Origin of the sequence: Anaeromassilibacillus senegalensis, from assembly GCF_001261775.1 — a bacterium.
In the GTDB taxonomy this organism is placed as follows: Bacteria; Bacillota; Clostridia; order Oscillospirales; family Acutalibacteraceae; genus Anaeromassilibacillus; species Anaeromassilibacillus senegalensis.
Genome location: NZ_LN868537.1, coordinates 403700 through 460122 on the forward strand (window position 1 = coordinate 403700; position 56423 = coordinate 460122).

Below are 56423 nucleotides of genomic sequence, written 5' to 3' on the forward strand. Positions count from 1 at the left end.
GGAAATCGGCACGAAGAAGGTCATTACGGAGCATTCCACCATCGGTCTGGTGGTGACGACGGACGGCAGCATCAGCGACATCCCGCGCGAAGAATACGAAGAAGCGGAAGAACGCGTGATCTCGGAGTTGAAGGACATCAATAAGCCGTTCATTGTGCTGCTCAACTGCACCTATCCGAATTCGGAAGAATCGCTGTCTCTGGCATCTGCCATGCAGAAGAAATATGAGGTTCCGGTGCTGCCTGTCAACTGCATGGAGCTGGAGGAAGCGGAGATCCGGACGATCCTGTCCAAAATTCTGTTTGAGTTCCCGGTCAAAGAGATCCGGGTCGACATGCCGCACTGGGTTTCCTCTTTGGAGAAGAACCATTGGCTGCGCTCATCCGTGTATTCCACCATCCAGCAGGCGGCGGCGAAGATCTCCCGGATCCGCGAGGTGGAAGGAATTATCGATGAGGTGAGCAAGTGCGAATATGTGTCGTTTGCCAAAACAAGCGCGGTGGCTTTGGGGACCGGGCACGCGCGCATCACCGTCGCCCTGCAGCAGAATCTGTTCTACAAGGTGCTGGGGGAGAAGACGGGGTTGGCAATCGAAGACGAGGGCGCACTGCTGGACTGCATGATGAAGTTTGCAGAGATGCAGAAGCAGTATGACAAGATCAAAGACGCCTACGAGGAGGTTCAGAATACCGGCTATGGCATCGTCATGCCCGGGATCGAGGAGCTTTCTTTGGAGGAGCCGGAGATTATTAAGCAGGGCGGCAAGTACGGGATCCGCCTGAAGGCGGCCGCACCCTCCATCCATATGATGAAGACGCGGATTACCACGGAAGTCACGCCGATCGTCGGGTCGGAACAGCAGTCGCAGGAACTGGTGATGTACCTGCTCAAGGAGTTCCAGGAGAACCCCGGCAAGATCTGGGAATCCAATATCTTTGGCAAGAGTCTGCATGAGCTGGTCAACGAGGGGCTGCACAACAAACTGTACCGCATGCCGGTGGACGCACGCGACAAGGTGCGCGAGACGATCGAGCGTATCATTAACGACGGATGCAACGGGCTGATCTGTATCATCCTGTAACAGGCCGCCGTATCAGAAGGATGGTCCGGGCCGCGGCGCCCGGACCGTTTTTTCTTTTGCGTGATAGCCGTCGTGCAAGTGAACAAAGCAAATCCTTCATGGGGAAAGCACTTTGTTGGAAAATAATAGAAACTATCACATTTTCGCGCTTTAGCAAATAAAATCTTGAAAAGTGCCGGTAAATCGTATATAATATTTGGCATGTACTTTTACAGGACCATATATTGAGGAAGATAGGGATGTGTTAGCATGTTTTCGATCGTGGAGAAGCGCAGGCTGAATGATTCCATGACGCTGATGTCGATGGAAGCGCCGTTTATCGCCAGGAAAGCGCAGGCGGGCCAGTTCATTATCCTGCGTGTAAACGAGTATGGGGAAAGAATTCCGCTGACGATTGCGGATTATGACCGCGAAAAGGGAACGATTACCATTATATACCAGAAGGTGGGCAAGACGACCCTGCTGCTGGATACGCTGGAGGTTGGCGACGCGATTCTCGACTTTATCGGCCCGCTGGGCAAGGCCTCCGAGCTGGAGGGCCACAAAAAAGTGGCGGTGATCGGCGGCGGCGCGGGCTGTGCCATTGCATACCCGCAGGCCAAAGCGTTACATAACATGGGGGTTCAGGTGGATATCATTGCGGGTTTCCGTTCCAAGGATATTATCATTTTGGAAGAGGAAATGCGCGCGGTCTGCGACAACCTGTACCTGATGACGGACGACGGCTCCAACGGCCACAAGGGTTTTGTAACCGCCGCTTTGCAGGAAAACATTGACAACGGTGCAAATTATGATTTTGTTATTGCCATCGGCCCGCTGCCGATGATGCGCGCGGTCTGCAACCTGACAAAGGAGCAGAACATAGAAACCATGATCAGCATGAACCCGATCATGATCGACGGAACCGGTATGTGCGGCGGCTGCCGCCTGACAGTGGGCGGGGAGACCAAGTTTGCCTGCATCGACGGGCCGGACTTCGACGGCCATAAGGTCGACTTTGACGAAGCGATGAAACGCCTGCGGACCTATGGGGAGCAGGAAGCGGAAGCGACGCGCGAATTCAACTGCCATCTGATGGAGGGTGCGAAGAATGCCTAATATGACTTTGAAGAAAACGCCGATGCCAGAGCAGGCACCCGACGTCCGCAATAAAAATTTTGAAGAAGTTTCGCTGGGATACACCGACGAAATGGCATTGGAAGAGGCGCAGCGCTGCCTGAACTGTAAGAACAAGCCCTGTGTGTCCGGCTGCCCGGTCGGCGTGCCAATCCCGGAGTTTATCAGCCATGTGGCCAAGGGGGAACTGGAAGAGGCGTACCAGACCATTAAAACCATGAATTCCCTGCCGGCGATCTGCGGACGCGTCTGCCCGCAGGAAAACCAGTGCGAACACAACTGTGTGCGCGGCATCAAAGGCGAACCGGTCGGCATTGGCCGCTTGGAGCGCTATGTCGCGGACTGGCATATGAAACACTGCGCGGAAAAGGCGGAAAAAATCGCTTCCAACGGGCACAAGGTAGCGATTATCGGCGCGGGGCCCGCGGGCTTGACCTGCGCGGGCGATTTGAACGCGCTGGGTTACGAGGTCACGGTCTTTGAAGCGTTGCATACCGCCGGAGGCGTGCTGATGTACGGTATCCCGCAGTTCCGTCTGCCCAAGGAGATTGTGCAGAAGGAGATTTCCGGTTTGGAGGAGCGCGGGGTAGAGATTAAGACCGATATGGTGATCGGCAAGGTGCTCTCCGTGGACGAGCTGTTTGAGATGGGCTATGAGGCGATTTTTATCGGCACCGGCGCGGGACTGCCCAGCTTTATGAATATTCCCGGCGAAAGCCTGGTAGGGACTTACTCTGCCAACGAGTTTCTGACCCGTGTCAATTTGATGAAGGCCTACAAGCCGGAATACGACACGCCGATTATCCGCCCGAAGAATGTGGCGGTGGTGGGCGGCGGCAACGTTGCGATGGATGCGGCGCGCACCGCCAAGCGCCTGGGCGCGGAGAATGTTTATATTGTCTACCGCCGTGCGGAGGAGCAGATGCCCGCCCGGAACGAGGAGATTCACCACGCAAAGGAAGAAGGAATTACCTTTAAACTTCTGTGTAATCCCGTTGCAATTCACGGCGGCGAGGACGGCAAAGTCCGGGCGATCGAGTGCATTGAAATGGAACTGGGGGAACCGGACGCCTCCGGACGCCGGAAGCCTGTCGCAAAGGAAGGCTCCAACTTTGAGCTTCCGGTTGACTGTGTGGTGATGGCGATCGGTAACAGCCCGAACCCCTTGATTCGCTCCACGACAGAAGGGTTGGAGACCAATAAAAAGGGCTGTTTGGTGGTGGACGAGGAAACCATGAAAACCACGCGGGAAGCGGTCTATGCGGCGGGGGATGCCGTCAGCGGCGCGGCCACGGTCATTCTGGCAATGGGCGGCGGCAAGGATGCTGCAACGGCCATCCACCGGTATATACAGGAAAAAGCGTAATATGCTGCAGGCGGGAAATTCCCCGCCTGCTTTTTCTTTCTTGGGTTTTGTTAATAAATGCCAAAAAGGAAATAGATAGAAAGAATTTGTTTGTGTTTTATCAGGTTTCGATGTATAATGGAAAAGCCTAAATTGACCCAGCGAAATTTGGTTGATTACATAGATTGTATGATTAAAAATGAGGGAAGGAGCGATTGTCCCATGGATTTTCAGGAGGCTATGATTCAGCTGCAGGTAGATGAGAAAACGCTGCTGAACCGTTTTTCCGGCAATCGCGCGCTGATGGAGCGCTTTATTCGGAAATTTTCGCAGGATAAGACTTATATGGAGCTGTGTGAGGCAAAACGTACGGAAGATACGGACGGGATGCTTCGGGCGGCACATACGCTCAAAGGGATTTCCGGAAACCTGGGGATGGACGCGCTTTACCGCTTCTGTTCTCAAATGGTAGAGGATTTGCGGGCCGGACAGCTGGAACATATCGACGAGCGCTTTGCGTCGATCCAGCAGGAGTACGAACGGATCATCCGGTGCCTTGCGCTGCTGGACTGAAAGGGGTAAACGAATTGGACGCGAACAGTCTTCCCGTCATTTTGATTGTAGACGATATTGAACTAAACCGCGCAATTCTTTCAGAAGCCTTCGACGGTCAATATACGGTCCTGGAGGCGGAGGACGGCGAACAGGCGCTGCAATTGATCGAGAGCAATCTGGAGCAGATATCTGCAATTCTTTTGGATTACATTATGCCGAAGGTCGACGGTTTTCAAGTGCTGGAAACCATGAACCGCCGGGGCTGGATCAAGCGGATGCCCATTGTAATGATTTCCTCCGACGATTCCGACGAGCAGGTTTTGAAGGGCTATGAGCTCGGCGTTTCCGACTTTATCGGCCGGCCGTTCAGTGCCAGCATCGTCCGCCGCCGGGTGGCCAACCTCATTGATTTGTACCGCCACCGCGACCATTTGGAATACCTGGTGCAGAAGCAGACGCAGAAGCTCAAGCAGAGCAACCTGTTTATGATTGATACCCTGAGCACGGTTGTGGAATTTCGCAACGGGGAATCCGGGCTGCATACGCGCCGGATCCGCTGCGTTTCCGCGCTGCTGTTGCAGGAACTGGCCCGGCGCTATCCGGAATACGGATTGACGGAGGACATCATTGAGGAAATCTCCAACGCGGCGGTGCTGCATGACATAGGAAAAATTGCGGTGCCGGAGAATATCCTGAACAAGCCCGGCAAATTGACAACGGAAGAATTTGAGGTCATGAAAGCGCACACGGTCAAGGGCGGGGACATCCTCGGGGATATCGAGCATATCCACGACCAGACCTATATCCGCTATTGCTTTGACATCTGCCGCCACCATCACGAGCGCTGGGATGGACGGGGCTATCCGGACGGCCTGGCGGGGGATGCGATTCCGCTGAGCGCGCAGGTGGTTTCTCTGGCGGACGTCTACGATGCGTTGACCAGCAAGCGGGTGTACAAGCCTGCCTATTCGCATGACAAGGCGATTCAGATGATCCTGAATGGGGAATGCGGCATGTTTAATCCCCGGATTCTGGAATGTCTGCTGGCATATGAGGACCGCATTGAGCAGGAAATTCAGAAGCTGCTGGAAGCGGAAGCGGGCGTCATGGACGGCGGCTTTTTAAAGGAAGCAAAATAAACAGAATATAAATTTACAACCGTTCCCGATTTTGGGAGCGGTTTTGTGATTTTCAGGCCCTGCGTGTCATATGATGAATAGACAACCATTGCAGAAAGACACAGGGGGAACGAAAATGGACGAATTTTATGAGGAAGAATACAAACGGGACTTGCTGGAACAAGATCGGGAGAACTTGGGGGAAGATCCTGATCATCAGCGGGCGCTCCGGAGCAAGGCGAAAAAAACCAGCTCCTGGCTGTTGACCATCGTGCAGATTTCGGTTTGCGCGCTGCTCATCGTGGCAGCGCTGGTGTTAAAAGCCTTTGGCGGCGAGTGGTACGATACGGTGCGGAGCTGGTACATGAAAAACGCATCCAATTCCATTGTTGCGGAGGAACAGATTGACCAGGTCAAAACCAAAGTTTTGGAGCTGATCCCGCCGGTTTCCGCGCCGCCGGAGGAATCCAGTTCGGATGCGTCCGGATCGGAAGCGTCCAGCAAATAGTGGCATTTACAATAGGAGGCTGCCGGGTGCAGGTGGGATTCCTGTTTGTGGCGGCGGTTGCATTTTTTCTGTTGGTGGATACGGGCGGCATGGCGTTGCCGGGAATGTTGGCGACGATCCTGCATGAGTGCGGACATATGGCAGTTCTATGTGCCGGCGGCCACACACCAAAACGCATCTGTCTCAGTCCGTTCGGTGTGGATATTGTCAAGCAGGGAGGGGAGACCAGCTATCCGCGGGAACTGGCTCTGTCTCTTGCAGGGCCCTGTGTAAATCTGCTTTTGCTGGCGGGCTGCTTTTTGACGGGAAACGGCGGTACTAAATTTGCAGCGGCTAACCTGCTCATCGGCGCAATGAACTTACTTCCGGTAGGGCCGCTCGACGGCGGGCAGGCGCTCTATGCGCTGCTCTGCATGCGGGTTCCGGAAGAAAAGGCGGAAAAGGTGTCGTCCGTGCTTTCGTTCCTGACACTGCTGCCGCTGGCGGTCGCGGGGTTTTGGCTGCTGCTGCGCTCCCGGTACAATTTTTCTTTGCTGCTGATCAGCTGTTACCTGATGCTCCTGCTTTTGCTCAAGAGAACCCGGATTTAGGTTGCAAAGCATCCTTCGGGGAAGTATAATAAAATCCACGGCTTGCGGAAGCGGCCGGAGTATTTCCCCGGAGGATAAGTGTTTGGTGAATCAAAAGATAGAACGGCTTCTGGCGCAGGTGCAGAAGCCGGGAAGATATGTCGGCGGAGAGTTAAACGCCGTTATGAAAGACCCGCGGGAGGTGGATGTGCGTTTCGCGTTCTGCTTTCCGGATACCTACGAAGTGGGGATGTCCCACCTGGGCATGAAAATTCTGTACAGCCTGCTGAACGAAAAGGCGTATATCTGGTGCGAGCGCGTGTTCGCTCCCTGGGTGGATATGGAACAGCAGATGCGGGACCATGGGGTGGAGTTATTTGCGCTGGAAAGCGGAGACAGCCTCCGCCAGTTTGACATTCTGGGCTTTACGCTGCAATACGAGCTGAGCTACAGCAACATTTTGAATATGCTGGAGCTGGCGGGGATTCCCCTGCGCAGTGCGGACCGGCCCGGTTTGGAGCACCTGGTGGTTGCCGGCGGACCCTGTGCCTGCAACCCGGAGCCGCTGGCGGATTTTGTCGATTTGTTCTTTTTAGGCGAGGGTGAGGAGGTCGACCTGGAAGTGGTCGACCTGTACCGGACCTGCAAAAAGGAGGGACGTTCCAAGCGGGAATTCCTGTTTGCGGCCGCGCAGATTCCCGGCGTGTACGTGCCTTCACTCTATACGGTCACGTATAACGACGATCAAACCATTGCGGCGGTCACGCCGGAGGAGGGCGTTCCGGCAAAGGTAACAAAGCGCCTGATGCTGGATATGGACCGGTCCTATTTCCCAGATAAGTTTGTTGTGCCGTATATCGAGATCGTCCACGACCGCACGGTGGCGGAGGTGTTCCGCGGCTGCATCCGCGGTTGCCGTTTCTGTCAGGCGGGATTCATTTACCGCCCGGTGCGGGAAAAATCCGTGGAGGTTGTCAATCAACAGTGCTTTGATCTTTGCAGTAACACAGGTTATAACGAGATTTCGCTTTCCTCACTCAGCACCAGCGATTACACAGCGTTGCACCCCCTGCTGGACCGCCTTATGGAATGGACCAAGGAGGATAAGACCAGTGTTTCCCTGCCGTCTCTGCGGGTGGATGGCTTTACCGACGAACTGACAAGCAAGATTAAGACCGTCCGGAAGAGCGGTTTGACCTTTGCGCCGGAGGCCGGGACGCAGCGTCTCCGCGACGTGATTAACAAAAACGTCAAGGAAGACGAGCTGATGAAGACTGTCAACATGGCGTTTTCCGGCGGGTGGAGTACGATTAAACTGTACTTTATGATTGGCCTGCCGACAGAGACGCTTGAGGATGTGGCAGGCATTGCGGAGCTTGGACAGAAGGTGGTGAACGCGTATTACGCGAACCCGGACAAACCCAAGGGCCGCGGCGTGTCCGTGACGGTGAGCGCGTCTTCCTTTGTGCCAAAGCCTTTTACGCCGTTCCAGTGGGAGCCGCAGGACACCATTGAGACGCTGCGCCAAAAGCAGAAGCATCTGGTTCGTTCCGTCACAAGCCGCAAGGTAACATGCAACTACCACGACGCGGACACCAGTTTTATGGAAGCGGTATTTGCGCGCGGCGACCGCCGCCTGTGTGCGGTTTTAGAGAAGGCGCACGCATTGGGCTGTAAATTCGATGGATGGAACGATTATTTTTCCCTGTCCAAATGGCGGGAAGCGTTCGCCGCCTGCGGCGTAGAGCCGGAATTCTACGCCAACCGCCGCCGGAGCTTCGACGAGGTTCTGCCGTGGGACCATCTGGATTATGGAATCCGCAAAGAATTTTTGATTGAGGAGTGCCAGAGAGCCTACGCGGATACGACCACGCCCAACTGCCGGGAATCCTGTTCCGCCTGCGGGGCGGCCTGCTTCAAAGGAGGAATCTGCCATGAGGCCCGTTAGAATCTGGTTCCGGAAGGTGGGGACGGCCCGGTATATCTCCCATCTGGATTTAAACCGTTGCATGGCCCGTGCGATCCACCGGGCGAAAATCCCTCTGTGGTATACGCAGGGATTTAACCCACGCGCGTTTTTGACGTTCGCGCTGCCGCTCTCGCTCGGTGTTGCCGGGGAGAGGGAAAGCGTGGACATCAAGCTGGACGACGAGGGAACTATGACCGATGAGGAGATCATTGCGCGGCTGAATGAAGCGCTTCCGGACGATATTCCGGTGTTTGCCGTTACGGAACCTGTGATGAAGCCCGGAAAAATCGCCTACGCCTCCTATGAGCTGACGCTCGACCCGGAAGGGCGGGATGCGGAGGAAACTGCTGGCCGGATTGCAGCGCTGCTCCAATCAGAGACGCTGGTGGTGCCAAAGCACACCAAGAGCGGCTTTGTGGATTTTGATATTCGCCCATACCTGGACCATGTCAGAGTTTTTACCGATAACGGCCAGGTTCGGATCTCTGCGATTTTGCCCGCGGGCAGCACGATGAATGTCAACCCGACCCTTATGCTGGACGCTGTGAAGGCGGAATTGGGGCTTGATCTGTACGCGCAAATCCGCCGGACCGATTTATATGATGAAAACCTGAAAAACTTCGCGTAATACGCAAAAAAATCTTGCGCCTTTTGGCGGATTGTGGTATGATATATAGGCATTTGGAAACCGCCGCGTTATTCGGTGGGGTTCAGTGCCCGGAAAATTCCGTGACATTGAAGCGGACAGTCCTCTGCTGGTTCAAACCTGGCATGAATGTTCTGATTATTAGGAGGAAATAACAAATGGACGCATTGAAATTAATTGCACAGGATTCTGTCAAAGCGGAAATGCCGCAGTTCGACGTCGGCGATACCATCCGCATCGACGTAAACATTCGTGAAGGCGAGCGCGAAAGAATCCAGGTGTTTGAAGGCACCGTCATTGCCCGCAAGGGCAGCGGTATCTCTGAGACCTTCACCGTCCGCCGTGTATCCTACGGCGTCGGCGTGGAGAGAGTTTTCCCGCTGCATTCCCCGAACGTCAAGGGCGTAAAAATCATCCGCAAGGGCCGTGTGCGCAGAGCGAAGCTCTACTATCTGCGTGACAGAGTTGGTAAGGCGGCAAAGGTCAAGGAGCAGCTCAGATAAGATATCGCGTAAGCAAAAGGGACAGAATCTGTCCCTTTTTTCTTTATCATCATAGAAAAAGGTGATTTCATGCAAATGTGGTCTGTTACAGAAGAAGAGCCGGAAGAAGTGCAGGCATTGGATTCATCCGCTTCAGGGCTGGGAAAAGGGACAAAAAGCTGCTACGAGTGGATGGAAGCGATCATCCCCGCTCTGATTCTGATCATGGTGTTCTTTACCTTCGTGATCCGCAGCATCACTGTTTCCGGGCCTTCGATGATTCCCACGCTGGAGGATCAGTATAAGGTGTGGGTTTCCTGCATCGGCTACACGCCCCATCAGGGGGATGTGGTTGTGGTGGACGGCGCGGGAACAGCGCTGAACGAAGTCATTGTCAAGCGTGTAATTGCGACGGAAGGCCAGACGGTTGATATTGACTTTATGAACGGAATCGTGTATGTGGATGGCGAACCGTTGGATGAAAGCGCCTACATTGAAAACGGCATCACCCGGAACCAGTACGACGTGGAGTTTCCCCAGACGGTACCGGCCGGCCATGTGTTTGTATTGGGCGACAACCGCCCGGTCTCCATGGACAGCCGCGATTCCATGGTTGGCATGATCGATCAGAGATATATTATCGGAAAGGTACAGCTGGTCTACCAGCCGTTCTCCGAATTCGGCAGGGTATAAGGGACGCACAAAGGGAAATGGGGATTGTTTCTGTTGAACAGCCAGGAGAAAAGAAGAGCCCGCAGAAGCCGGCGGGGCCGAATGGTCACGCATTGTTACGAGTGGATGGAAGCGCTGATTTCCTCCCTGATTGCCGTAATGCTGTTGTTCACCGTGCTGCTTCGCGTGGTCAATGTGAGCGGACCCTCCATGCTGCCCAACCTGCACAACGGAGACCATGTTCTGCTGACCAGCTATTTTTACCAGCCGCAGCCGGGTGACGTGGTGGTCATTATGCACACAGCGAAGCTGGCTGATCCAATCATTAAACGGGTTATTGCGACAGGCGGACAAACAGTGGACATCGATTTTAAGGCCGGCCGGGTCTATGTGGATGGAAATCTGTTGGACGAAAGCGATTATATTCGCAATGGAATTACCACCCAGCCGTCCGACTATACGTATCCGCTTACGGTTCCGGAGGGGTATATATTCGTGTTGGGCGATAACCGCGCGGTTTCCAACGACAGCCGGAGCGATGAGGTCGGTATGATCGATGAGCGGTATGTTTTGGGAAAAGCGGAGATCATTGTATTTCCGTTCAACCGGTTTGGAACAATAACGTAAAAAGCACAAGCGGAGGAAGATATGAGCGAAGCACAGTCCATCCAATGGTTTCCGGGCCATATGACCCGGACCAAACGACAGATTGAAAAAAGCCTGAAACTGGTGGACGCAGTGGCAGAGATTGTGGACGCGCGGATTCCCGTGAGCAGCCGCAATCCGGTTCTGGACAAGCTGATCCAGAATAAGCCGCGCGTCATTTTACTCAACAAGTGCGATATGGCGGACACAAACCAGACCAGCCGCTGGATTGCCCAGTACAAGGCGCAGGGCATCCCGGCGATTGCAGTGGACTGCCGTACCGGAAAGGGCCTGAATGGGTTCATCCCTCTGGTGCGCGAAGTGCTGAAGAACCGTATTGCTGCCTGGGAAGCGAAGGGGATGGTCTGCCGGCAGATCCGTGTCATGGTGGTCGGCGTTCCCAATGTAGGGAAAAGCTCCCTGATCAACAAGCTGTCCAAGGGCGGAAAGGCCAATGTGGAAGACCGTCCCGGTGTAACGCGCAGCAACCAGTGGTTCACCATCGCAAAGGGGGTTGAGCTTTTGGATACTCCCGGCGTGCTGTGGCCGAAATTTGAGGACAAAGAAGTCGGCGAACATCTGGCGTTTACCGGCGCGGTCAAAGATACAGTGCTGGACACCGAGCACCTGGCGTCCCGGCTGCTGGAGGTCCTGCGGGACGCTTACCCGGAGGCCCTGTGCCAGCGCTATAAGCTGGACGAAGCGGGGCTTGAAGCGTTAAAGGGCTACGAATTGCTGGAACAGGTCGGCCGCAAGCGCGGCATGCTGATTTCCGGCGGCGAAATCGATAAGGAGCGCGCCTCCATCGCGGTGCTGGACGAATTCCGCAGCGCCAAGCTGGGGAAGATCACGCTGGAGCGTGTGGGCAGGTCCTGAATACAAAAAGAGATAGGACGGTTGCAATGGATTGGTTTGCCTATGAAACGGCGGCGCAACAGAATGGCTATGCAGTGATATGCGGCATCGATGAAGCGGGACGCGGCCCTCTGGCCGGCCCGGTGTTCGCTGCCGCTGTTATTTTGCCCGACCATCACGGAATTGAGGGGCTGAATGATTCCAAAAAACTGAGCGAGAAAAAGCGGGAGCTTTTGTTTGACGAGATCATAAAAACGGCGGTCAGCTATTCGGTCGCGTTCGCCACCGAGCAGGAGATTGACGAGATCAATATTTTACAGGCTACTTTTTTGGCGATGAAACGCGCCTGCGATGGGCTCGCGGTTCGGCCGGATTTTGCCCTGGTGGACGGGAACCGCATGCCGCCGCTGGACGTTCCCGCACAGACGGTCATCAAGGGCGACGCGCTTTCCGCCAACATCGCAGCTGCTTCCATTTTGGCGAAGGTCAGCAGGGACCGCCTGCTCTGTGAGCTGGACAAACTCTACCCGGAATACCAGTTTGCCAAGCACAAAGGATACGGGACCAAATTGCACGTGGAGTTGTTGAAACAGTACGGCCCGTGCCCGATACATAGACGAACCTTTTTGAAAAAGATCCTGGGGGATGTGCGGTGAGACACCTGTCCGGCAGGGATGCGGAGGACCGCGCGGCGGCGTATTTAGAAGCGAAGGGGTTCCGCATCTTGGAGCGAAATTACCACAGCCGGTTTGGAGAAATTGACATAATCGCGGAAGACGGTCGGTATATTGTCTTTGCAGAGGTAAAGGGACGCACGCCGTCAGCTTATGCTTGTCCTGCGGAGGCAGTTACGCCGGCAAAGCAGCGAAAGATCATTTACACGGCGTTAATGTATTTGCAGGCACGTCCGACGGATTTGCAGCCGCGCTTTGACGTGATTGGTATCCTTGCGGGCGAACCGGAACCCCTGCTGGAACATCTGGAAAATGCGTTCAGCGGAGGCGGATATGGATGAACTATTTTGATTTGCACTGCGATACAATCGCGGAGTGCCGAAAACAGAAACAAGACCTTTGGGAGAACGACCTGCACCTGTCGCTCCGGCGCGGCGGGAACTATTGCCCGTGGCTGCAGTGCTTTGCGGTTTGGATACCGGATGAACTGCGTGGAGAGGCAGCGTATACCTACTTTGAAGATGTATATGCAGAGCTGCTTCGGCAGGCGGCGCGCCATCCGGAGCAAATGCGGATCTGTGTTTCTCCACAGGATTTTGAAATGGCAAAGCTTGGCGGCAAATGCGGTGCGGTGTTTACTGTGGAGGGCAGCGCCGCGCTCGGCGGAAAACTGGAACGCGTGGAACGCTTTGCGCAATGCGGGGTAAAGGCCGTTACACTCACGTGGAACGATTCCTGTGAGGTTGGGGATGGAGCAGAAGTTACGCATCCCAAGGGGTTGACAGCATTTGGCAAACAGGTGGTGCGGTCGCTGGGGGAACATCGGATTGCTGTGGACATTTCCCATGCGAGCGAGCCGCTGTTCTGGGATGCGCTAACATGCGCGCGGGGGCCGGTGCTTGCGACACACTCCAACGCCCGGGCGTTGTGTAACCATCCCCGGAACCTGACGGACGAACAGTTTTGTGCGTTGCGGGACCAGGGCGGTGTGGTCGGCGTGACTTTTGTAGAAAAGTTTCTGCGCAAGAGCGGATCTGCGGGGTTAGACGATGTGCTGCGGCATATCGAGCATTTCCTTTCACTCAGAGGGGAACAGACAGTCGCCATTGGCAGTGATTTTGATGGGGCAGACCTGCCGCACGATATGACCGGTGTGGAATCCGTGGAGATTCTCGCGGAGCGGATGCTGCGCCAGGGGTACGCGGAAAGCCTGGTCCATGATATTCTGTTTGAAAACGCGTTTCGTTTTTTCACTTCTCTTTGACAAGTCGCGGTTTCTATTATAAAATAGTACGGCAAGCCCCGCAGGGGGAAACGGGTGGAGAGCCCATTCGTAAAGGATACGCCCAATGCGCGGATGCTTTAGGAATGGGCTCTAAAGAAATGGGGGAAAAGACATGAATTATAAATGCACAAGGAATGAAACGGAACAGGTGAGCGCAGCGCAGGCGATTGCGCAGGGCATCAGCAGTGACGGCGGCCTTTTTGTGCCGGAAACATTTCCCAAATACGACGCATCTGTGCTGGACGCGCTGCAAAACGCCTCTTATATTGAACGCGCGGAACGAATTCTGGGCGATTTTTTGACCGATTTTACGGCGGAGGAAATCCGGGACTGCGCGGAAAAAGCGTATGGAGACGGCAAGTTTTCCGGCGGGCATCCCGCGCCGCTGGCTTCTGTACAGACTGGGTTTGCACAGGTGAACCTGCTGGAGTTGTGGCACGGCCCCACTTGTGCGTTTAAGGATATGGCTTTGCAGCTGTTGCCGCATTTGCTGACCCGCTCCCTGCGAAAGATTCAGTCCGACAAAACGGCGGTCATCCTGGTGGCAACTTCCGGTGATACGGGGAAGGCCGCGCTGGAGGGCTTTAAAGGTGTAGACGGCACGAGGATCATGGTGTTTTACCCGCAGAACGGCGTCAGCGCAATGCAAAAGCTGCAGATGACGACGCAGGAGGGCGGCAATGTCGCCGTCTGTGCAATCGAGGGCAATTTTGACGACGCGCAGACCGGCGTTAAAAAAATCTTTACCGACGCAGAGACGAAGGCGGCACTGGAGCGCAACGGCATGATGTTCTCCAGCGCGAATTCCATCAATTGGGGCCGCCTTCTGCCGCAGATTGTCTATTATTTCTCCGCCTACTGCGATTTGATGAAAGCGGGGAAGGTGCAAAACGGGCAGGAAATCAATATTGTGGTGCCGACTGGTAATTTTGGCAATATTTTAGCCGCATACTATGCTAAGAAGATGGGCCTGCCGGTGCATAAGCTGATCTGTGCGTCCAACGCGAACAACGTGCTGACGGAATTCCTGCGCACAGGCGTATATGACCGGAACCGCCGGTTCTTTGCAACCATCTCGCCCTCCATGGATATTCTGGTGTCCAGCAACCTGGAGCGTCTGCTCTATGATTTGACGGGCCGCGACAGCGCAAAGGTGTCGGGCTGGATGCAGCAGCTTGCCGAAACGGGCCGCTACGAGGTGGACGCGGCGGTGCTCCATGCACTGCGCGGGCTGTTCTACGCCGGATTCTGCGACGATACCCAGACAGCGGAAACCATCGGCGGCGTCTATCAATCATCGCACTATGTCAGCGATACCCATACGGCGGTGGCGCTCCGGGTGTACCAGCAGTACCTTGCGGAGACGGAAGACCAGGGTACGCCGGCGGTAGTGGTTTCCACAGCCAACCCCTACAAATTTGCAACCAGCGTCCTGCTGGCGGTCGATCATGCGAAGGCGGTCGATTCCGACCTGGAAAATGTGCGGACGCTGCATGAAATCACGGGTGCGCCCATTCCACAGCCGATCGCGGAGCTGGCGGGCAAGCCGGTCCGCTTTGCGCAGACTTGTATTGCCGGCGATATGAAGCGGTCGGTCCTCGAAATGCTGGACGTAGAAGAATAAACCATACAACAAAGCGGAAGGGGCGATTACAATAGCGGTATTTGCAATAGCCGACCTGCATCTCTCTCTGGGGACGGATAAGCCGATGGATGTATTCGCCGGCTGGCAGGGATATGTAGAAAAGCTGGAAAAGAACTGGCGCGCGGTTGTAGCGGAGGATGACACTGTTGTGATCGCCGGAGACATCTCCTGGGCCATGCGGATGGAGGAGGCGGAGAAGGACTTCGCGTTCATTCATTCTCTTCCCGGCAAGAAGCTGATTTTAAAGGGCAATCATGATTACTGGTGGTCTACGCGCAAAAAGATCGACGAGTTTCTTGCGTCCAAGGACTTTTACAGCATTCGGGTGATCCACAACGACGCGGTTGTGGCGGACGGCATGGCGCTGTGCGGAACACGCGGCTGGCTCTACAACGCGGAGAGCGACGAGGATGTCAAGATCGTTAACCGCGAGGTCGGACGGCTCAACGCGTCCATCGACGACGGCATGCGGCAGGGCGGTGAGCCGGTTGTTTTTTTGCACTATCCGCCGGTCTATGACGGTGCGGAATGCAAGGAGATTTTGGACGTTTTGGTCCGGCGCGGAGTCAAGACCTGCTACTTTGGACATATCCACGGCAGTCAGGCGGCAAAGCGTGCGATTACCGGCGAGTATTGCGGCGTCAAAATGGTCCTGATTTCCTGCGACCATTTGGGCTTTATGCCGCTTCTGGTACGGCCTCAGGAGCCGTAAAAACGCCAGAGGATCGCCGTGCGTGAACATTTTTTGAATATTTTTACATCTACTGGAATATCCTGAACTGTTATGCTATAATAACTTAGATAATTTGCATTTTTGCAGGAGGAAATAAGAAATGACTTTGAAAGCAAGCAATCAGGTTGAAACCAACCGGTATCAGCTGGAAGTTGAAATTGATGCGGCATCTTTTGAAAACGCGCTGAATCAGGCTTATCGTAAAGAGAATAAGAAAATCACCATCCCGGGTTTCCGCAAGGGAAAAGCCCCGCGCGCATTTGTTGAAAAATTCTATGGCGAGCAGGTTTTCTATGAAGATGCGATCAACGCGCTGTATCCCGACGCGCTGGAAGCGGCTGTCAAAGAAGCAAAGCTCGATATGATTGAAGATAAAATTGACTTTGACCTGGTTTCCGCCGGTAAGGACGGCCTTGTGTTTAAGGCTACCATTACGACGAAGCCGGAAGTCGAAATTGAAGGCTACAAGGGCATCGCCGCCAAGAAGACCAAGGTTGCGGTGACCGACGAGGCTGTCGATGGCGAGATCAAAAAGGTGCAGGACCGCAACTCCCGCATGGTGACGGTGGAAGACCGTGCCGCAGAAAACGGCGACATCGCCGTGATCGACTTTGAAGGCTTTGTGGACGGCGTTGCGTTTGAAGGCGGCAAGGGAGAAAATTACAGCCTCAGCCTGGGCGCGGGCCAGTTTATTCCCGGCTTTGAGGATCAGGTTGTCGGCCACAAGACCGGTGAGGAATTCGACATCACCGTGACTTTCCCGGAAGACTATCAGGCTGAGGAGCTTGCCGGAAAAGAGTCTGTTTTCAAGATTAAGCTGCATGAAATCAAAATGAAGGAGCTGCCGGAAGTCGACGATGACTTTGTGAAGGATGTCAGCGACTTCGATACGCTGGACGAATATAAGGCAGACATTAAAGCGAAGTTGGAAGAGACTGCTGAAAACAATGCGAAGGACGACGTGGAGAACCAGCTGATCGATCAGCTGGTAGAGCTGGTACAGGGCGAGATTCCGGAGGCGATGTACCAGAACCGCATCAATGAGGATATCCGCGAGTTTGCATACCGTCTGCAGTCCCAGGGACTGAATCTGGATACATATCTGCAGTATACAGGTATGAATCAGGAAGGTCTGCGCAACTCCTTCCGCCCACAGGCAGAGCGTCAGGTTAAAGTGCGCCTTGCCCTTGAGAAGATCGCGGCGCTGGAGAACATCCAGCCGTCCGGCGAGGAGATCGAAGCGGAGTTCGAGAAGATCGCGAAGGGGTACGAGATGGAAGTGGAGAAGGTCAAGGCCTTTATCCCGCAGGAGGATCTTGTAAAGGATATCGCGGTTGGAAAAGCCATTCAGCTGGTGCGCGACAATGCAGTTGTGACAGACGCTGAATAAACTGAAATAAAGCGGTCAAAGCTTACAAGGCGTGTCTTTAAACCGGTTTTTTACCGCAGGTTTAAGGGTGCGCCTTACGACCGTTATATTATACGACGTAAGAAGGCTGTTCCCGCCGCGCGGGGGGCAGTGCAGAAGTTTCTATTTGAGCCGCGCGGAGAATCGAGGATTGCTGTGAGTTTAGTCCCTTATGTTGTAGAACAAACGAGCCGTGGCGAGCGTTCCTATGATATCTATTCCCGGCTGCTGAACGACCGTATCATCATGCTGACAGAGGAGGTCAACGATACGTCCTCCAGCCTGGTCGTCGCCCAGCTTTTGTACTTGGAAGGCCAGGATCCCACCAAGGATATCAGCCTGTATATCAACAGCCCCGGCGGTTCTGTAACAGCCGGTATGGCAATTTATGATACAATGCAATACATCCGTTGTGACGTTTCGACGATCTGCATGGGCATGGCGGCCAGTATGGGCGCGTTCCTGCTGGCGGCGGGTGCGAAGGGCAAACGCCTGGCGCTGCCGAACAGCGATATTATGATTCATCAGCCCAGCGGCGGCGCGCAGGGACAGGCGACGGATATTCTCATCCACACAAATCATATCATCGAGACAAAGAAGCGTTTGAACCAGATTTTGTCCGAACGCACCGGCCAGCCGTTTGAAACCATCGCTCAGGATACCGAGCGCGATAATTTCATGACGGCAGAGCAGGCGAAGGAATACGGACTGATCGACAAGGTGATCTATACACGCTGAACCTGACACAGCCAATAAACCCGATGGATTTAAGATAGGTTGGTGAATCGTATGCCCAATGATGAAATCAAAGAAAGAGGAATCAGCTGCTCCTTCTGCGGCAAGCCGCAGAGCGAGGCGCGCCGTCTGATCGCGGGCCCGGGCGTTTATATCTGCGACGAGTGCATTGAATTGTGCATGTCCATTCTGGAGGATGAGAGCAATCTCAGCAACCGGAAGGCTACCGGGTACAACGAAACCTCTGCCGTACTGCCAAAGCCGCAGGAAGTCAAAAAACAGCTTGACGAGTATGTGATTGGGCAGGAGGAAGCCAAGATTGCGCTGTCTGTAGCGGTGTATAACCATTACAAGCGCATTTATTACGGAAAAGACGATGTGGAGCTGACCAAGAGCAATGTGCTCCTGTTGGGCCCCACGGGCGTCGGTAAGACGCTGCTTGCACAGACGCTGGCGAAGATATTGGATGTGCCGTTTGCCATCGCGGACGCTACCACTCTGACGGAAGCCGGATATGTGGGCGAGGACGTGGAGAATATTCTGCTGCGTCTGATCCAGGCGGCGGATTATGACATTGAGCGCGCGGAGCGCGGGATTATCTATATCGACGAAGTGGATAAGATTGCCCGCAAGTCGGAGAATCCTTCGATCACGCGCGATGTCAGCGGTGAAGGTGTGCAGCAGGCGCTGCTGAAGATTTTGGAAGGTACCGTTTCCAACGTGCCCCCGCAGGGCGGCCGGAAGCATCCGCAACAGGAGTTCCTGCAGATTGATACATCCAACATCCTGTTCATCTGCGGCGGCGCGTTCGACGGGCTGAATAAGATTGTGGAGCAGCGCACCGCGTCCTCCACGCTGGGATTTGGCGCGGATATCAAGAGCAAGACGGAGCTGGACACGACGGCCTGGATGCAGGACGTGATTCCGCATGATCTGGTCAAGTTTGGGTTGATTCCCGAACTTGTAGGCCGTCTGCCGGTGATCGCGGCGCTCAACGGCCTGGATGAAGCCTCTTTGGTCCGCATCCTGACGGAGCCGCGCAACAGCCTGATTAACCAGTACAAGAAGCTGTTCCAGTTGGATAAGGTCGAGCTGGAATTTCAGCCGGAGGCACTGCAGGAAATTGCGCGCAGGACGATCGAGCGCAAAACCGGCGCCCGCGGCCTGCGGAGCATCATGGAAGAGATTTTGACGCCGCTGATGTACAGCGTGCCGTCGGACTTTACGGTGGAAAAGGTGACGATCACCCCGGAAACCGTTCTGGAGAACGCGGAACCGCTCCTGTCCCACAATATGGACCGGAAGCCGGTCAAGATCAAGATTACCACAACGTCCAGAAAACGCGGCCGGAAGGATACCGCGTGACGCACCAGCTTTTTTGGGCTGGTGTGCGATCGATTAAAAACACGATGGCTGTTGCAGCGTGGCGGCGCGGGGCGCCGCTTTGTCTGCGGCAGCCATTTCTGCTAAAAGTGTATGGCTCAGGCCAAACACGTTTGGAGGATCTGAGATGAATACTACAGAGATGAAAAAAACTAAAGAAGATAAAAGCATGTTGCTGCCGGTGCTGGCTCTGCGCGGTTTGGTAGTGTTCCCGGGCATGATGCTGCAGTTCGACGTAGGGCGCAAAAAGTCCATTTTGGCACTGTCTAAGGCGATGGAGGACGATCAGCTGATCTTTCTGGTGACGCAGAGGGATTTGTCCGACAACGAGCCGCGGCAGGAGCAGCTGTATCAGACGGGTGTTGTGGCCAGAATCAAGCAGCTTGTGCGGCATCCGGAGGATGGCGTGCGCCTGTTTGTGGAGGGCCTGTATCGCGCAGAAATGACGGACGAGATGCACGACGACCCGTTTCTCCTGGCAAAGGTTACCCCCTGCAAATTGATTGCCTACCGGAAAACACAGCGCGGCGAGGCATTGATTCGCTATACGCAAAACCTCTTTGAAGAATATCTGCAAAACTACAGCCGTATCCCGCCGGACATCATCGTCGGTGTGGTTCAGAAAAAAGACTGCGGCGAGTTGGCGGATTACATTGCCTCCAATATTATGTTTGACTTTGAAAAGAAGCAAATGATACTGGAGGAACCATCTCCGGTCAAACGGTTGAACAAGCTGGTCGACATTCTGAAAAACGAAATTCAGGTGCTGGAAATTGAAAATCAGATCAGCGAGAAGGCCAAAGAGCAAATTGACCAGAACCAGCGCGAATACTATCTGCGGGAGCAGATGAAGGCCATTGCCTATGAGCTGGGGGAGGATGACAACCCGCAGGAGGAGGCAGACACGTTCCGCGAGCGCATTGCCAAACTGTGCCTGCCGGAGCTGCAGGAGAAAAAGCTGCTGAAGGAGTGCGACCGTCTGGCGAAACTGCCATTTGGATCACACGAATCCAGCGTGATTTTAGGTTATCTGGAAACCTGCTTGGATCTGCCGTGGAACACCCTCAGCGAAGAATCTATTAATCTGGATAAGGCGCGCAAAATTTTAGATCGGGAGCATTACGGCCTTAAAAAGGTTAAAGAGCGCATTCTGGAGGTGCTAGCGGTGCGCAAGCTGGCGCCGGAGATCAAGGGGCAGATCATCTGTTTGGTGGGCCCTCCGGGCGTTGGAAAGACTTCTATTGCGCGCTCCATTGCGGAGGCGCTGGGGAGAAAATATGTGCGCGTCTCGTTGGGCGGCGTGCGGGACGAATCTGACATCGTCGGGCATCGTAAGACATACGTCGGTTCCATGCCCGGGCGTATCATCGCGGCGATGAAACAGGCGGGGACCCGCAATCCGTTGCTGTTGCTGGACGAAATCGACAAGCTGAGCCACGATTTCCGGGGCGACCCGGCATCGGCTCTGCTAGAGGTGCTGGACGCGGAGCAGAACATGGCGTTCCACGACCACTATATCGATATGCCGTTCGACCTGAGTGACGTGCTGTTCATCACCACGGCGAACGATTTCAGCGCCATTCCGGAGCCGCTTGCCGACCGTATGGATGTGATTACGCTTGGCAGCTACACACATGAGGAGAAGTTCCACATTGCCACAAAGCACCTGATCCCCAAGCAATACAAAAAGCACGGGATCACTCCGAAAATGGTGCGCATCCAGCCGGCGGCGGTGCATGCGCTGATTGACGGTTACACCCGGGAGGCAGGCGTTCGCAATCTGGAGCGGCAGATTGCATCGCTCTGCCGCAAGTGCGCGGCAAAATTGGTGGAGGACCCGGAAACCAGGATTACCATCACACAAAAGAGCCTGGAGCCGCTGCTCGGCCCGGCCCGGTTCAAGAACGACGATCTGCACAAAACCGATGAGATCGGCTTGGTCAACGGGCTGGCGTGGACGAGCGTCGGCGGAGAAATCCTGCCGATCGAAGTCGCGGTGATGGAGGGAACCGGAAAAATCGAATTGACCGGTTCGCTGGGCGATGTGATGAAGGAGTCCGCCCGCACGGCAATCAGCTGCATTCGAACCCGCGCTTCTTCCCTGGGGATCGAGCACGATTTCCATACGAAATATGATATCCATATTCACGCGCCGGAAGGGGCGATCCCCAAGGACGGGCCGTCTGCGGGCACGGCGATGGCAACGGCGATTACCTCTGCATTGTGCCGGGTTCCGGTTCGCCACGATGTTGCGATGACAGGGGAGATCACGCTGCTGGGCCGCGTGTTGCCAATCGGGGGCCTCAAGGAGAAAACAATGGCGGCGTACCGTGCGGGCGTTAAGACGGTGATTATTCCGTCTGACAACGTGCCGGATTTAGCGGAGATCGATAGTGTGGTGAAGGACTCCGTGACATTTCTGCCGGTGCAGAAGGTGGATCAGGTTTTGGAAGCCGCGCTGGTGCGCACCCCAGAGACAAAGGCAGGGGTTGTGCATAACTCCACAGGGGTTTTGCCGGTGCCGGCGGGGCAGCCTGCGACGACGGCGCCGTCCATCCCGCAGTGATTTGTAATTTTGTAAGAAAGTGGGAGCACTATGAATTTTCAAAATGCTTCGTTTGAATCGGCTTCCGGCAGGGCGGAGCAGCTTCCGCCCACCGAGGCGCCGGAAATTGTTTTTTCCGGCCGTTCCAATGTGGGAAAAAGCTCGTTGATCAACAAGCTGCTGAACCGGAAGTCCCTGGCGCGCGTCAGTGCAAAGCCAGGGAAGACCGGTACAATTAATTTTTACCGGCTGCCGGAGTGCCGGCTGGTCGATCTTCCTGGCTACGGCTACGCAAAGGTGTCGGCTTTGGAAAAACTCCGCTGGGCGGAGTTGGTGGAAGGGTATTTGAACGCAGGTCGAAATATCCGCCTTGTGGTGCAGATCGTTGATTTTCGCCATATGCCAACCAAGGACGATTTGCATATGATCGATTTCCTGGTGCAGGTGGGGCTGCCGTTCCTGCTTGTGGCAACCAAGAGCGATAAGCTGAATAAGACGCAGCGTATCGAGCGCATGGAACAGTATTGCGAGTTGTTTGAAACGCTTCCGGATACCTGCCTGATTCCCTTTTCTGCAGTCAATGGGGAGGGCGTGCAAGAGATTAAAGACGAGATTGAAAAAGCATGTATAGAAGTTGAGAGCGATCATACGTCTGCGGAGTAATGCAATTTCTTGTGAAACATTAATAAAATATAGCATGAATTTGTCATATTCCTATAAGTTCCGTGTAGCTCTCTTTACTTTTTAACTTTTATATGCTAAAATTTTATCGTACTAAACAACATAAAGGAAGTGACATTTTTGAATTCAAAAATCAAAGATGACAGCGTGGATTTTTTGTTTCAGGCCATTCTTTCCCTAAAGACAGTGGACGAGTGTTATAATTTCTTTGAAGATCTTTGTACCGTCCCGGAAATCAAAGCGATGTCACAGCGGCTGCTGGTGGCGCATATGCTCAGCACCAAGCGCGTCTACAGCGATATTGTTGCGCAGACCGGCGCGTCCACAGCGACCATCAGCCGTGTCAACCGGTCGTTGAATTATGGCTGTGACGGCTATGAGCTGGTATTCAGCCGCTTGGATCAGAAGGCGCCCTCCAGTGGGGAAGGCCAGGAATGAGCTACGAAACCTTTGCCCGGTATTACGACAGCCTGACGCACAATGTGGAGTACGCCAGGCGTGCCGATTACCTCTGCGCACTGTTGGAGCGTCTGGGACATTCGCCGGGACTGGCTCTTGATCTGGCTTGCGGTACGGGCAGCCTGACTGTGGAGCTTGCAAAGCGGGGCTGGGATGTCTATGGAATTGATGGGTCCATGGCAATGCTTTCCGTGGCGCGCCAAAAGGCCGCGGACAACGGCCTGGACCTGTTGTTTTTGTGCCAGAAAATGCAAAAAATAGACCTCTATGGCACAGTTGGCACCGTGGTCTGTGCGCTGGACAGCATCAACCATTTGACGCTGGAAAGCGATGTCCAAGCGGCGTTTGACCGTATATCGCTCTTTATGGATCCTGGCGGATATTTTATTTTTGATGTTAATACGGTTTATAAACATAAGTATGTGCTGGCAAACCAGGTTTTCCTTTATGATATGGAGGATGTGTACTGTGTTTGGCAGAATCATTATGAGGAAAAACGGAATCGTGTGCGGATCGATCTGGACTTTTTTGGCAGAGAAGGAAATATTTATCATAGAAATGAAGAGCATTTCTATGAGCGTGCTTATGAGACCGCACAGCTTCGTGTCATGCTGGAAAAAGCGGGGTTCGGAGAAATCCGCATGTTTGCGGATTTAACCTTTTCCGAGCCGAAGGAAACCACAGAGCGCATTGTGGTGGTAGCAAGAAAATTATAATAGATTGGCGGGAATGCATTTATATGGATAGAATGATTCGTTGTATCACGTCGAACGGCGCAATTATGGCCGCAGCGGTGGATTCCACTTATTTGGTTGCCACTGCGCATCAGGTGCACAATACCAGCCCTGTTGCGACTGCTGCGCTGGGCCGGCTTTTAACGGGAGCATCCATCATGGGCTCAATGCTGAAAAAGGAGAATGCCACGCTGACTCTGAAGATCAACGGCGGCGGCCCGTTGGGTTCGGTGGTCGCGATTGCTGACAGCCACGGCAATTGCCGCGGCTATGTGGAGCATCCGGAGGTGGATTTGCCGCTTAAGCCGAACGGGAAGCTGGACGTTGGCCGCGCAGTGGGAAACGACGGTCTTCTGGGCGTATTGCGCGACTTTGGTGAAGGACAACCCTATATGGGTCAGGTGGAGATCATTTCCGGGGAAATCGCAGAGGACATCACCCACTATTACGCGACAAGCGAGCAAATTCCTACGGTTTGCGCGTTGGGCGTTCTGGTTGGTAAAGAGGACAAGAATCAGATTCTTGCTGGCGGGCTGTTGATTCAGGTCCTACCAGGTGCTTCAGAGGCTGACATTGACCAATTAGAGAAGAATATTTCGACGCTTGAACCTGTGACCACGATGCTTGCCAAAGGGATGACCATCGAGGAAATGTGTAAAACAGCCTTACAGGGCTTTGAACTGGAGATTTTGGACGAATACCAAATGTGCTATGTCTGTACTTGCAGCAAAGAGCGTGTGCGGAACGCGCTGATTACGCTGCGTCCAGAAGAATTGCGTACGCTTGCAGATGAGACTGGCAAGATGGAGGCGAAGTGCCAATACTGCAACCGTGCCTATCAGTTTACGGTTGAGGAGCTGGAAGCACTGGCTGATTCCCTGGAGAAAAAGCGCGCCGAAAAGAATTAAAAAACGGCGCGCAAAAAAGTTAAAAAAACTTTGCAAAAAGCATTGACATTTAAAGGAAGGTGTAGTATTATATAACACGTCGCTGATGAACACGGCGATCAAGTAGGGGGTATAGCTCAGCTGGTTAGAGCACCTGCCTTACAAGCAGGGGGTCATAGGTTCGAGTCCTATTGTCCCCACCAATACGGCTCGGTAGTTCAGCTGGTTAGAACGCTAGCCTGTCACGCTAGAGGTCGACGGTTCGATCCCGTTCCGAGTCGCCATATTTGCCTCTGTAGCTCAGTTGGTAGAGCAGGGGACTGAAAATCCCCGTGTCGATGGTTCGATTCCGTCCGGAGGCACCATCTTTTGCGAACGTAGCTCATCTGGTAGAGCGCCACCTTGCCAAGGTGGAGGTAGCGAGTTCGAGCCTCGTCGTTCGCTCCATTTTTTTGGCGACATAGCCAAGTGGTAAGGCATGGGTCTGCAAAACCCTGATTCCCCAGTTCAAATCTGGGTGTCGCCTCCATTGAAGATTAGCTGTTGCATTGTCTTGGATGATGCAACAGCTTTTTTGTCCTTCTGTCGAATTTTGTTTAATTTTGATCCAATGTAAAAAGCCGCCCCAAATCGGAGCGGCTTTTTACATTGGATAAGGAAGAATTTATGAAAAAGAGTCTTGCAAGCAATTATTAGGGGTTCCTTGTGTCTGTATATACTATAAATGGCCAATGTGAAGATTAGATGAACATAAACTGAAGGATAAAAAAATTTTTAAAAAAGGAAACCTCATATTTTGCATCAATTGTGAAAGAGTATAATACGGTATAAAATGTATGAAAAACGAGCTGAATACAGAGCGGATGATTCTTAATACCTATTTGCGCGCATACCAGACATGCAAAAGGTAGGTGGATACTGCAAAATCTTTGATTAGAGCGCAGGGATAAACTGATATGAAGGGATAGGAAAAGAAGAAGCAGGGAGTGATGGAGAGAGTGTGATGGTATAGTGTGGACTTTTACAAAAATTAGAAAATATTTAAGACAAAACCGTTGACATGTCCGTAAAAATGCAGTATAATAATCCACGTTGCTGATTGACTCGGAGAGGTGTCCGAGTGGTTTAAGGAGCTGGTCTTGAAAACCAGTGACCTCGCAAGGGGCCAAGAGTTCGAATCTCTTCCTCTCCGCCACATTTCTCTTACGTCAAAATGTTTATTAGAATTCACCTACATGGAGAAGTACCCAAGTGGTGAAGGGGCTCCCCTGCTAAGGGAGTAGGTCGGGCAACTGGCGCAAGGGTTCAAATCCCTTCTTCTCCGCCAAAAGCCGCATGAACGCTGTGTTCATGCGGCTTTTTTGTTTTCTGGACAAGTTGGATTTTGTGCATGTTTCTGGGACTCTGACGGGTGAAAAATAGAGCTATTCCCACTCTATTCCCACCGTGTTTTCATATTTTATTGACTGCTTCGACCTTATCTTTGACAGAAATCCGTACATAGTTTTTTAGTGTGGTATCGTAATCAGAATGGCCACCGGCTTCGGTAATAATACCGGGTTGTACGCCTGCTGCTGTGAGACGGGTGAAATAGGTATGTCGGCAAATCTGAGGGGGAAGATGCCGCACACCGAGTCTATTAAGCGTATCCCAATAGGTAGTGTAGAAATTGTCTTCATTCATTTCTAGCAGCTTTTTCTTCCCGTGGTCATAGAAGTATTGAACGATAGGGAGAATTCGGTCTGCAATGGCTATTTCCCGGTCGATTCCGGCATCTGTTTTTATACCGCCGATCATATACTGCTCGTCCAAATAAATGTTTTTCTTTAAGATTGTGGCCAATTCGCCATATCTCAAACCGGCATATATCATCAAAAGAATATAGCCGGTAAAAATATTGTGCTGATTTTCGTAATCATTCCAAAAAGTATGAATCTCGTCTTCTGTAAATGCTTCCTTTTTAACCTTTTTTAGTTCAGGTAATTCCAGGTACTCAGTCTTATTGTAAGAAACTTTTTCTCTCTGGATCGCCAGTGTATACAAGTGGCTCAGAAGAACCTTCATATCGCGAGCCGGATAATAGGTATTTACCTTTGAATCAATGGATTGCTGTAGCTCATCAACCGTGAGAGATGCAATTCCTCGGTGATGAATCGGTTTAAGCCGTTCCCAGGCATATTTGAGCTTGTCTTGCTGAGATTTGCTCAGCTTATCGTATTTTTTCGAAGATGTGAAAATCTCATGCAGTTCATATAACGATGGATCCTTTTCTGGCTTTCCAGCGGATCGTAACTGTGGAAGTGCCTCCACCGCATCCTTTTTTCTGGTAAATGTTTTTGTTCTGCGCACTTTTTTGAGTTTTCCGTCTTTTAAAAAATAACCTATGACGACTTCCGCCTTATACTTACCGTTTGGGAGTTGATACACAGTTCCAGTACCGTTTCCCCTGGATTTAGGTTTGTGCGCTTTATCAGCCTGTGAAGCCCCGCAATAGAGGCAAAATAAAGCGTCGTTTGGGATTTCCTGTTTACATTTCTTGTTTTTACAAATCATGTTATCCGCACCTCTTGAAAAAAGGGCATAAAAATGCCCGGGACTTGATTTCCCGGGCAAAAACAGGTACAATATTAATGCGAAATTAATCGTACTGTCGGCCCGGTGCCGATGGTGAACCGTCCTCCGGTGCTGGTAACGCCGAGGGGCGGTTTTTATTTTTAGTTAGAACCAAGCGTTCCAAAAGGCACGTTCAGCTTCGGATTCTGGATCACTGCGATCAATACCAGACGAACCTTGTGGAAATAGAGATGTTACACCCGGAACTGCAGGAAGGCTGGGTTCGTCAACGGTGATTGCGCAATGCCTTACAGGTTCTTGGCCAGGGAGAGTGGTATAAATTGCTGATGCGTCGCCAGGTCTTCCAATTGCCCAAACTTGAAAAAGATAAACATCTTCACCTGATTCATTCTTTTCTTTGCGGCAATTTCCAGTTTGCAATTTCTAATATAGATTTCAAAATAAATTAAAAGACGATATGTAATTACCAAACTGTTTGATAACTTGAATTTCTAGTGGACTCTTATACCAAGCGTTGCGTTGTTCAAGTGTGGCCATACGCTGTGCTCGGATTTTCGCTGCCTGGTAAGATATGTCGCAAACACAGGCAATTGTTTCAGCATCCAGTGCATGAATTTCATGAAGTATGCAAGCCGGTGCCAGAAGACGAGAAGCGAAAATATCTGCTTCCCATTCTGAGTTTACATTAAATGTCCTGATGTTATTCCTTGTTAGAGGATGGCCCATAAGGATATGCCCCAATTCGTGAGCAATCGTAAATCGAAGCCTTGGTCGATAAGCGGTTTCGTTGTAATAAATAGTAAAATATCCGCGATCGCAAACACAAAATCCATCAGGGCTTAATTGTTGAGCTGCCTGCATTCTCTGAACTAAAAAATGCGCGTCTTTATAGGCTATAATCTTAACTCTGTAGTTATTGGCTAATGTGGATGTTTTTACCGGTAGCTCCTGGATATGATTATCAATTAAACACTTCCAGACTGTGTTTCTTACTGCTTTATAATTTTTATATTCATTCATAAAACTCACCTCTGCTCTATATAGTAGAGGATTTATAATTTAAAATTCACTGGTAATACATGGAAGCAATTAAAAATCTAAATCTTGTTCTGGGGCTTCGTTACGCTCTTTTTGTTCCTCGTCAGTTAATTCAATGACGTGCACTCCGTTCCTTCCTCTAGCAGCTAAGAAAGCAGTACGTTTTTGATATTTTGAAATCTCTGTGAGTTCTTCCACTCTTTTTGCTGCTTCGGTCTGACCGAGATTATTTAGTTCATTATAAGATTCTAAAATATGCTTTTTATTTAAGTCCTCCGCTTCCGATTCATTCGGAGTGGAGGATTTTTTTTGTTTTTCACTGAGGCCTAAAAGATAATCGGTTGTAACATTGAATTCTCTTGCCATTTGAATAATAAAAGAATGTCCTGGTTCTCTTGTGTTTGTTTCATAATTTCTAAGAGTAGTTTGTGGCATACCAATTTTTTCAGCAAACTGTAACCTAGTGTACCCATGCTCTTTTCTAAGTTGGATAATTCGTTCTCCAAAAGTCAAACTGCTCACCTCTTTACAAGATACATTATAAAGTTTACAACTATGGAAGTCAACAAAAAATTGCTCGAAATGGATATATTGTTTCATCTTGAGTATTGACATTTGCTCAAAACGAGCTTATTATAATAAAAAGAAATCCAAAATGAGCAAAAGGTGGTGAGGATAATGTTTCCGAACATTGAAGCAGAGAGAGTTAGAAGAAAAATGTCACGGCAATATCTTTCAGAGGTATTAGGAGTGTCACTAAGAACACTATCAAATTGGGTAAACGGAAAGACTGAAATTCCAGCTGCTGCGATTATTACAATGGCAAAACTGTTTAAGTGCTCCACAGATTATCTCTTAGGCTTGGATGAGCAAAAACCCGCATGAGAAAAGCCGCCCCAACATGGGACGGCTTGTAGAGTCAATAGCATTTAGAGCACGGGGTGCGTCCGGAGGCTTCGGCCTCACTAACGCTGACTTCACGAGGATTTTTCATGTTACTACAGGATGGGCTGCTGTGGTATTTCTTTCCCTTTGCGGTTATCCAGACCATCGCTCCATTCTTTTCTGGCGCAACTGGCTCTTCTTGTTTGGCCGGTTCAACGGGTTTAGAACTTTCTGCTTGAGGGCTGACAGCTTTTGTTGCCGGTACATCGGCCGCCTTCGATTCTGCGGCCTTTGAACTGGAAGAAGCAATCGGTTCTTTAGAAGAGCTGCTAGGTGCGGCAGAAGAACTGGATTCCCTGGAAGAGTCTGGTTCGCTTGCCTTTGACGTCGATGTATCTTCTGACCACAGGGAGTCCTGTAAATCCCTGACGCTGGAAGGTTCAGAAGACACTTTACTGGATTTGCTTGAAGATGGTGTTGAGCTGGGTGAAACCATACTGGAAATAGCCGATGATGGTTCATGCTGCGATGCAGACGAATCATTACCACAGGCTGGCAGGGAAAAGAGAATAAGGGCTGTTAGCAAAAAACAACAAATCTTTTTCATAAGCTTTCCTCCAACGAATCAATTATAGCACTTAAAGCACCTAATTGCAAAATTTATGTCAATAAAAGGAATAAAATTATCTGCTTTGGAAGATGGACAATCAAAACATATATTTCATAAAAGGATGTTGACAAACAATTACAGATATTACTTTATCTCTGATAAAGCAATATCCAACAGATATGATAAAGTTTAGTTTAGAACGAAAATGGCAGAAAGGAGATGTGTGATGTAAAAAGTTGGATTTAGAGGAATAGTTTTCGGTTACATAGAAAATGCCCCTCTTCCGAGGGGCGGGCATAAATAGATTTTGACTAACCCATGCAGTTATGAATTTCAACCCAACGTCCTTATTCGGGAACGACATTAAAAGAATATCACGAGCAAGGAAAAAATACAATAATAAGCCAACCGAAGGTGGTAGGGAGGTGAAAAAAGTGGACAACTATGTAGATCTGCTCTGTGAGGAACTTATGGATGCTTATAAACGTTATGCCTCTGCTGATGATATTAGCTGCGGAGAGGTAGTGTATCAGGATCGGCAGATGAAACGGGACAACCGGCAAAGTTCCATGGAACTTTTGATAGTTTGATTTTTTTTGGAAAGGAGTGCAACAAGTGACAAAAGAAGAAATTATAAATTATCCAAAAGAGTATCTGACTCCCGCACAGGTTGCACCAGTGTTGGGACAGGATCCGCAATACATACGCACAGCGGCAAAGGTTGGTCCGGATAGTCTTCCGTATCCGTATTTTCGTTCTGGTAACCGGATCAAAATCCTTAAAGAAGGATTTATAAAATTTATGGGGTGGGATAACCATTGAACAAAGACAACCCATACATAAAGCACAGCCGGCTGGGCGTGATCCTGTTTGTTGCCGGTTTGACCGGGGCCATAATGACAGCGATGGCGTCAGACAGCGGTATGTTGACCATCTGGCAAGTGCTGATCCTAGCGACGGCAGAGAGTCTGGCCATGGGGATTGGCGGGTTGCTGCGTGATAAAGATTCACAGAATGGAGGTCGAGAAAAACAAAAATGAAAAGTTGTATGGAGAGAATGAAGGAGAATCACACAGACGAGAAAATCGCTTCGTTTCGGGTAAAACAGAAACTACCGTATGAAGCAAAAATAAACTATGCATACACACGCGCATGGGAGTTCTACAACGAGTGTGGCAAGCGAGGACTGAACTGTCATGTATCCGTAGGTGGTCTGGACAGCATTACTTTGCTGTTGTTTTTGCGGTCCATTGGGATAGATGTTCCAGCGGTTTCGGTATCGACCCTGGAGGACAAGAGCATTCAGGCCATACATAAAACATTGGGAATCATCTCGCTGAAACCTTTAAAGAGCAAAACACAAGTTCTGCAGGAATGCGGGTTCCCGGTACTGTCTAAAGAAACGGCGTCGAAGATCGAGCTGCTACAAAATCCATCTCCAAAGAATGCCACAGTCCGGCATGCAATCATCACAGGAGAAACCGGAGCATACGGAGGAAACCGGACAGGCACCCGGATGAAGATGGCTCAGAAATGGCTGGAACTGTTTGCAGGAGGTGAAAATGAACGGGAGGATGTGCAATATCAATGTGCGCCGTTTAAAGTATCCGCCAAGTGTTGCTATTACCTCAAAGAGAAGCCATGTGATGACTGGGCGAAAGAACACAACAGTGTACCGTATCTGGGTCTCATGGCGTCCGAAGGAGGTCGCCGCCAAAAGTCGCTCATGATGAATGGATGCAACTACTTTGGAAAGACAGCGATACGGTCAGCGCCATTTGCGATATTTGACCGCCAAGATCTGTTGCAGCTTGCCCTTGACCTGGATGTACCTGTTCCAGAGGTATACGGCACCATAGAATGCCAAGCAGATGGCACGCTTTACACAACAAGAGCACAGAGGACAGGCTGCTCCATGTGCGGGTTTGGAATCCAGCTCGAAAAGAGACCGCATCGATTTGACCGGCTCTACGAAGACAACCCGAAAGAATGGAATTTTTGGATGCACCGATGTGTGAAAGATCCAGTTACAAATGAAGTATATGGGTGGGGTAGGGTGCTGGACTACATAGGGGTACATTGGACACAGGGATCATTACAAACAGATCTGGACTTGCAAGCAGGGAAAACTGCCAGCAGAAAGAAAGGATGACGAAGACTTGAGATTGCGAGAATATCCATTGGGGAACCGCAATATTGTAGGTGCCCGTGTTACGGAAGCACGCCGCCGTGTGAACATGCCTCAAAGAGTCTTACTTGCAAAAATGCAGGTCAAAGGCATAGAACTGAGCACGTCCGGTTTGTCCAAATTGGAAGGGCAGCACCGGTATGTTATGGATTTTGAACTTGCGGCGCTGGCTGATATTTTGGATGTAAAAGTGGATTGGCTCCTTGGAAGAGACGACTACATAAAGGGGAAGTAGAAATGCAGAAGGACAAAAAAGAAGCCGCCCTGGGCGTTACGAGCACCCAAAGCGGCAATGCGAAATGCGACAACATTTCTAATCAAAGTGTAGAGCAGAACAGCGTGGATGTCAAGACGCTGGAAATGGTAAAGGAGTTGGTTTGGTTAAAAGAAAGCGTGGAAAAGCGGTATACCGCCGGCAAGGTGGATTCCTGCTATGCGTACACCCATGACGATGATAACGGCGCACAGGCCAGTGTTTCCTTTACATGTGCGGGAGAACTATACACCCTGACTTTGCGTCATGAGGTTTAAATGAAAGAGATATGACACGTGCAGAGTTAATATCCATCTTGAACACGACACTGGATGATACCTTGAGAGACTGTAAAGAGGACAACCCCATTGTATTCTGGACGTTCTTCATGAATCACTTTGACGGAACAGTTCGCCGCAAAATCGGTGATGATCTGGAACGCAAGGGAAAGAACCGATACACGGGAGAACCAGCAAAAGCCAAACAGACAGAATCTGCGGTAATAAGCAAATGTGACCAGTGCTGGTGTGACACATGCAAAAACTTTGATGACTGTGTGATTGATATGGAGGACTGTGATGCAGAGGTGGAACCATGTCCCTGTGATGCATGTGTAGACAGAGACTGCCCACCTTATGCACCCATTACAGCGGAACCGCCATGCGGCAAATACCGCGCACACGAAGCAGGAAGGATGGAACATGCCCAGGAAAGAGAACAGAGACAGGATATATACCAGCCAGAAAGAGGCGTGCGAGAACTGTCAATGCCATAGTTGCATGAAACGGGAAACCTGCAGGCTGCGCCGTCCACCGCCTCCGCCACCAGAACGGGAAATGCTGCCATATCCCTGTCAGGGCTGCGGGAAGGATGGGGTTTACCAGCCCTTTGTCCCGAGGACTACGGCGGCGATCTGCCAGATGTGCATAATGTCGTAGAGGGGGACCGGTGAAATGAAACCGCCCTATGATAATACAATCTGCCCAGTCTGCGGGAAGGATGTAAAGCAAACACATATCTGGACGCATTGTCCATTGCATGAAGCTATGATTTGTCAGAATCACTGCTATGCCGGCTGTTCTTCCAGAAATGAATGGCCCCCGCACTGCAGGTATGATGCTGCATTGGGGCGGGTAAACGGCAATTGAATAAGAATAAAAATCACCCATCGACATGAGGCCCGGCAGCCGTCGATGGGTGAAGCATTACCCGGATAGTATCCGGAGCAAATATATTGTACACCATTTGTTCCCTGGGTATTATTCCAGCAGGCAAAAGTCCGGGCCTTTTCTACCTTGGTTGAGGTATTAACATTACGGGCATGGCCGGAAGAGGGAGGAAGATCGGTGTACCTGAAGAAGACTTGCAAAGCTGGAATCACCATAGAAGTACACAAGAGCTATTCCGCCCGGTACGGCCGAAACATCCCACGGGGAAACCGGGAAAGCCGCACACCGGAGGCGATGAAGAAATACAACGAGAAGATGGCGTGGAGAAAGCTCACCCGGCAGATCAACGCGAATTTTGTCCCCGGGGATCTCTTTCTGACCTGCACCTATCGGAAGGAAGAGCGCCCGGATCCACAGCGGGCGAAGCAGAACATGGAGAATTTCCTGGACCGTGTACGCAGGCGCTTCAAAAGGGTAGGGGTAGAGTTTAAATACATTCTGGTGACGGCCTATGGAGAACAAGGCGCGCCCCATCATCATGTGATTATCCCTGCATTTGATTACCGGATCGTTGCAGCATGTTGGCCGCACGGAGCCATGCGGTTTACAGGCTTGTATCCGAATGGAGAATACTCCGCCCTTGCCTGGTATCTCATGGGACAGTCTCACCTGTCGCCAAACGGAGAAGAGAGCATCCCAGGGAACCGGTGGTCGGGAAGCAGGAATCTCATTAAGCCGGTAGAGAAGATACAGGAAGTGGACGCCCGGGAATGGCGTGAGGAACCTAAGCCCATAAAGGGCTATTACATAGATCCGAATTCTGTAGAGAATGGGATTTCGCCGGTCACGGGGATTCCATATCAGTTCTACAGGATGATTCAACTGCGCCCATTTGAGAAAGGAAGGTCAAAGAATGCAAAACGATCCGCGAAAGATGCAACGGCAATGGCAAGGTATGGTTAACAATGCGCAAGGGCATCTCTTTGAAGACGAGATCAAAACGGCCTGTAAGCAATACAAAGCACAACGGCGCGCAAAGATCGACAAGATACCGGAGCCGTTCCGAGTGACGAAGAAGCATGGAAGCGGAATCTTCACCGGTCGGTTTACAGCGGCGGCAGAACCGGACTACCAGGGAACGCTGGCGGGTGGCCGATCCATTGTGTTTGAAGCCAAGTACACAACCACAGAGCGCATGCATCGGAACGTTCTGACGCAGGAGCAGCTGAACGCGCTGGAAGACCATGCGGGAATGGGCGCAATCGCAGCGGTATGCGTTGGAATCCGTGACCGCTTCTTTTTCGTGCCGTGGGTGGTGTGGCGCGATATGAAGGAGTTTTTTGGGAGAAAGTACGTTACAGCGGAAGACCTACAGCATTATCGCGTCAAGTTTAACGGTGCTGTGCTCTTTCTGGATTACTTACGATAAAGGAATGGGAGGTGGTTGAATGAACCGATTGGAAATACTCGATGCAGCCCAAAAGCGCGTTTGCGAGCGTCAAAATGACCACGGAAAGCCAGAGGACAATTTTAGTCTAATTGCTAATTATTGGGAGATTTATATTAAATATCACTGTGTATCTCCTGATGGTTGTGTTTGTATTAGACCTAAAGACGTCGCAATGCTAATGGCATTACTTAAAATTGCCAGAGTTTGCACGGGTAAAAAACCAGAGGATAGCTACATTGATTTGGCTGGGTATGCGGCGTGCGGCGGTGAAATCGGTACGGGTGGATAGTTCATAGAATAAGAAAGGAGATCACAATGAATATTGAAGATTTTGGGCCGCGGCTTCGGTGGCTTCGGCGGCTTCGCGAGGCGCGCGGGATGTCTGTGAACCAGTTCGCGGAGAAGGCGGGAGTAAACAGGACGACAATTCTGTATCTCGAAGGGGGAAGAAGCCGGTATCCGAGAGTGGATACCATGATCATGCTGGCCGATCTTTTTGGAATTGCGCTGGACGAGCTGGTGGGGAGGAATATCAATTGTACAACCCCAAATACATAACACTCCCGAAGGATGTATATTGTATTTGCGTCGCTGTAGCGCACTCCTATTACGCTCTGCTGCGGCGACGAAAAGAAATAGAAGAAGAAATAATCCTATCTGGTCATCCTACTGATGGACAGCCACACGGGGGTGGTACAAGCAATGAGACAGCGGATAAAGCGGAACAGATCATTCTAAGAAAGAGCGAAAATGAAAGAGAAATAAAAGCGATAGAGCAGGCGCTGTCGGGATGTCGCGATGATTATGAGCGGAAATTTATCAGGCTTAATTTTTTTGAAGGGGTGTGGATCCGTGATATAAATCTGTCCTTATCGGAAAGTACGATGAAGCGCTACAGGAAACAATTCCTTATTCGATTGGCGATAAACCTACATAAAATCTAAAAGATGACACCTACGGAAAAAATCAAGGGGGTATAATGATATCGTGAGGAATTGATTACAAGGATACGTCTTTTTCATATTTTCTTTCCCTTCTTTCAAAAGCGCCTCTTATCCAAGGGGCGCTTTTTGCTGCCCATTTTTTGGAGGTGACACGCATGTGTGAGCAAACCATTGCAGAATATGAGGCCGAAATCGCAGCCATTGACGCAAAGCTCGCTCAGCTCAGGACCAGCAACAACTGGATGGAGAACGCCCGATACAATCAGCTTTCTTGTATGCGGGGGGACCTTTGCTTACAGCTCCACGCTGCATGTATTTCAGAGAACAGAGGTCGGCCGCTGGATGAAGCCAGCCGCAATTAAGGATAGCCCATGAGAAAAAAGGTACTGTGACAGCCCCGCCCGGGGCGTTGCGGGCTCGACGACCCCAAATTTCAATCAGTTAGGAAAAGTAATTTTGGGGCATTTCGTTACGTTTGTTCCAAATAAGACGAATATAAGGAGATGGATGCATGGCTGGACGTGAAAATGAGAAGACGGTGACGAACGAAACAGAGGTCAGCACCACGGAACTGGCTATGGTGCTGGGTGTGACGGCACGCCGGGTGCAGCAGATGGCACAGGACGGGACCACTCCACCAGCAAAGCGAGGCTGTTTCCTTCTCTGTGATTCCGTCCAGCGATATATCAGTTTCCTTTCCAGCCGAGAGCGGGAGGCGTCGTCCCAGGACAAGGAGAAGCAGGATGCTGAGGTCAGTATCAAGAAGGCCAAGGCCACCATCGCCGTACTGGAGGCGAAAGAACTGCAGGGAAAGATGCACCGCAATGAGGACGTAGCCGCCATGACAGAGGACTTGATCTATACCATCCGGGGGATGCTGGTGGCCCTACCCGGTCGACTGGCCGTGGACACCTCCGCCACCGAGACCCCCGCCGAGGCTGCTGAGATCATCCGTAAGGAGATTTTCAAGGTTATGGAGGAACTGTCGCGGTACCGATACGACCCACAAAAGTACGAGGAGCGCGTCCGGGAGCGGCGAAGCTGGGATGCCATAAACGAACGTGACGACGATGACGACTGAGCATGACGCTGTCCGGCTGAACACCGCCATTACCAAGGCGCTGGTTGGCATGAAGCCGCCAGAGGATCTGACTGTGACGGAATGGGCGGAGGAAAAGCGCCGCTTGTCTTCCGAGAGCAGCGCCGAGCCGGGACCATGGCGCACCAGTCGTACGCCCTATCTGCGCGAACCAATGAATGCCTTCACCGATCCCAGAGTACGGCGCATCGTCATGGTGGCCGCATCCCAGGTTGGAAAGTCCGAATTTCTGAACAATGCTATCGGCTACATTATCGACGAGGACCCCGGCAGCATCCTCTTTGTCCACCCCACCACCATTGACGCCAAGGAGTATTCCAAGCTCCGCATCGCGCCGATGATCCGGGACTGCCCCACGCTGAAAAGGAAGGTCGCCCCGGCCAAGAGCCGGGAAAGCGGTAACACTCTCCTTCAGAAGACCTACCCTGGCGGTATCCTGACCATGTGCGGTTCTACCGAGGCCCATGCATTGGCGTCCAAACCAATCCGTTATGTGTTCGGTGACGAACGCGACCGATGGGCGTCGTCGGCCGGTAACGAAGGCGACCCTTGGGAACTTGCAATGGCCCGCCAAATCACATTTTATAACGCGAAAGCAGTGGAGGTTTCTACCCCTACAGTAAAGAACGTCAGCGCTATCGAGGCTTCGTACTACGAGGGGACTATGGAACGCTGGAAGTCAAAGTGTCCCCATTGCGGCGAATACCACGAAATCAAGTGGGAAAGTATCCGCTATGAGCACGAGATGGTGGAGGTCAACGGCAAGAAAACCTATACCATAACTCAAATCTGGTATATTTGTCCCGACTGCGGCTGCGTGTCCGACGAGCTGACCATGAAACGCCAGCCCGCCCGGTGGGTGGCGGAAAATCCGACCGCATATGACCATGGGGTGCGCTCCTTTTGGCTCAATGCCTTCGTATCGCAGTGGGCCTCTTGGGAGTCCATTATCCTAAAGTATTTGAACGCCATCGGCGACACCCGGAAGCTACAGGTCGTCTACAACACCTGCTTCGGCGAACTGTGGGAGGACCGCGGCGACCTGGAGGACGAGGACAGCCTGATGGCTCGCCGGGAGGAATATACCGCCGAGCTGCCCGACGGTGTGCTCGTGCTGACGGCGGGCGTTGACACCCAGGATAACCGAATGGAGTATGAAATTCTCGGCCATGGCCACTTCGGGGAGACCTGGGGCATAGAGAAAGGTATCGTCATGGGACGACCTGACGACGACGCGACCTGGACCAAGTTGGACGAGATGGTATTCAACCGGGTGTTCCGGTTTGCGGACGGCGTGGGCTTGCACGTGTCCATGTCCTTCGTCGATGAAGGCGGACACTTCACGCAGGATGTGCGCTTGCAATGCAGGTCGCGCATTGGCAAAAAAGTTTTTTGCATCAAGGGCATGTCCGGGCCGGACCGCCCGTTTACCGCCCCGCCGAAGAAACAGAAAATTGTGGTTCGGCAGCGCGCCATCGGCACTTGCTGGCAATATCAACTGGGCGTCGACGCGGGCAAGCAAATCATCATGGACAACCTGGGTGTCCAGACGAAGGGGCCGAAATACTGCCATTTCCCCAGGCGTGACGACTACGGACCGGCCTACTTTACCGGACTTCTGTCCGAACACCTGGTCTATAAGGCGGACAGGCGGCAGCCCTGGGTATGGGAGAAAATACCCGGCCACGAGCGCAACGAGGCGCTGGATTGCCGCAACTACGCCCTCGCGGCGTTCAAGGCCCTTCCCGCCGACCTTGACGAGGTGGGCAGGAGATTAAAAGCGGCCAGAGGAGAACGGCCTACAGAGGGCGTTGCAACTCCCGTGGCGGCCAAGTCCGCGCGCCCGTCCAAGCGACAGAAGGCCGGGGACGTGCTACGAAAGTATTATGACGATTGGTAAGGTGAGAGCATGACGGACAAAACCGAGCTGCGGGCGAGGCTGGAGTTCTGGAAAAAAGCCCTGGAGAAGCTGCGCACTGCGTATTTGGCTCTGGTCGACGGCGGCGTAAAAAGCTATACAATCGACGACCGGCAGCTCACGCGCTTTGACATCCCCGCCCTACAGAAGGAAATCGCGGAGTCAGAGCGGAAGGTTGACGAGTTGACGGCCCTGTTGTCCGGGCGAAAGCCGCGGCGGGCAGTCGGCGTTATCCCCCGCGATTGGTAAATCTGGGTACAGGCTCGAAAGAGTTGTTTTTACCGTGGGCAAGCCCGGCAGAGTTTGTGGCTCCTTTCGCCACCGGGCGGCCCGTTTTTTTATGACTACTGACAGGAGGTGGCCGACATATACCACGACAAAAAATCCGGGCTCTATCTTCCGGATGACGCACGGCCCCAGGCCAAAGGATACAGCGAGGCCGGCGCAAGCCTGACAAGGCGGGCCATGAAAGGCTTCACGCCGCGCAGTGGATCTCCCAATGAGGACATATCGTGCAACAACATGACCTTGCGGCAGCGTGGCCGGATGCTCTACATGTCTTCCCCGGTGGCCACCAGCGCTATCAATACCAACCGCACGAAAGTCGTCGGTGTCGGCCTCGCCCTCAAAAGCTCAATCAACCGGGATGTACTGGGCCTTTCGCCGGAGTCGGCCAAGAGTTGGCAGCGGAGAACGGAAGCAGAGTTCAGCCTCTGGGCCAGCAGAAAAGCGAATTGCGACGCCACCGGCATGAACAATTTTGAAGGGATGCAACAACTGGCGCTGGTGTCCTGGCTGATGAGCGGAGATGTGTTCCCAGTGTTCAAGCGGTATAAGCCGACTCCCGCCAATCCCTACTCTCTGCGGATCCATCTGGTCGAGGCCGACCGAGTAAGCACTCCGGACGACTATGGCGGAGGGACCATGTACCCGAGCGTGACCGACGGGAAAAACACTACTACTGGGAACAAGATTTACGACGGAGTGGAAGTGGACGACGAGGGCATGGTGGTCGCATACCATATCCGCAACACCTACCCCTGGCAAATTACCGGAGAGCAGACCACGTGGACGCGAGTTGAGGCCTACGGCAAGAGCACAGGCCTACCCAATATTTTACACGTTATGAACAGCGAGCGGTGCGACCAGTACCGGGGTGTGACCTATCTTGCCCAGGTCATCGAGCCACTTCTGCAACTGCGCCGATATACCGAAAGCGAGCTGATGGCCGCCCTGGTCCAGAGCTTCTTCACGGCGTGGATCGTCACCAAGACAGATGCGGAGGACATGCCGCTCAACGAGGTCGGCGGGGGCGATATTGCTGGCGTCCCTGGAGCCAATCCCGATGCGGAGAATGTCTCCGAGAGCCGCAACGAATATGAAATGGGACCTGGCACTGTAGCCCATCTGGAGGAGGGTGAGGACGTCAAGTTTGGAAGCCCGAATATCCCGACCACTGGATTTGATACCTTTGTCAAGACTTTCTGCAAACTGATTGGCGCCGGCCTGGGCATCCCATACGACGTACTGATCAAAGAGTACAACTCCTCTTATTCATCCGCCCGGGGCGCGCTGATGGACGCCTGGGAGGACTTTAAGATGCGCCGTTCCTGGTTTGTGGCCGACTTCTGCCAGCCGGTCTACGAGGTCTGGCTGGCGGAGGCGGTTGCGCGCGGCCGCATCAAGGCCCCTGGTTTTTTTGAGGATCCACTGGTATGCGCCGCGTGGTGCGCCGCGCGGTGGATCGGACCAGTGCAGGGGTCTCTCGACCCGCTCAAGGAGGTCAAGGCCGCCGTGTTGCAGGTGCAGAAGGGATTTAAAACCCATGAGCAGGTTGCTCGGGAGACGGGCGGCGGTGACTGGGACGAAAATGTGGAGCAGTTGGCGGCGGAAAATGCGAAGCTGGCCGCAGCCGGTGATGGGTTGGCTTCCGTGACAGTTGACTTTAACGAAAAGGAAGATAACGAAGGAGGAAAAACCGAATGAACTTTTGGAGCAGGCTGAAAGCTGGTGCGCGAGGCGCGGCCACTCCGGCGGCCGGGGAAAGCATTACACAGCCCTATACTATGGAGCGGACCGGCGAGGATTCCGCCGAAATCGTGCTGTATGGCGATATTGTCAGCGAGCGACCCATCGACTGGCGGACGGGAAAGCCATCAGAGGAGGCGTACATCGTCCTCAGCGAGTTCCTGGAGGATTTGAAACAGGTAGAAGATGTGGCACGCTTGACGGTTCGTATCCACAGCGTGGGCGGCAACGCCTACGATTCTCTGGCCATCCATAATCGCCTGAAAAGCTTGAACGCCGATATCACGGTCATCGTGGACGGCGTGGCTATGTCCGGCGGCTCACTCATTATGTGCGCGGGTGGGAAGGTTCAGGTCTATCCCAGCAGCTTGATTATGATTCATCGGTGCTGGGCTTTCATCTGGGGCGGCTACAACGCTGCAGAGTTGAGAAAGATGGCCGACGGATATGACGCGGCCGACCGCTCTCAGGCCGCCATTTACCACATCAAGACCGGAATCGACACCCAAGAGCTGCTGGATATGATGGAGGCAGAAACTTACATGACTGGCCAGGAAGCCATCAGCAAGGGCTTTGCTGACGAATTGGTAGAGGGTAGCGATGGACTGGAAGTCGCCGCCAGCGCCGACCGACGCACACTTCTTGTAGGCGGCCGCCCGGTCTGGGCCTCCACGAGCAAGAGCGGCATCCCAGCCGCCATCCCTACGGTCAATCCCGGGAACTTGGTCCCGATTGAGATAAATAGACATCAGCCGGCACAGACCGGCGGACAGAATGGAGGAAACACCATGGCAAACACCCTTGACGAGCTGAAGACGGAGAACCCGACCCTCGCAGAACAGCTGATGGCCGAAGCCAGAGCCGCCGTGTCTGCGTCCGGCGCAGCTGCTCCCAACGCTTCGTCCCCTGCGGCTACCCCGCCTACCGATCCTGCGAGCAATCCCCAAACTGACCCCGTGGCCGCCGAGCGCCAGCGCATTCAGGACATTGACGTACTGGCGGGTATCTTCGACACGGAGACCATCAATGCGGCCAAGTATGGCGACACCGCCTGTACCGCTCAGGAGATGGTTTACCGTGCGGCGCAAAAGGCATCTCAGCAGGGGCGGAAGTTCCTGGCCGCACTGGAGGGAGACACCGCAGCTTCCGGCGCGCAGCAGGTAGGCGCGGCAGCCGGCGATGGCGGCGAGGGAGACGACGACACCCTGACCCCCGCGCAACTGATGGCCAAGGGCCGCGCCGACGCCAAAGCCCTGACCAATCCCGAAAAGGAGGAGAAATGACATGGCGAATCATCTCAATAACAAAGTGGACGAAATGTCCTACGACAATCTGATTGCCGGGATGATGCCGCCCGTCAAGGTAGCATCCGGCACCATCTCCAAGCTCTCCACCGCGGCTAGCTACGCCCGTGGCACTGTCCTGGCCAAGTCCTCCAGCGACGGAAAGCTCTACATCCTTGGCGGCGCGGCGGCTGGAGGCGACACCCTGACCCCCGACTGCATCCTCTGCGACCCGGAGGATGTCGGGACCACCGAGGACGTTGCGGCTGCCGTCTACGTGGCGGGCTGCTTCAACGTCAACGCACTCGTTACGACGGAGGGCTACACTATTACCGAGGCGGACAAAGACAAGCTGCGCGAGCGTGGCCTGTACCTGGTTCAGCTTTGGGACTAACCGAAGGAGGATACGACTATGCCTATCAGCGTTTTCAATACCTACTACATGGCGGGCATGATTGAAGAAATCGTGCTGCCGCAGAGCTTTTTCCGCGACCGCTATTTCCCCACCAACGCCGGGACGGATATCTTCGCCGCCGATAAAGTCCTGGTGGAGTACCGCGACGGCGACCGGAAGATGGCCCCCTTTGTGGTCCGCCGCGCCGGCGATATTCCCATCGGTCGTTCCGGCTACGAGATCCACGAGTTCGAGCCGCCCTACATTGCCCCCTCCCGCCTGCTGACCATGGACGACCTGCGAAAGCGAGGCTTCGGGGAGGCACTTTTCTCCAACAGTACCCCCGCCGAGCGTACTCGCGCCCTGCAGATGCAGGACCTGACCGACCTCTCCCGGCGCATTCAGCGCCGCGAGGAGTGGATGGCCGCACAGACCATGATCAACAACGGCTGCACCGCCATCGCCTACATCGACAACGACACCGTGGGAGAGCCCTGGGACGTGTTCTACTACGACGTCAACGGCAGCAACCCCGCCATCTACACCGTGTCCAGCAAATGGGACGCCGCCGGAGGCGACTTCAAGGCGGACGTGGAGGCGATGACTGGCGACCTGCTGGACCGCGGTTTGCCTGCCACCGACCTGGTTGTGGGAACCGCCGTCGGCCAGTTCATTCAGAGCGATGAAAAGCTGGCGAAGCTGCTGGACAACCGGCGCATGGAGTATGGCCAGCTCGCGCCCAGGCTCACCAGCTACCCCGGCATTGCGTGGCTGGGCCGCCTGAATTTTGGCGGCGTCGACCTGGACATCTACGTGGTGCGCGAGACCGTGGTGGACGAGAAGAGCGTGACACAGCGCCTGTTCCCCGCGACTTCCGCCATGGTCACCGCCCCTGACTGCGGCCACATGATGTACGGCCAGGTCACCCAAATTGAGGATGACGGGGAGTTCCACACCTTCGCCATGCAGCGCGTACCGAAGTTCACCGTGGACAAGGAGCACGACATCCGCAAGCTGCGCGAGGCCGCCCGCCCCCTGGCCGCTCCCAAGCAGAAGGCACCGTGGATGTATGCGGCCAACGTGGTGGGCTGATATCCGCCCGGAGAGGAGTAGCCCATGAAGGAGATCAAAATCATCAATGGAATCTACGGCTATAGACCGGATGGGTCCAAGATAGTCATCCCGGTTAAGGCCGGCGAGGTTGTCGAGGTATCTGAAGAAGAGGCTGCTCGGCTCATCAGCCTTGGCGTTGCCGCCTGCGATGACAAGGCGCCGCCTGAATTCCCGGCCATACCTGTTGCAATGCCCGGAGAGAGCGGGAATGGCGAGCCGGTTGGCGAAAACCCATCTGATGTAAATGACGGTCCAGAAGAGAGGGAAGAGGCTCACTTTAAAGAGCATCTGGAAGAGTGGACCAATGCCGAACTGAAAGAGCTGGCAGAAAACATGTGTATCGATACTGCCAAACTCAAGACAAAGGCAGCACTTATCAACGCTATTCGTTCAATTGAATTTGGGCTTGGCTCCAAAGGCGACCACGAAGGAATGCCTAAGATCGACGTGGAGAAACCCGTGGTATGAGTAGCTTTAAAGATATGGTTGATATCGACAACTGTAATGTATTTATGAACTTAAATGAGTTTGCAGAAAGCCGTACAGTGTTTTATGATGATGTATTTTATGAAGATATTCCGGTTGTGATTACGGGCATTAGCGAAAAAAGCCGGAGACAATTGGTATCAGATCATGCGCAGGGGTTGTATCTGGTTTCTGCCGTTTTACATTGCGCGGCGGCAGATCTGGGTGGAAATCAACCAGAAAAGGGACAACGCATCAAAATCAATGACCAGCAAGGTGGCGTAGGATTTTTCCGAGAATTTTATGTCGCGTCCTCGGTCTGCGAGATGGGAATGTTACGCGTGGAATTGGAGGCGGTGGATGAATGAGTGTTGTACGTGTTGATCAGGTAGGCAGCAATAGTTTGGACCGAGTGAACAAGCTGCTTGCCGGAATCCCTGGCGGGGTATACAAGGCAACCTATGCCGCCCTAAAGCGCGCCGGTGATACTGCCAAGACTAAGGCGGGTCAGTTTGCTGCCGCCGAGTATACCATTAACAAAGGGACGTTTGTGCGGAACGTCAACATGAAGTCCCACATTAGTAGTAGCGGGGGAAGCATCGTGGAGATGAAGATTTCATACGCTAGCAGCGTTCTTCCCTTGTTGACTTTCAACACCAAATTTTCCCGGAATGGCCAGGTGCAAACCCAAGTCAAGCGCAACGGTGGGGCGTCGATGCTGGAACACGCTTTTGTAGCCAGCATCTACGGACCTATTGCCGTCTATGAGCGCGTGGGTATACCTCGTTTCCCGGTGGAGCAAAAGTTTGGTCCGTCCACTGGCCACATGATGCAAAATGACCGAGTCATTGAGAAAATGGACGAGACTATCCGGCAGACCTATGAAGCCCGTGTGGAACATGAGATTCTGCGCGTGCTCAACGGCTGGGGAGGTAGGTAAATGACACGGACTATCCTGTTGGAATGCTTGCGTGATGAGACCATGGAGGCTGTACACGACATCATTATGCCGGTATCCATGCAGAAAGGTGATGTTGACCAGGCATACCGGCCAGCTGATACCTACTTGGCCCGGTTGCCGGACAGCTCGGCCGCCAAGAAAAAAGTCCCTTATATTCTGCATCAGATCATCACCGGTAAGGACGCCCAGACATCGGGACAGAAGGTTCTGTCCACGGCTACCGTTCGTACCATCTTCTGTGTGTACAACAACGATGAACAGGAGGGTGGTCTTACGCTGCTCAACCTCATGGAACGGCTGCGTATCCAACTGCTCCGCAAGGTCGTTATCGGTAACCAGTTCACTCTTGACTTGGAGGCAGGACTGGAAGTGCTAGTTTATCCCGAGGATACCGCCCCGTATTATGCCGGAGAGATGATAAGCGTTTGGAAACTCCCGGCAGTAGAAAGAGAGGTAAGACAATGGCTGTAAATGATAAAATTGCCGAGCCGGCCCCCGCGGCGGATATTGAGGTTACCACAACCAAGGCTGATGATCAGTCGGCCAAAAAGAACATCTTGCAAAAGAAACCTGATGGTTTTTCCGGATTTTGCTGTTACATAGGACCAACCATCATCGGGGTTATTCAGTCCGGAACAATCTACCCCAAGTCCAAAGCAGAGGTGCTGAAGGACCTCGAGTCCGAAGTCAAGAAGCATCCGCTAATTGCTTCGCTGGTGGTGGGCGGCGAGACACTGGCCACTGACCGAATCAAGGTGAAAACGCCTGGAAACTTGCTTTTTGTAAACTATAGAAAACTTGCTTCCGGAAAGAACAAATAGGGAGGAAACACATATGAATCACAGCGTATTTATCTCCGAACAAGCGACGAGTGTTAGCACGCCTATTGTAGCTGAATCCGGCGTTCCTTTTGTCGTGGGCTTAGCGCCGGTACAGAGTGCAATTTCCCCGGGAAAGGCCGGTGTACCTGTACTCTGTACCAGCTGGACAGAAGCGGTAGAAAAGCTTGGATATTCGGACAATTGGGAAGATTACACCCTTTGTGAATTTATGTATTCGCATTTCAAATTGTTTGGGTGTCAGCCTGCAGTCTTCTGCAATGTGTTGGATATTTCCAGTATGAAGGAAAGTGCAGCGGCAGCGGATGTGGAACTATCCGATCACAAAGCGAAACTGCCTATTGAGGCCATTGACGATGCAAGATTAGTGCTCAAAGCTTCCGGCGCAACCGGCGCAGCCTATGTCAAGGGTACTGACTATAGCACCTATTATGACGGGGAACATCTGGTCATCGAAGTGCTTGCCGGTGGCGCCTGTTATGATGCCGAAACAATCAGTGCAGCATACAACAAGGTTACCCCTTCTTCGGTTAACGCCGTCAATATCGCCGCTGCAATGGAAAGCATTGAACTGTGCATGACCACCTTGGGAGTGGTTCCCGATTTGATCTGTGCCCCGAGATTTTCCAGTGAGAGCACAGTGGCAGCTGTTATGGCAACCAAGGCGGGGAGTATCAACGGAATGTTCAAAGCAAAAGCCCTGATCGACATTAGTTCTAAAGAGGGCGGGGCAGAAAGCTACACCGAGGCAATTTCCTTGAAGAAGGCCAACAACTTTATCGATACGAATGAAATCCTCTCCTGGCCGATGTTAAAACTGGGTGATTACACCTTCCATATGTCCACGCAGCAAGCGGGCTTAATGGCTCAGGTGGACAGCAACAACGGCTGTCCTTATGAGAGTCCTTCCAACAAGGCATTTCGGTGCGATGCAATGGTTTTGGAGGACGGTTCGGAAGTCAACTTGACGTTGGAGCAAGCCAACATGCTGAATTTCAACGGAATTGGAACCGCGCTGAACTTTATGGGTGGTTGGATGTGTTGGGGCAATTACACTGCCTGTTATCCGGCCAGTACGGATGTTAAAGATTATTTTATCCCTGTGTCCCGGATGTTCGGCTGGATCGGCAATTCGCTTGTACGTTCTTTCTGGAGCAAACTTGACAAGCCCATGAATCGCCGCTTGATTGATACAATTTTAGACTCTGCAAACATTTGGCTTAACGGTTTGGCCGGCGCCGGTTATCTGCTTGGCGCGCGAGCGGAAATGCTGGAGTCCGAGAATCCGGAAACCAGCCTGATGGCGGGGGTGATTAAAATTCATATTTATATGACGCCTCCCAGTCCTGCGCAGGAAATCGAATTTGTTCTGGAATACGATGCCGAGTATGTAGCCAGTGCGCTTCAGCCCTGAAAGGAGGGTTAATCAATGGATCAAAGTGTTATTAACTTTGCAGTTTATGAAGACAGTGTAGAGTATATCGGCATGGCAAAGGCAACCCTGCCGGATCTCACCGCACTGACACAATCCATATCCGGTGCAGGAATCGCCGGAAATATAGAAGCTGTCATTCTGGGGCATTACGACGCAATGACGCTTGGACTGAGCTTCCGTACCACCAGTGAGCAGGCGGTTAAACTGTCCGAGCCCCGTCGTCATACGATTGATCTCCGGGTTGCACAGCAAACAGAGGATACCGTGGCCGGCGAAGTTAAAGTGCAAAAAATCAAACATATTTTAGTGGTGGTCCCGAAGTCGGATAAAGGCGGTTCCATTGCTCCCGCTGCTCCTACAGACGGCTCCGGAGAATATGCGGTTCGCTATTGGGCTACTTACATTAATGGAAAAAAGAAGCGGGAAATCGACCCACTCAATTTCATTTGTTATGTGAACGGCGTCGATTATTTGGACGATGTCCGCAAAGCTCTCGGAAAGTAAATAAATGCCCGGAACAGCCGTTCCGGGTTATTTTTTAATCAATACAGTCTGGTCTTCGACTGAAAAAAGGAGTGTCGTTATGAACAGTAACGTTAAAAACGATTATGGAGTTAATGTAAAGGAATTTTCTGCTGCTGAAAAAGAGGCGGAGAAAAGCGTCTTTGTGTATACTCATAAATTTACTTTGCCTTTTACATATGAAGACAAAACTTATGAGGAATTGATTTTCGATTGGGGAAGATTAACCGGTGAGGACGGGTTGTCCATTGAAAACGAGATGCAGGCATTAGGGAAACCGGTTATTGTGCCGACTTTCTCCGGCGAATACTTGGTGCGTATGGCAGCCCGTGCCTGCACAATGCCCATTGGCGACGATGCTATCCGGGCCATGTCCATTTCCGACTACAATAAAATTCGGAGCGCCGCGCGGTCTTTTTTGCTGAAATCGGAGCTGTAATTGGCGATGGCGGAGAGTGGCTCCGAAAACAGTGTTTGATCTTGGCGCAGACAAATAACACTCCCGTTCCATTCTGGTTGTCTTTGCCGCTCTCAGATTTAAGTAAATGGATTCAAACGAGTAACAAGATTGTAGAAATCAGGAATAAACGATAGCGGAAAGGAGGACTTTGAATGGCGAGCAGAAGAGAATATGAAATGCTGTTTCATCTGAACGCACAGCTCGGAAGCAGCTACAACGGCACCTTTAAGTCAGCGCAAAGCACTTTGTCGTCCATGCAAAAGGAAGTCTTAAATCTTAGCAAGACTCAATCAGATATCTCAGCATTTCAAAAGCAACAGGGTGCGGTAGAAGCAACCCGCCAAAAGTTATCCGTTTTGCAGCAGCAGTACGACAATATCCAAAAGGAAATAAAGGAAACGGAAGGATACTCCTCCTCACTGGAAAACAAGCTGCTTTCCAAACAACAGCAGATAGATCGGACATCCTCTTCTTTGGAGCAACAGACCCAAAAGCTGAATCAAATGGACACAGCTTTGCGGGAAGCTGGCGTTGACACCGGAAACCTTGATAAAGAGAGCGCCCGGCTCAGTACGCAAATGACTGAGCTGAAACAGAGTCAGGAGGATGCCGCCGAAGGGGCCAAGGACTTTGGAGAAGCATCTTCCGAAGCTTTTTCTGCTGTACAACAAGCTATTGTGGCGGCTGGTGTTGCAACAGCGCTTAAAGAGATTTACGAAGCTTTCATGGAGTGTGTTACTATTGCTGGAGATTTCGAGGAAGCGATGTCCAATGTTGAAGCCCTATCGGGAGCTACAGCTATGGACATGGCCGATTTAAGCGCCAAAGCCAAAGAACTTGGTGCGACTACCAAATTTACCGCCCAAGAATCTGCCGATGCCATGGGATACATGGCAATGGCCGGTTGGGATGCTGTCGACATGCTTTCCGGCATGGACGGTGTACTGCAATTGGCTGCTGCGTCCGGCGAAGACCTGGCCATGGTGTCTGATATTGTTACCGATAGTCTGAGTGCCTTTGGTCTGACAGCGGCAGATACTGCACATTTTTCTGATGTATTGGCAGCCACAGCAACCAATTCCAATACCAACGTGTCTATCATGGGCGAGACATTCAAGATGTCTGCATCCGTTGCAGGAGCGCTGGGATATTCCATTGAGGATGTGGCGACGGCAGTTGGCTTGATGGCAAACAGTGGTATCAAAGGGAGCATTGCTGGCACCGCGTTGAAGAACACCTTTAACGGTCTGTTGGAAGGCGTAACGCTGACCGGTGCAGCTTTTGGAGAGTATGAATATTCAGCAATTAAAGCCGATGGCAGTATGAAATCCTTTGGCGGTACGATCAATGAACTGCGTAATTATTTTGACCAGATGACAGAAGCGGAACGCGTTAATAACGCGATGACGATTGCTGGACAACGCGGGTACAATGGTTTGCTCGCCATTCTAAATGCAACCGACGAGGATTATACTTCTCTGACTGACAGCATCAATAATTGCACCGGTGCAGCTGCAAAAATGGCAGCCATTAAATTGGACAACATGAACGGCCAATTGACCTTAATGAATTCCGCGTGGGACGCCTTAAAAACTACGATAGGTGAACAATTCACACCAGAAATGCGTGGCCTGTACAGTATTGGAACGGATGTATTTGGGATGCTGAATGATTTTGTAGCGAAACATCCAGCGTTGGTTAAGGCAGTGATGGCATTTGTAGCGGTTCTCGGCACCGCTACTTTAGCGCTCACCGCTTATGCGACGATCTCAAAGGTAGTGAAAGCGTTGGATTTGGTCACTTTGTTTACAGGACCGGCCGGCGTAATTATCGGTGTGATTTCCGGTGTTGCCGCTCTCACTGCCGCGATAGTCGCGTTTGCGACTGCTACCAATGAAGCAATTCCCTCTGTCAGAGAATTGACGACCGCTGCACAGGAAATGAACCAGGCAATGGAAGAGGCAAACAATATCTTTAACGAGACGGTAACTTCAACGCTAGCGACTGTCGATGTTGCTGAGACCTATATCAGAAAGCTGGAGGAACTGGAAGCAGCCGGTATTACCACAGACGAACAGGCCAAACAATATCACAACACCCTAGCGCTTTTGTGCCGTACCGTTCCGGAACTCACGGACTATATTGACTTGGAAAAAGATACGATTGAAGGCGGTACAGAAGCTTTGCGCACCCATACCAAGGCATGGAAAGAAAATGCCAAAGCACAGGCGTATCAAGAGTATATGAACTCGCTCTATGATGAGTATAACGACGTTTTGCTTGAAGCTGCAGAGAATGAAATAGGACTGACAAAAGCTCAAATGCAGCTGGAAGATGCCAATAAAAAGCATGGCGACACGCTGGGTAAGATGAATAAGCTGTACGCTGAAGCTCAGAAATCCGCAGGAGATTACAATGAAAAGTACGGTGGCTGGACGGAGGCAACAGATTATCTTACACAGGAATACTACGATCTGCAGGATACCCTCATCAGCATCAATGAAGAGGTTTACACGGCTGAACAGTGTGTGAATAATTACACCAAAGCAATTGAGGAAGATGGTAAAGCGACATCTGAAGCACAGAAAGCGATTGATTCGGCAGAAGAGGCATATAACCGGTTAACGGGGACCACAGAAGAAAGCATTGAGGCCACAAAGGAAGCAGCTCGACAGGAGCAGGAGCTGCAATTTGTGATTGAAGACATTACCGGAAAAATGAACGATCTTGCGGAAGCATATTCGTCTGCCTACTTTGAAGCGCTTAACAGCGTATCTGGTCAATACGAGCTCTGGGATAAGACGGAAAAGGTCGTTGCAACGAGCACGGATAAAATGAACGCCGCCATTGAAAGCCAAATTACATATTGGCAGAATTACAACTCCAATCTTCAATCTTTAACAGAGCGCAGCGGCGATATTGAAGGTTTAAGCGACGTCATAGCCAGCTTTGCAGATGGAAGCGAAGACAGTGTAAACGCGATTGCGGGTATGGCGAACGCCAGCGATAAAGACTTGGCTAAAATGGTTGAAAACTGGCAGGCATTAAAAAAAGAGCAGGATACTACTGCCGGAAGTATTGCAGATCTTAAAACAGATTTTTCTGCGACTATGGACGAGCTGCAGAAAGAACTTGCCGCGGATATTGAAGCGATGAACCTTGGGCCTGAGGCGGCTGAAAGCGGAAAATCCACGATTCAGGGATTTATTGACGGCGCGGCTGATATGCTGGGACCGGTACAGGCAGCGTACGCCCGTATTGCCAAAGCTGCACAAAATGCGCTTAATCCAGGAACAGGAGGCGGTTCATCTGGAATTCCTGGCTATGCCGTCGGAACGCAGTCCGCAGCTCCCGGTTTCGCTATGGTTGGAGAAAACGGGCCGGAAATTGTTTATTTTAACGGCGGGGAACAGGTCATGACTGCAACCGAAACAGCAGTAATGCAAAGAGGTTTACCTACATCTGAACTCCAAACAGTAACCTTTGCGCCTCAGCTATTAGAAGCATTGTCCTCCATGCGCGGTACAAATGCACTTTCGGCGCAAGGAAACAGTGCGGGAAACAATATTCATTTGACGGTTGCCCCGACTTATACCATTTCCGGCGTTACCAGCTCCAGAGGAATAGAGGATATTCTTCGCCGGCATGACGAGGATCTGCGCAATTACATTTTGGAGATTATGCAACAGGCTGATATTGACTCGACCAGGAGGGCTTACCGATGAAGAGGACTTACACAACGGTTCAGGGAGATATGTGGGACAGCATCGCCAATGCACAACTGGGCGATGTGTCTTATACCGATAAGTTAATGAATCTCAATCAGCAATACCGTAATTTTTTTACATTCCCAGCCGGAATCGAACTGATCCTTCCAGATCCGGTTGAAACGGTTGGCAATGCACTGCCGCCCTGGAAGGCGGCGGTTGGATGAGCCGGGTGGAACAAGCCCGCCGTACAACGGCAGAAATTGCATTTGACGGGGTGAATATTACATCATCCATTCGGCCCTATCTGCTGTCGGTTACATATACGGATAACGAAGAGGATGAAACGGATGACCTTCAACTTCGTATTCAGGACCGGGATAATGTATGGATGTGTAAATGGCTGAACGATGCAATACAGGCAGCTGCTGCAACAGCCGAAGTGCCTACTGCAAACAAAGCATCTTCCAAAAGTTATACGGTTACGGCGAAAAGTGGATTGAATGTGCGCTCCGGACCAGGGACGAGTCACGGCAGGTTGGGAACGCTTGCCTACGGCACAGTTGTCGATGTGTCTTCTATTTCCAATGGGTGGGCGAAGATCCAGTACAGTGGAAAAACGGCCTATATCAGCGCCGGCTATATCGCACAAGGCAGTTCCAGCGGGATTACGTCGACTTGGAACATTGGAGATTCTGTGATTGCAAATGGGCGCCCGCAGTATACAAGCTATGGTAACGGTACGCCAGGCAAAAATGTTACAAATTACAGAGGAAACATTACACATCTAAACCTGAAAAGCGGAGTTCCATACCCCATCCATGTCGGAAACTTGGGGTGGTTTGCAGAGAGTCAAATCACAAAAGCTACATCTACAGAAGCAGGGGGGAGTTCTGGGACAAAGGGTCTTCGGATTCAGGCGGTGATTGTACGTGAAAATTGGACAGGTGATGGAAAAGACCTTATTCTTGACTGCGGACAATTTGCTCTCGATTCAATTGATGCGTCCGGACCACCCGCCGTTATCACCATAAAAGGGACATCGCTTCCATATAGCTCCCAAATTCGTCAGACCAAAAAGTCCAAGGCGTGGGAATCCTACACATTATCCGGCCTTGCCAATGAGATGGCCGCATCCAACGGAATGACCTGCCTTTATTTGGCAGCGAATGTTCCTTTCTACGAGAGGGTAGAACAGTACAATACCAGCGATATCAACTTCCTCTCCACGCTTTGCCATAACGCTGGGATTTCCCTCAAAGCAACCAACAACGTTCTTGTACTGTTCGATCAAGCTTCTTATGAGGCGAAGAGCGCAGTGTTGACCATCAAGCGGGGGGACGGTACCTATACCAAATATAAACTGAGTGTCGGGCAAGCTGATATCCAATATTCCTCCTGCCGTGTCAGCTATGTGAATCCGTCTACCGGAAAGTGTATCCAGGCCATAGCCTATGTTGAGGAATACAAATCGGATTCCAAAAAGAATCAACAATTGGAAGTGAAAGCGAAGGTATCCAGTATTGCAGAAGCGAAAGATTTGGCCGAAAAACGGTTAAGGCTGCACAACAAATATGAACGGACTGCAACGTTTACTTTGCCGGGCAATCCCAATTTGGCGGCTGGCGTCACCGTCTTTCTTTCCGGTTGGGGAGCATGGGACGGGAAGTATATCGCCAAACAGGCGAAACATTCTGTAACTGACAGCGGATATACGGTGCAGGTACAGCTCCGCCGTGTATTGGAGGGATATTGATGGAACTGGAAAGTATTTTATTGAGGTTGGTACAGATTGGGACTGTCAGTGCTGTGGACAACGACAAACGGAAAGTCCGTGTGATCTTTCAGGACACAGGAGCTACTTCCGGCTGGTTGTATGTGCTGCAGCATTATGCGGCCGGTCTTTACATTGAGCCGGATGCAGAACACACACATACCATTACGGGAAGTAATAGTGCAAGCACCTGTCCTGCCCACGACCACATTCCAGGTTCGTATCTGGCCTATTGGATGCCAAAGGTCAATGATATCGTGTTGGTCCTGTATTTGCCCCTGGAAGACTCGGACGGATTCATATTGGGAGGGATGTAAATGGCGCAGGTTGGATGCCTTGGAGTGATCCCCTTCGTTGTGTCTGCCGACATGATCCAGACCATCAATAACGTTGCCTGGTCCGGCTCCGTGCGATATGGAGAACATCAGCGACACCTTTCCAGTACGCTTACAGAATTTACAGGCGTGAATCCGGATACGTTTTCCTTTGAAATGATACTTTCCGCTTATCTTGGCGTTGATCCAATGACCGCAATCGTTCAGCTTTGTCAGTATGAAAACAATGGAATTGCGGTGCCAGTGGTCATCGGAACTAGATCATATGGGAAGTATCGATGGACCGTGCAAAAGCATCAAATTAAAATGACTGACTATGATAAGAGCGGCAACCTCGCTATTGCTGCTGTATCAGTTGAATTACTGGAATACCTGAAAGAATGAGGTGCTCTATGAGATACACAGTCAGTGCTCAAAGCTCCGGAATCGTTCAAATTAACGAGACTGACACGGTAGCTTCTATCCTGCAAAATGTAGCAATAATCCTTGCCACCCGAAAAGGAAGCGTGCCGTTATATCGTAATTTCGGACTCTCTCAAGAATTCGTGGATAAACCGATTTCCGTTGCAAAGTCCATGCTTTATGCGGAAATCAAGGAGGCCGTAGAGGCGTATGAACCACGTGCGGAGATCGTTAATATTTCTTTTCAGGAGGACGCGGCAGCGTTAGGCCGGCTGATTCCAGTGGTGGAGGTGGAGATTGTCAATGAGTAGGAATGTTGAGTACCAATTTGTCAGCACAGATACGGAAACACTGATTGCGGACTTGGTGTCTGCATATGAAAAAATCACTGGCACCAGTGTGAAACCAGCCAGTCCCGAAAAGCTGTTTATTCAATGGGTCGCATCTATAATCCTCCAGGAACGTATCCTGAACAACTACACCGGCAATCAAAACATTCCCAGCAGGGCGGAAGGAGAAAATCTGGACGCCTTGGGAGAATTGTTCTTTGTTACAGAACGCCCGGAAGCGCAAAGTGCAGTGTGTACCGAACGGTTTTATATTTCAGCGACTCAAAGCACCGCCATTCTGATTCCATCCGGTACGAGGGTAACCGATACAAGTAATGCACTGGTATGGGAAACGGTTTCCGACGTATATGTCCCTATTGGCTCTCTCTATGTTGATGCACAGTTGAGGTGCCAAACACCAGGAGCAATAGGCAATGGATACGCGATCGGGCAGCTCAATAACCTAGTTGATTTGTTTGATTACTATGACCATTGCGAAAATATTACGGTCAGTGACGACGGCGCCGATGAAGCGACCGATGATGAATATTATGAATTGATGCGTGCCAGTACGGATGGATATAGCTGCGCCGGCGCCAAGGGCGGATATGTTTACTTTGCCAAACAGGTATCCACTGAAATTGCAGATGTTGTTGCCAACCGTCCCAGCGACGGCTGCGTAGCTCTGTATATCTTGATGGATGACGGATCCATAGCTACTACAGAAATCAAGAATGCCGTGTTGGCAGCTTGCAATCCGGATTATGTCCGTCCACTGACGGATCGAATTTCTGTCGCTGATCCTGAAACAGTAAATTACAATATCACTTTTACCTATTACATATCCCGTGACACTTCTATTAGCTCTACGGAGATTCAACAGTCTGTCGATGCAGCTGTAAAGGAGTATACAGTGTGGCAATGTGGAAAATTGGGCCGAGATATCAATCCGTCTTATTTGATCGGACTGTTGATGCAAACCGGGATCAAACGGGTGGAATTGACAAGCCCGTCCTTTATTGCGTTGCGGGACGGCGCGGATAACACTGTTCCTCAGGTTGCCGCAGTAAATACGATTGCGGTGACGGATGGAGGGCATGAGGATGAATAGCCAGCATGATATCTCAGTTGAAAATCTATTGGTTGTTCTTCCTGACGTGCTCCGGAACGATGAAAACATGCGAGCTTTAGCGACCTCAATTTCCAGTGTATTGGCAAAACGGACGGAAGAAATTCAAAGGCTGATGATATACTCCCGGATCAATGAGCTTCCGGAAGAATTGCTGGATATATTGGCCCATGATTTCAAAGTCGATTGGTGGGATGGAGATTACACGCTGGAGGAAAAGCGTAAGACGTTAAAAGAAAGTTGGCGTGTTCACCGAACCCTCGGTACAAAAGCAGCGGTAGAGACGGCAATTTCAGCTATTTATCCTGATACACAGGTAAGCGAGTGGTTTCAATACGGCGGTGCCCCTTATCATTTTAAACTGCTGATCGACGCCACATATGAAGATG

The 56423-nt window shown here is 51.8% G+C and carries 66 protein-coding genes and 7 tRNA genes (2 of these 73 running past the window's edge); 69 read left to right on the forward strand and 4 right to left on the reverse strand.

Translation table 11 applies throughout. The annotated features are described in order from the left end of the window. The 33 genes from spoIVA to BN2106_RS07685 form a co-directional block, all read left to right on the forward strand. On the forward strand, positions 1-1081 hold the 3' portion of the coding sequence (gene spoIVA / locus BN2106_RS07525) for a stage IV sporulation protein A (RefSeq protein WP_050697952.1). 398 nt of this gene lie to the left of the window's left edge; 1081 of the gene's 1479 nt are visible here — the last part of the coding sequence; its start codon lies off the left edge, out of view; it ends in the stop codon at positions 1079-1081. A 249-nt stretch (positions 1082-1330) separates the two neighbouring features. Then, positions 1331-2179 carry a sulfide/dihydroorotate dehydrogenase-like FAD/NAD-binding protein gene (locus BN2106_RS07530; protein ID WP_050697953.1) on the forward strand — a complete coding sequence of 283 codons (849 nt, stop codon included), beginning with the start codon at positions 1331-1333 and terminating at the stop codon, positions 2177-2179. Beyond that, the gene (gltA, locus tag BN2106_RS07535; RefSeq protein WP_050697954.1) at positions 2172-3563 is read left to right on the forward strand and encodes an NADPH-dependent glutamate synthase; all 1392 of its coding nucleotides are present in this window, start codon (positions 2172-2174) and stop codon (positions 3561-3563) included. Before BN2106_RS07530 ends, gltA begins: the two co-directional genes overlap by 8 nt. A gap of 201 nt (positions 3564-3764) precedes the next feature. Further along, entirely contained in the window at positions 3765-4115 is a 351-nt protein-coding gene (locus BN2106_RS07540; RefSeq protein ID WP_050697955.1) for an Hpt domain-containing protein, read from the forward strand. 14 nt (positions 4116-4129) lie between these two features. Then, positions 4130-5236, forward strand: a complete 1107-nt coding sequence (locus tag BN2106_RS07545; protein WP_207641706.1) for an HD-GYP domain-containing protein — start codon at positions 4130-4132, stop codon at positions 5234-5236. A 115-nt stretch (positions 5237-5351) separates the two neighbouring features. Next, positions 5352-5723 (forward strand): hypothetical protein, encoded by a 372-nt coding sequence (locus BN2106_RS07550; RefSeq protein ID WP_050697956.1) that lies wholly within the window; start codon positions 5352-5354, stop codon positions 5721-5723. Positions 5724-5749: 26 nt separating this feature from the next. Continuing rightward, positions 5750-6313 (forward strand): site-2 protease family protein, encoded by a 564-nt coding sequence (locus tag BN2106_RS07555; protein ID WP_050697957.1) that lies wholly within the window; start codon positions 5750-5752, stop codon positions 6311-6313. Between the two features lie 85 nt (positions 6314-6398). Then, a complete protein-coding gene (locus BN2106_RS07560) occupies positions 6399-8240 on the forward strand; it encodes a TIGR03960 family B12-binding radical SAM protein (RefSeq protein ID WP_050698466.1) in 1842 nt (613 codons plus the stop codon). Then, on the forward strand, positions 8227-8889 hold the full coding sequence (locus tag BN2106_RS07565; RefSeq protein ID WP_050697958.1) for a TIGR03936 family radical SAM-associated protein: 663 nt from the start codon (positions 8227-8229) through the stop codon (positions 8887-8889). Before BN2106_RS07560 ends, BN2106_RS07565 begins: the two co-directional genes overlap by 14 nt. Before the next feature lie 176 nt (positions 8890-9065). Next, a complete protein-coding gene (rplS, locus tag BN2106_RS07570; protein ID WP_050697959.1) occupies positions 9066-9410 on the forward strand; it encodes a 50S ribosomal protein L19 in 345 nt (114 codons plus the stop codon). Between the two features lie 69 nt (positions 9411-9479). After that, complete coding sequence (gene lepB, locus BN2106_RS07575) at positions 9480-10082, forward strand: signal peptidase I (RefSeq protein WP_242846275.1); 603 nt, start codon at positions 9480-9482, stop codon at positions 10080-10082. An 81-nt stretch (positions 10083-10163) separates the two neighbouring features. After that, positions 10164-10688 (forward strand): signal peptidase I, encoded by a 525-nt coding sequence (gene lepB, locus BN2106_RS07580; protein WP_050697960.1) that lies wholly within the window; start codon positions 10164-10166, stop codon positions 10686-10688. Between the two features lie 21 nt (positions 10689-10709). Next, positions 10710-11582, forward strand: coding sequence for a ribosome biogenesis GTPase YlqF (ylqF, locus tag BN2106_RS07585; RefSeq protein ID WP_050697961.1), 873 nt, complete (start codon positions 10710-10712; stop codon positions 11580-11582). Between the two features lie 26 nt (positions 11583-11608). Then, positions 11609-12217 carry a ribonuclease HII gene (locus tag BN2106_RS07590; RefSeq protein WP_050697962.1) on the forward strand — a complete coding sequence of 203 codons (609 nt, stop codon included), beginning with the start codon at positions 11609-11611 and terminating at the stop codon, positions 12215-12217. Then, positions 12214-12576 (forward strand): YraN family protein, encoded by a 363-nt coding sequence (locus tag BN2106_RS07595; protein WP_074017462.1) that lies wholly within the window; start codon positions 12214-12216, stop codon positions 12574-12576. Before BN2106_RS07590 ends, BN2106_RS07595 begins: the two co-directional genes overlap by 4 nt. Then, positions 12573-13499: a dipeptidase gene (locus BN2106_RS07600; protein ID WP_050697963.1), complete on the forward strand. Its 927-nt coding sequence runs from the start codon at positions 12573-12575 to the stop codon at positions 13497-13499. The genes BN2106_RS07595 and BN2106_RS07600 overlap by 4 nt, the downstream gene beginning before the upstream one ends. 133 nt (positions 13500-13632) lie before the next feature. Continuing rightward, on the forward strand, positions 13633-15144 hold the full coding sequence (gene thrC, locus BN2106_RS07605) for a threonine synthase (protein ID WP_050697964.1): 1512 nt from the start codon (positions 13633-13635) through the stop codon (positions 15142-15144). 31 nt (positions 15145-15175) lie between these two features. Continuing rightward, complete coding sequence (locus tag BN2106_RS07610) at positions 15176-15877, forward strand: metallophosphoesterase (RefSeq protein WP_050697965.1); 702 nt, start codon at positions 15176-15178, stop codon at positions 15875-15877. Positions 15878-15998: 121 nt separating this feature from the next. Beyond that, positions 15999-17288, forward strand: coding sequence for a trigger factor (tig, locus tag BN2106_RS07615; RefSeq protein ID WP_050697966.1), 1290 nt, complete (start codon positions 15999-16001; stop codon positions 17286-17288). 174 nt (positions 17289-17462) lie between these two features. After that, positions 17463-18044, forward strand: coding sequence for an ATP-dependent Clp endopeptidase proteolytic subunit ClpP (gene clpP / locus BN2106_RS07620; protein ID WP_050697967.1), 582 nt, complete (start codon positions 17463-17465; stop codon positions 18042-18044). 51 nt (positions 18045-18095) lie between these two features. After that, on the forward strand, positions 18096-19406 hold the full coding sequence (clpX, locus tag BN2106_RS07625; protein WP_050697968.1) for an ATP-dependent Clp protease ATP-binding subunit ClpX: 1311 nt from the start codon (positions 18096-18098) through the stop codon (positions 19404-19406). A 145-nt stretch (positions 19407-19551) separates the two neighbouring features. Continuing rightward, a complete protein-coding gene (gene lon / locus BN2106_RS07630; protein ID WP_242846276.1) occupies positions 19552-21990 on the forward strand; it encodes an endopeptidase La in 2439 nt (812 codons plus the stop codon). A 30-nt stretch (positions 21991-22020) separates the two neighbouring features. Then, a complete protein-coding gene (gene yihA, locus BN2106_RS07635) occupies positions 22021-22632 on the forward strand; it encodes a ribosome biogenesis GTP-binding protein YihA/YsxC (protein WP_050697969.1) in 612 nt (203 codons plus the stop codon). 138 nt (positions 22633-22770) lie between these two features. Further along, complete coding sequence (locus BN2106_RS07640) at positions 22771-23088, forward strand: YerC/YecD family TrpR-related protein (protein ID WP_050697970.1); 318 nt, start codon at positions 22771-22773, stop codon at positions 23086-23088. Then, the gene (locus BN2106_RS07645; RefSeq protein WP_050697971.1) at positions 23085-23825 is read left to right on the forward strand and encodes a class I SAM-dependent DNA methyltransferase; all 741 of its coding nucleotides are present in this window, start codon (positions 23085-23087) and stop codon (positions 23823-23825) included. The genes BN2106_RS07640 and BN2106_RS07645 overlap by 4 nt, the downstream gene beginning before the upstream one ends. A gap of 23 nt (positions 23826-23848) precedes the next feature. Then, positions 23849-24751: an Hsp33 family molecular chaperone HslO gene (gene hslO / locus BN2106_RS07650; RefSeq protein ID WP_050697972.1), complete on the forward strand. Its 903-nt coding sequence runs from the start codon at positions 23849-23851 to the stop codon at positions 24749-24751. Positions 24752-24856: 105 nt separating this feature from the next. Next, positions 24857-24933 (forward strand) — tRNA-Val (locus BN2106_RS07655). A gap of 4 nt (positions 24934-24937) precedes the next feature. After that, positions 24938-25014, forward strand: a tRNA-Asp gene (locus tag BN2106_RS07660). 5 nt (positions 25015-25019) lie between these two features. Then, positions 25020-25095 (forward strand) — tRNA-Phe (locus BN2106_RS07665). Positions 25096-25101: 6 nt separating this feature from the next. Further along, positions 25102-25177 (forward strand) — tRNA-Gly (locus BN2106_RS07670). A gap of 7 nt (positions 25178-25184) precedes the next feature. Continuing rightward, a tRNA-Cys gene (locus BN2106_RS07675) sits at positions 25185-25259 on the forward strand. Positions 25260-25836: 577 nt separating this feature from the next. Then, positions 25837-25925: transfer RNA gene (locus BN2106_RS07680), tRNA-Ser, on the forward strand. A gap of 42 nt (positions 25926-25967) precedes the next feature. Continuing rightward, positions 25968-26057 (forward strand) — tRNA-Ser (locus BN2106_RS07685). A 125-nt stretch (positions 26058-26182) separates the two neighbouring features. Here BN2106_RS07685 and BN2106_RS07690 read toward each other — a convergent pair. The 3 genes from BN2106_RS07690 to BN2106_RS07700 form a co-directional block, all read right to left on the reverse strand. Continuing rightward, on the reverse strand, positions 26183-27283 hold the full coding sequence (locus BN2106_RS07690) for a tyrosine-type recombinase/integrase (RefSeq protein ID WP_050697973.1): 1101 nt from the start codon (positions 27281-27283) through the stop codon (positions 26183-26185). A gap of 456 nt (positions 27284-27739) precedes the next feature. Continuing rightward, a complete protein-coding gene (locus BN2106_RS07695; RefSeq protein WP_050697974.1) occupies positions 27740-28324 on the reverse strand; it encodes an ImmA/IrrE family metallo-endopeptidase in 585 nt (194 codons plus the stop codon). 69 nt (positions 28325-28393) lie between these two features. After that, positions 28394-28855: a helix-turn-helix domain-containing protein gene (locus tag BN2106_RS07700; RefSeq protein ID WP_050697975.1), complete on the reverse strand. Its 462-nt coding sequence runs from the start codon at positions 28853-28855 to the stop codon at positions 28394-28396. Between the two features lie 165 nt (positions 28856-29020). Between BN2106_RS07700 and BN2106_RS15570 the strand changes: the two genes are divergently transcribed. Beyond that, a complete protein-coding gene (locus tag BN2106_RS15570) occupies positions 29021-29227 on the forward strand; it encodes a helix-turn-helix domain-containing protein (protein ID WP_074017463.1) in 207 nt (68 codons plus the stop codon). A gap of 34 nt (positions 29228-29261) precedes the next feature. Here BN2106_RS15570 and BN2106_RS16105 read toward each other — a convergent pair whose 3' ends face one another. Next, the gene (locus BN2106_RS16105) at positions 29262-29834 is read right to left on the reverse strand and encodes a hypothetical protein (protein ID WP_154666446.1); all 573 of its coding nucleotides are present in this window, start codon (positions 29832-29834) and stop codon (positions 29262-29264) included. A 428-nt stretch (positions 29835-30262) separates the two neighbouring features. Here BN2106_RS16105 and BN2106_RS16110 point away from each other — a divergent pair, with 428 nt between their 5' ends. The 35 genes from BN2106_RS16110 to BN2106_RS07880 all read left to right on the forward strand — a co-directional run. After that, a complete protein-coding gene (locus BN2106_RS16110; RefSeq protein WP_154666447.1) occupies positions 30263-30427 on the forward strand; it encodes a hypothetical protein in 165 nt (54 codons plus the stop codon). A gap of 25 nt (positions 30428-30452) precedes the next feature. Then, positions 30453-30659, forward strand: a complete 207-nt coding sequence (locus BN2106_RS07710) for a hypothetical protein (RefSeq protein WP_050697977.1) — start codon at positions 30453-30455, stop codon at positions 30657-30659. Continuing rightward, complete coding sequence (locus tag BN2106_RS07715) at positions 30656-30877, forward strand: hypothetical protein (RefSeq protein ID WP_050697978.1); 222 nt, start codon at positions 30656-30658, stop codon at positions 30875-30877. Before BN2106_RS07710 ends, BN2106_RS07715 begins: the two co-directional genes overlap by 4 nt. Before the next feature lie 17 nt (positions 30878-30894). Next, positions 30895-31989 carry a hypothetical protein gene (locus BN2106_RS07720; RefSeq protein ID WP_407921733.1) on the forward strand — a complete coding sequence of 365 codons (1095 nt, stop codon included), beginning with the start codon at positions 30895-30897 and terminating at the stop codon, positions 31987-31989. Positions 31990-31996: 7 nt separating this feature from the next. Continuing rightward, on the forward strand, positions 31997-32260 hold the full coding sequence (locus BN2106_RS07725; protein ID WP_050697979.1) for a helix-turn-helix domain-containing protein: 264 nt from the start codon (positions 31997-31999) through the stop codon (positions 32258-32260). A gap of 2 nt (positions 32261-32262) precedes the next feature. Then, positions 32263-32556, forward strand: coding sequence for a hypothetical protein (locus tag BN2106_RS07730; RefSeq protein WP_050697980.1), 294 nt, complete (start codon positions 32263-32265; stop codon positions 32554-32556). 1068 nt (positions 32557-33624) lie between these two features. Further along, positions 33625-34410 (forward strand): rolling circle replication-associated protein, encoded by a 786-nt coding sequence (locus tag BN2106_RS07740; RefSeq protein ID WP_050697982.1) that lies wholly within the window; start codon positions 33625-33627, stop codon positions 34408-34410. Further along, complete coding sequence (locus BN2106_RS07745; protein ID WP_050697983.1) at positions 34403-34876, forward strand: Holliday junction resolvase RecU; 474 nt, start codon at positions 34403-34405, stop codon at positions 34874-34876. Before BN2106_RS07740 ends, BN2106_RS07745 begins: the two co-directional genes overlap by 8 nt. 19 nt (positions 34877-34895) lie before the next feature. Continuing rightward, positions 34896-35186, forward strand: a complete 291-nt coding sequence (locus BN2106_RS07750) for a DUF6378 domain-containing protein (RefSeq protein ID WP_050697984.1) — start codon at positions 34896-34898, stop codon at positions 35184-35186. A gap of 26 nt (positions 35187-35212) precedes the next feature. After that, the gene (locus tag BN2106_RS07755) at positions 35213-35455 is read left to right on the forward strand and encodes a helix-turn-helix transcriptional regulator (RefSeq protein WP_050697985.1); all 243 of its coding nucleotides are present in this window, start codon (positions 35213-35215) and stop codon (positions 35453-35455) included. Then, positions 35434-35841, forward strand: coding sequence for an ArpU family phage packaging/lysis transcriptional regulator (locus tag BN2106_RS07760; RefSeq protein ID WP_050697986.1), 408 nt, complete (start codon positions 35434-35436; stop codon positions 35839-35841). Before BN2106_RS07755 ends, BN2106_RS07760 begins: the two co-directional genes overlap by 22 nt. A gap of 155 nt (positions 35842-35996) precedes the next feature. Beyond that, positions 35997-36203, forward strand: coding sequence for a hypothetical protein (locus BN2106_RS07765; protein ID WP_050697987.1), 207 nt, complete (start codon positions 35997-35999; stop codon positions 36201-36203). Positions 36204-36352: 149 nt separating this feature from the next. Continuing rightward, positions 36353-36922, forward strand: coding sequence for a hypothetical protein (locus BN2106_RS07770; RefSeq protein WP_050697988.1), 570 nt, complete (start codon positions 36353-36355; stop codon positions 36920-36922). Continuing rightward, positions 36912-38840, forward strand: a complete 1929-nt coding sequence (locus BN2106_RS07775; RefSeq protein ID WP_050697989.1) for a phage terminase large subunit family protein — start codon at positions 36912-36914, stop codon at positions 38838-38840. Before BN2106_RS07770 ends, BN2106_RS07775 begins: the two co-directional genes overlap by 11 nt. Before the next feature lie 9 nt (positions 38841-38849). Continuing rightward, positions 38850-39107, forward strand: coding sequence for a hypothetical protein (locus BN2106_RS07780; RefSeq protein ID WP_050697990.1), 258 nt, complete (start codon positions 38850-38852; stop codon positions 39105-39107). A 108-nt stretch (positions 39108-39215) separates the two neighbouring features. Then, positions 39216-40844 (forward strand): phage portal protein, encoded by a 1629-nt coding sequence (locus BN2106_RS07785; protein WP_242846277.1) that lies wholly within the window; start codon positions 39216-39218, stop codon positions 40842-40844. Beyond that, positions 40841-42169 (forward strand): head maturation protease, ClpP-related, encoded by a 1329-nt coding sequence (locus tag BN2106_RS07790; protein WP_050697991.1) that lies wholly within the window; start codon positions 40841-40843, stop codon positions 42167-42169. Before BN2106_RS07785 ends, BN2106_RS07790 begins: the two co-directional genes overlap by 4 nt. Before the next feature lies 1 nt (position 42170). Continuing rightward, positions 42171-42563: a head decoration protein gene (locus tag BN2106_RS07795; protein ID WP_050697992.1), complete on the forward strand. Its 393-nt coding sequence runs from the start codon at positions 42171-42173 to the stop codon at positions 42561-42563. An 18-nt stretch (positions 42564-42581) separates the two neighbouring features. After that, positions 42582-43655: a major capsid protein gene (locus BN2106_RS07800; RefSeq protein ID WP_050697993.1), complete on the forward strand. Its 1074-nt coding sequence runs from the start codon at positions 42582-42584 to the stop codon at positions 43653-43655. Between the two features lie 24 nt (positions 43656-43679). Beyond that, complete coding sequence (locus BN2106_RS07805; protein WP_050697994.1) at positions 43680-44144, forward strand: hypothetical protein; 465 nt, start codon at positions 43680-43682, stop codon at positions 44142-44144. Further along, positions 44141-44509, forward strand: a complete 369-nt coding sequence (locus BN2106_RS07810; protein ID WP_050697995.1) for a hypothetical protein — start codon at positions 44141-44143, stop codon at positions 44507-44509. Before BN2106_RS07805 ends, BN2106_RS07810 begins: the two co-directional genes overlap by 4 nt. Continuing rightward, a complete protein-coding gene (locus BN2106_RS07815; protein ID WP_050697996.1) occupies positions 44506-45081 on the forward strand; it encodes a hypothetical protein in 576 nt (191 codons plus the stop codon). The genes BN2106_RS07810 and BN2106_RS07815 overlap by 4 nt, the downstream gene beginning before the upstream one ends. Further along, positions 45082-45573, forward strand: a complete 492-nt coding sequence (locus BN2106_RS07820; RefSeq protein WP_050697997.1) for a hypothetical protein — start codon at positions 45082-45084, stop codon at positions 45571-45573. After that, a complete protein-coding gene (locus tag BN2106_RS07825) occupies positions 45564-45923 on the forward strand; it encodes a hypothetical protein (protein WP_050697998.1) in 360 nt (119 codons plus the stop codon). The genes BN2106_RS07820 and BN2106_RS07825 overlap by 10 nt, the downstream gene beginning before the upstream one ends. 13 nt (positions 45924-45936) lie before the next feature. Then, complete coding sequence (locus tag BN2106_RS07830; RefSeq protein ID WP_050697999.1) at positions 45937-47355, forward strand: phage tail sheath family protein; 1419 nt, start codon at positions 45937-45939, stop codon at positions 47353-47355. Positions 47356-47370: 15 nt separating this feature from the next. Next, positions 47371-47880 (forward strand): phage major tail tube protein, encoded by a 510-nt coding sequence (locus BN2106_RS07835; RefSeq protein WP_050698000.1) that lies wholly within the window; start codon positions 47371-47373, stop codon positions 47878-47880. 4 nt (positions 47881-47884) lie between these two features. Then, a complete protein-coding gene (locus BN2106_RS07840) occupies positions 47885-48337 on the forward strand; it encodes a hypothetical protein (protein WP_154666450.1) in 453 nt (150 codons plus the stop codon). Positions 48338-48510: 173 nt separating this feature from the next. Then, on the forward strand, positions 48511-52083 hold the full coding sequence (locus BN2106_RS07845) for a phage tail tape measure protein (RefSeq protein WP_050698002.1): 3573 nt from the start codon (positions 48511-48513) through the stop codon (positions 52081-52083). Further along, complete coding sequence (locus BN2106_RS07850; RefSeq protein ID WP_050698003.1) at positions 52080-52292, forward strand: tail protein X; 213 nt, start codon at positions 52080-52082, stop codon at positions 52290-52292. The genes BN2106_RS07845 and BN2106_RS07850 overlap by 4 nt, the downstream gene beginning before the upstream one ends. Next, positions 52289-53821, forward strand: coding sequence for an SH3 domain-containing protein (locus BN2106_RS07855; RefSeq protein WP_050698004.1), 1533 nt, complete (start codon positions 52289-52291; stop codon positions 53819-53821). The genes BN2106_RS07850 and BN2106_RS07855 overlap by 4 nt, the downstream gene beginning before the upstream one ends. Beyond that, on the forward strand, positions 53821-54156 hold the full coding sequence (locus BN2106_RS07860) for a hypothetical protein (RefSeq protein ID WP_050698005.1): 336 nt from the start codon (positions 53821-53823) through the stop codon (positions 54154-54156). The genes BN2106_RS07855 and BN2106_RS07860 overlap by 1 nt, the downstream gene beginning before the upstream one ends. Then, complete coding sequence (locus BN2106_RS07865) at positions 54157-54558, forward strand: phage tail protein (RefSeq protein ID WP_050698006.1); 402 nt, start codon at positions 54157-54159, stop codon at positions 54556-54558. Positions 54559-54566: 8 nt separating this feature from the next. Then, positions 54567-54887 carry a GPW/gp25 family protein gene (locus BN2106_RS07870; protein ID WP_050698007.1) on the forward strand — a complete coding sequence of 107 codons (321 nt, stop codon included), beginning with the start codon at positions 54567-54569 and terminating at the stop codon, positions 54885-54887. Then, entirely contained in the window at positions 54880-56016 is a 1137-nt protein-coding gene (locus BN2106_RS07875; protein ID WP_050698008.1) for a baseplate J/gp47 family protein, read from the forward strand. Before BN2106_RS07870 ends, BN2106_RS07875 begins: the two co-directional genes overlap by 8 nt. Continuing rightward, positions 56009-56423, forward strand: partial view of a phage tail protein I gene (locus BN2106_RS07880; protein WP_050698009.1) — the 5' portion only. 173 nt of this gene lie beyond the right edge of the window; the window shows 415 of its 588 coding nt (coding positions 1-415); it begins with the start codon at positions 56009-56011; its stop codon lies off the right edge, out of view. The genes BN2106_RS07875 and BN2106_RS07880 overlap by 8 nt, the downstream gene beginning before the upstream one ends.

Excerpts from the sequence above, each read along its gene's own strand:
- BN2106_RS07845 (WP_050698002.1), top strand. The coding sequence starts at position 48,511 with ATGGCGAGCAGAAGAGAATATGAAATGCTGTTTCATCTGAACGCACAG.
- lepB (WP_242846275.1), top strand. The coding sequence starts at position 9,480 with ATGCAAATGTGGTCTGTTACAGAAGAAGAGCCGGAAGAAGTGCAGGCA.
- BN2106_RS07750 (WP_050697984.1), top strand. The coding sequence starts at position 34,896 with ATGAACCGATTGGAAATACTCGATGCAGCCCAAAAGCGCGTTTGCGAG.
- ylqF (WP_050697961.1), top strand. The coding sequence starts at position 10,710 with ATGAGCGAAGCACAGTCCATCCAATGGTTTCCGGGCCATATGACCCGG.
- BN2106_RS16105 (WP_154666446.1), bottom strand. The coding sequence starts at position 29,834 with ATGAAAAAGATTTGTTGTTTTTTGCTAACAGCCCTTATTCTCTTTTCC.
- BN2106_RS07790 (WP_050697991.1), top strand. The coding sequence starts at position 40,841 with ATGAACTTTTGGAGCAGGCTGAAAGCTGGTGCGCGAGGCGCGGCCACT.
- BN2106_RS07875 (WP_050698008.1), top strand. The coding sequence starts at position 54,880 with ATGAGTAGGAATGTTGAGTACCAATTTGTCAGCACAGATACGGAAACA.
- BN2106_RS07755 (WP_050697985.1), top strand. The coding sequence starts at position 35,213 with ATGAATATTGAAGATTTTGGGCCGCGGCTTCGGTGGCTTCGGCGGCTT.
- BN2106_RS07645 (WP_050697971.1), top strand. The coding sequence starts at position 23,085 with ATGAGCTACGAAACCTTTGCCCGGTATTACGACAGCCTGACGCACAAT.
- BN2106_RS07795 (WP_050697992.1), top strand. The coding sequence starts at position 42,171 with ATGGCGAATCATCTCAATAACAAAGTGGACGAAATGTCCTACGACAAT.
- BN2106_RS07775 (WP_050697989.1), top strand. The coding sequence starts at position 36,912 with ATGACGACTGAGCATGACGCTGTCCGGCTGAACACCGCCATTACCAAG.
- hslO (WP_050697972.1), top strand. The coding sequence starts at position 23,849 with ATGGATAGAATGATTCGTTGTATCACGTCGAACGGCGCAATTATGGCC.
- BN2106_RS07840 (WP_154666450.1), top strand. The coding sequence starts at position 47,885 with ATGCCCGGAACAGCCGTTCCGGGTTATTTTTTAATCAATACAGTCTGG.
- BN2106_RS07820 (WP_050697997.1), top strand. The coding sequence starts at position 45,082 with ATGACACGGACTATCCTGTTGGAATGCTTGCGTGATGAGACCATGGAG.
- rplS (WP_050697959.1), top strand. The coding sequence starts at position 9,066 with ATGGACGCATTGAAATTAATTGCACAGGATTCTGTCAAAGCGGAAATG.
- BN2106_RS07800 (WP_050697993.1), top strand. The coding sequence starts at position 42,582 with ATGCCTATCAGCGTTTTCAATACCTACTACATGGCGGGCATGATTGAA.
- BN2106_RS07550 (WP_050697956.1), top strand. The coding sequence starts at position 5,352 with ATGGACGAATTTTATGAGGAAGAATACAAACGGGACTTGCTGGAACAA.
- BN2106_RS07770 (WP_050697988.1), top strand. The coding sequence starts at position 36,353 with ATGGCTGGACGTGAAAATGAGAAGACGGTGACGAACGAAACAGAGGTC.
- lon (WP_242846276.1), top strand. The coding sequence starts at position 19,552 with ATGAATACTACAGAGATGAAAAAAACTAAAGAAGATAAAAGCATGTTG.
- BN2106_RS07730 (WP_050697980.1), top strand. The coding sequence starts at position 32,263 with ATGCAGAAGGACAAAAAAGAAGCCGCCCTGGGCGTTACGAGCACCCAA.
- BN2106_RS07865 (WP_050698006.1), top strand. The coding sequence starts at position 54,157 with ATGGCGCAGGTTGGATGCCTTGGAGTGATCCCCTTCGTTGTGTCTGCC.
- BN2106_RS07855 (WP_050698004.1), top strand. The coding sequence starts at position 52,289 with ATGAGCCGGGTGGAACAAGCCCGCCGTACAACGGCAGAAATTGCATTT.
- BN2106_RS07745 (WP_050697983.1), top strand. The coding sequence starts at position 34,403 with ATGGTTAACAATGCGCAAGGGCATCTCTTTGAAGACGAGATCAAAACG.
- BN2106_RS07850 (WP_050698003.1), top strand. The coding sequence starts at position 52,080 with ATGAAGAGGACTTACACAACGGTTCAGGGAGATATGTGGGACAGCATC.
- BN2106_RS07860 (WP_050698005.1), top strand. The coding sequence starts at position 53,821 with ATGGAACTGGAAAGTATTTTATTGAGGTTGGTACAGATTGGGACTGTC.
- BN2106_RS07600 (WP_050697963.1), top strand. The coding sequence starts at position 12,573 with ATGAACTATTTTGATTTGCACTGCGATACAATCGCGGAGTGCCGAAAA.
- BN2106_RS07565 (WP_050697958.1), top strand. The coding sequence starts at position 8,227 with ATGAGGCCCGTTAGAATCTGGTTCCGGAAGGTGGGGACGGCCCGGTAT.
- BN2106_RS07690 (WP_050697973.1), bottom strand. The coding sequence starts at position 27,283 with ATGATTTGTAAAAACAAGAAATGTAAACAGGAAATCCCAAACGACGCT.
- BN2106_RS07590 (WP_050697962.1), top strand. The coding sequence starts at position 11,609 with ATGGATTGGTTTGCCTATGAAACGGCGGCGCAACAGAATGGCTATGCA.
- BN2106_RS07835 (WP_050698000.1), top strand. The coding sequence starts at position 47,371 with ATGGATCAAAGTGTTATTAACTTTGCAGTTTATGAAGACAGTGTAGAG.
- yihA (WP_050697969.1), top strand. The coding sequence starts at position 22,021 with ATGAATTTTCAAAATGCTTCGTTTGAATCGGCTTCCGGCAGGGCGGAG.
- BN2106_RS07765 (WP_050697987.1), top strand. The coding sequence starts at position 35,997 with ATGTGTGAGCAAACCATTGCAGAATATGAGGCCGAAATCGCAGCCATT.
- BN2106_RS07830 (WP_050697999.1), top strand. The coding sequence starts at position 45,937 with ATGAATCACAGCGTATTTATCTCCGAACAAGCGACGAGTGTTAGCACG.
- clpX (WP_050697968.1), top strand. The coding sequence starts at position 18,096 with ATGCCCAATGATGAAATCAAAGAAAGAGGAATCAGCTGCTCCTTCTGC.
- BN2106_RS07805 (WP_050697994.1), top strand. The coding sequence starts at position 43,680 with ATGAAGGAGATCAAAATCATCAATGGAATCTACGGCTATAGACCGGAT.
- BN2106_RS07815 (WP_050697996.1), top strand. The coding sequence starts at position 44,506 with ATGAGTGTTGTACGTGTTGATCAGGTAGGCAGCAATAGTTTGGACCGA.
- BN2106_RS07870 (WP_050698007.1), top strand. The coding sequence starts at position 54,567 with ATGAGATACACAGTCAGTGCTCAAAGCTCCGGAATCGTTCAAATTAAC.
- BN2106_RS07530 (WP_050697953.1), top strand. The coding sequence starts at position 1,331 with ATGTTTTCGATCGTGGAGAAGCGCAGGCTGAATGATTCCATGACGCTG.
- BN2106_RS07695 (WP_050697974.1), bottom strand. The coding sequence starts at position 28,324 with ATGAATGAATATAAAAATTATAAAGCAGTAAGAAACACAGTCTGGAAG.
- lepB (WP_050697960.1), top strand. The coding sequence starts at position 10,164 with ATGGTCACGCATTGTTACGAGTGGATGGAAGCGCTGATTTCCTCCCTG.
- gltA (WP_050697954.1), top strand. The coding sequence starts at position 2,172 with ATGCCTAATATGACTTTGAAGAAAACGCCGATGCCAGAGCAGGCACCC.
- BN2106_RS07810 (WP_050697995.1), top strand. The coding sequence starts at position 44,141 with ATGAGTAGCTTTAAAGATATGGTTGATATCGACAACTGTAATGTATTT.
- BN2106_RS15570 (WP_074017463.1), top strand. The coding sequence starts at position 29,021 with ATGTTTCCGAACATTGAAGCAGAGAGAGTTAGAAGAAAAATGTCACGG.
- BN2106_RS07825 (WP_050697998.1), top strand. The coding sequence starts at position 45,564 with ATGGCTGTAAATGATAAAATTGCCGAGCCGGCCCCCGCGGCGGATATT.
- BN2106_RS07780 (WP_050697990.1), top strand. The coding sequence starts at position 38,850 with ATGACGGACAAAACCGAGCTGCGGGCGAGGCTGGAGTTCTGGAAAAAA.
- BN2106_RS07540 (WP_050697955.1), top strand. The coding sequence starts at position 3,765 with ATGGATTTTCAGGAGGCTATGATTCAGCTGCAGGTAGATGAGAAAACG.
- tig (WP_050697966.1), top strand. The coding sequence starts at position 15,999 with ATGACTTTGAAAGCAAGCAATCAGGTTGAAACCAACCGGTATCAGCTG.
- BN2106_RS07720 (WP_407921733.1), top strand. The coding sequence starts at position 30,895 with ATGAAGGAGAATCACACAGACGAGAAAATCGCTTCGTTTCGGGTAAAA.
- thrC (WP_050697964.1), top strand. The coding sequence starts at position 13,633 with ATGAATTATAAATGCACAAGGAATGAAACGGAACAGGTGAGCGCAGCG.